Annotated in this window: 54 protein-coding genes (1 of these 54 running past the window's edge); 11 read left to right on the top strand and 43 right to left on the bottom strand. The window is 38.2% G+C overall.

The annotated features are described in order from the left end of the window. The 10 genes from AC5KOD_RS12300 to AC5KOD_RS12255 all read right to left on the bottom strand — a co-directional run. Window positions 1-405: the beginning of a DHH family phosphoesterase gene (locus AC5KOD_RS12300; RefSeq protein WP_496914865.1), read on the bottom strand. 546 nt of this gene lie to the left of the window's left edge; 405 of the gene's 951 nt are visible here — the first part of the coding sequence; its start codon is at window positions 403-405; the stop codon falls past the left edge of the window. A 17-nt stretch (window positions 406-422) separates the two neighbouring features. Beyond that, window positions 423-1745 (bottom strand): DRTGG domain-containing protein, encoded by a 1323-nt coding sequence (locus AC5KOD_RS12295; RefSeq protein WP_496914864.1) that lies wholly within the window; start codon window positions 1743-1745, stop codon window positions 423-425. A 304-nt stretch (window positions 1746-2049) separates the two neighbouring features. Further along, the gene (locus AC5KOD_RS12290; protein ID WP_496914863.1) at window positions 2050-3501 is read right to left on the bottom strand and encodes an MFS transporter; all 1452 of its coding nucleotides are present in this window, start codon (window positions 3499-3501) and stop codon (window positions 2050-2052) included. A 65-nt stretch (window positions 3502-3566) separates the two neighbouring features. After that, window positions 3567-5240, bottom strand: a complete 1674-nt coding sequence (locus AC5KOD_RS12285; RefSeq protein WP_496914862.1) for a ribonuclease J — start codon at window positions 5238-5240, stop codon at window positions 3567-3569. A 30-nt stretch (window positions 5241-5270) separates the two neighbouring features. Beyond that, a complete protein-coding gene (dapA, locus tag AC5KOD_RS12280) occupies window positions 5271-6143 on the bottom strand; it encodes a 4-hydroxy-tetrahydrodipicolinate synthase (RefSeq protein ID WP_496914861.1) in 873 nt (290 codons plus the stop codon). Between the two features lie 25 nt (window positions 6144-6168). Continuing rightward, window positions 6169-7224: an aspartate-semialdehyde dehydrogenase gene (locus AC5KOD_RS12275; RefSeq protein WP_496914860.1), complete on the bottom strand. Its 1056-nt coding sequence runs from the start codon at window positions 7222-7224 to the stop codon at window positions 6169-6171. 187 nt (window positions 7225-7411) lie between these two features. Next, complete coding sequence (locus AC5KOD_RS12270; RefSeq protein WP_496914859.1) at window positions 7412-9127, bottom strand: ABC transporter ATP-binding protein; 1716 nt, start codon at window positions 9125-9127, stop codon at window positions 7412-7414. Between the two features lie 150 nt (window positions 9128-9277). Further along, window positions 9278-9919, bottom strand: coding sequence for a DUF5105 domain-containing protein (locus AC5KOD_RS12265; protein WP_496914858.1), 642 nt, complete (start codon window positions 9917-9919; stop codon window positions 9278-9280). Between the two features lie 15 nt (window positions 9920-9934). Beyond that, a complete protein-coding gene (locus AC5KOD_RS12260; protein ID WP_496914857.1) occupies window positions 9935-10453 on the bottom strand; it encodes a hypothetical protein in 519 nt (172 codons plus the stop codon). Window positions 10454-10885: 432 nt separating this feature from the next. Continuing rightward, window positions 10886-12394 carry a DUF1846 domain-containing protein gene (locus tag AC5KOD_RS12255; RefSeq protein WP_496914856.1) on the bottom strand — a complete coding sequence of 503 codons (1509 nt, stop codon included), beginning with the start codon at window positions 12392-12394 and terminating at the stop codon, window positions 10886-10888. A gap of 475 nt (window positions 12395-12869) precedes the next feature. Here AC5KOD_RS12255 and AC5KOD_RS12250 point away from each other — a divergent pair, with 475 nt between their 5' ends. From AC5KOD_RS12250 to AC5KOD_RS12240, 3 genes are all read left to right on the top strand, one after another. Next, window positions 12870-14042 (top strand): hydroxymethylglutaryl-CoA synthase, encoded by a 1173-nt coding sequence (locus AC5KOD_RS12250; protein ID WP_496914869.1) that lies wholly within the window; start codon window positions 12870-12872, stop codon window positions 14040-14042. Between the two features lie 72 nt (window positions 14043-14114). After that, window positions 14115-15290 (top strand): thiolase family protein, encoded by a 1176-nt coding sequence (locus AC5KOD_RS12245; RefSeq protein WP_496914855.1) that lies wholly within the window; start codon window positions 14115-14117, stop codon window positions 15288-15290. A gap of 24 nt (window positions 15291-15314) precedes the next feature. Beyond that, entirely contained in the window at window positions 15315-16589 is a 1275-nt protein-coding gene (locus AC5KOD_RS12240; protein WP_496914854.1) for a hydroxymethylglutaryl-CoA reductase, degradative, read from the top strand. Between the two features lie 135 nt (window positions 16590-16724). On the opposite strand, the gene AC5KOD_RS12235 is transcribed toward AC5KOD_RS12240, so the two are convergent. The 4 genes from AC5KOD_RS12235 to glpK form a co-directional block, all read right to left on the bottom strand. Beyond that, the gene (locus AC5KOD_RS12235) at window positions 16725-18062 is read right to left on the bottom strand and encodes a glycoside hydrolase family 18 protein (RefSeq protein WP_496914853.1); all 1338 of its coding nucleotides are present in this window, start codon (window positions 18060-18062) and stop codon (window positions 16725-16727) included. A gap of 468 nt (window positions 18063-18530) precedes the next feature. Continuing rightward, window positions 18531-19967 (bottom strand): MDR family MFS transporter, encoded by a 1437-nt coding sequence (locus AC5KOD_RS12230; protein WP_496914852.1) that lies wholly within the window; start codon window positions 19965-19967, stop codon window positions 18531-18533. Then, the gene (locus AC5KOD_RS12225; RefSeq protein ID WP_496914851.1) at window positions 19954-20403 is read right to left on the bottom strand and encodes a MarR family winged helix-turn-helix transcriptional regulator; all 450 of its coding nucleotides are present in this window, start codon (window positions 20401-20403) and stop codon (window positions 19954-19956) included. The genes AC5KOD_RS12230 and AC5KOD_RS12225 overlap by 14 nt, the downstream gene beginning before the upstream one ends. Window positions 20404-20563: 160 nt before the next feature. Then, window positions 20564-22060, bottom strand: a complete 1497-nt coding sequence (gene glpK, locus AC5KOD_RS12220) for a glycerol kinase GlpK (protein ID WP_496914850.1) — start codon at window positions 22058-22060, stop codon at window positions 20564-20566. Window positions 22061-22400: 340 nt separating this feature from the next. Between glpK and AC5KOD_RS12215 the strand changes: the two genes are divergently transcribed. Together AC5KOD_RS12215 and AC5KOD_RS12210 are read left to right on the top strand one after the other, a co-directional pair. Further along, window positions 22401-23237 carry a DUF368 domain-containing protein gene (locus AC5KOD_RS12215; protein WP_496914849.1) on the top strand — a complete coding sequence of 279 codons (837 nt, stop codon included), beginning with the start codon at window positions 22401-22403 and terminating at the stop codon, window positions 23235-23237. A 205-nt stretch (window positions 23238-23442) separates the two neighbouring features. Further along, entirely contained in the window at window positions 23443-23799 is a 357-nt protein-coding gene (locus AC5KOD_RS12210) for a hypothetical protein (RefSeq protein WP_496914848.1), read from the top strand. 44 nt (window positions 23800-23843) lie between these two features. Here AC5KOD_RS12210 and AC5KOD_RS12205 read toward each other — a convergent pair whose 3' ends face one another. Continuing rightward, window positions 23844-24383, bottom strand: a complete 540-nt coding sequence (locus AC5KOD_RS12205) for a DUF924 family protein (RefSeq protein ID WP_496914847.1) — start codon at window positions 24381-24383, stop codon at window positions 23844-23846. A gap of 374 nt (window positions 24384-24757) precedes the next feature. Between AC5KOD_RS12205 and AC5KOD_RS12200 the strand changes: the two genes are divergently transcribed. From AC5KOD_RS12200 to AC5KOD_RS12190, 3 genes are all read left to right on the top strand, one after another. Further along, a complete protein-coding gene (locus AC5KOD_RS12200; protein ID WP_496914846.1) occupies window positions 24758-25312 on the top strand; it encodes a hypothetical protein in 555 nt (184 codons plus the stop codon). Between the two features lie 18 nt (window positions 25313-25330). Next, complete coding sequence (locus AC5KOD_RS12195; RefSeq protein WP_496914845.1) at window positions 25331-25996, top strand: class D sortase; 666 nt, start codon at window positions 25331-25333, stop codon at window positions 25994-25996. A gap of 82 nt (window positions 25997-26078) precedes the next feature. After that, window positions 26079-26918: a hypothetical protein gene (locus AC5KOD_RS12190; protein WP_496914844.1), complete on the top strand. Its 840-nt coding sequence runs from the start codon at window positions 26079-26081 to the stop codon at window positions 26916-26918. Window positions 26919-26980: 62 nt separating this feature from the next. Here AC5KOD_RS12190 and add read toward each other — a convergent pair whose 3' ends face one another. From add to AC5KOD_RS12090, 20 genes are all read right to left on the bottom strand, one after another. Beyond that, window positions 26981-28006 carry an adenosine deaminase gene (add, locus tag AC5KOD_RS12185; protein ID WP_496914843.1) on the bottom strand — a complete coding sequence of 342 codons (1026 nt, stop codon included), beginning with the start codon at window positions 28004-28006 and terminating at the stop codon, window positions 26981-26983. Between the two features lie 159 nt (window positions 28007-28165). Continuing rightward, the gene (gene thiW, locus AC5KOD_RS12180; protein WP_496914842.1) at window positions 28166-28666 is read right to left on the bottom strand and encodes an energy coupling factor transporter S component ThiW; all 501 of its coding nucleotides are present in this window, start codon (window positions 28664-28666) and stop codon (window positions 28166-28168) included. Next, complete coding sequence (locus AC5KOD_RS12175; protein WP_496914841.1) at window positions 28663-28830, bottom strand: hypothetical protein; 168 nt, start codon at window positions 28828-28830, stop codon at window positions 28663-28665. The genes thiW and AC5KOD_RS12175 overlap by 4 nt, the downstream gene beginning before the upstream one ends. A gap of 387 nt (window positions 28831-29217) precedes the next feature. Beyond that, window positions 29218-31278, bottom strand: a complete 2061-nt coding sequence (locus AC5KOD_RS12170) for a BglG family transcription antiterminator (protein WP_496914840.1) — start codon at window positions 31276-31278, stop codon at window positions 29218-29220. Between the two features lie 123 nt (window positions 31279-31401). After that, window positions 31402-32043, bottom strand: a complete 642-nt coding sequence (locus tag AC5KOD_RS12165) for a beta/alpha barrel domain-containing protein (RefSeq protein ID WP_496914839.1) — start codon at window positions 32041-32043, stop codon at window positions 31402-31404. A gap of 10 nt (window positions 32044-32053) precedes the next feature. Next, on the bottom strand, window positions 32054-32947 hold the full coding sequence (dapA, locus tag AC5KOD_RS12160; protein WP_496914838.1) for a 4-hydroxy-tetrahydrodipicolinate synthase: 894 nt from the start codon (window positions 32945-32947) through the stop codon (window positions 32054-32056). A 17-nt stretch (window positions 32948-32964) separates the two neighbouring features. Continuing rightward, window positions 32965-33582, bottom strand: a complete 618-nt coding sequence (locus tag AC5KOD_RS12155) for an SIS domain-containing protein (protein WP_496914837.1) — start codon at window positions 33580-33582, stop codon at window positions 32965-32967. Window positions 33583-33722: 140 nt separating this feature from the next. Then, a complete protein-coding gene (ulaA, locus tag AC5KOD_RS12150; RefSeq protein WP_496914836.1) occupies window positions 33723-34982 on the bottom strand; it encodes a PTS ascorbate transporter subunit IIC in 1260 nt (419 codons plus the stop codon). Window positions 34983-35003: 21 nt separating this feature from the next. Further along, a complete protein-coding gene (locus tag AC5KOD_RS12145) occupies window positions 35004-35282 on the bottom strand; it encodes a PTS sugar transporter subunit IIB (RefSeq protein WP_496914835.1) in 279 nt (92 codons plus the stop codon). 60 nt (window positions 35283-35342) lie between these two features. Continuing rightward, window positions 35343-35798: a PTS sugar transporter subunit IIA gene (locus AC5KOD_RS12140; RefSeq protein WP_496914834.1), complete on the bottom strand. Its 456-nt coding sequence runs from the start codon at window positions 35796-35798 to the stop codon at window positions 35343-35345. 565 nt (window positions 35799-36363) lie between these two features. Then, window positions 36364-37173 (bottom strand): AAA family ATPase, encoded by an 810-nt coding sequence (locus AC5KOD_RS12135; protein WP_496914833.1) that lies wholly within the window; start codon window positions 37171-37173, stop codon window positions 36364-36366. A 124-nt stretch (window positions 37174-37297) separates the two neighbouring features. Further along, complete coding sequence (locus AC5KOD_RS12130) at window positions 37298-37690, bottom strand: OsmC family protein (protein WP_496914832.1); 393 nt, start codon at window positions 37688-37690, stop codon at window positions 37298-37300. Then, the gene (locus AC5KOD_RS12125; RefSeq protein ID WP_496914831.1) at window positions 37683-38594 is read right to left on the bottom strand and encodes an ABC transporter ATP-binding protein; all 912 of its coding nucleotides are present in this window, start codon (window positions 38592-38594) and stop codon (window positions 37683-37685) included. Before AC5KOD_RS12125 ends, AC5KOD_RS12130 begins: the two co-directional genes overlap by 8 nt. Then, window positions 38578-39483: an ABC transporter ATP-binding protein gene (locus AC5KOD_RS12120; protein ID WP_496914830.1), complete on the bottom strand. Its 906-nt coding sequence runs from the start codon at window positions 39481-39483 to the stop codon at window positions 38578-38580. Before AC5KOD_RS12120 ends, AC5KOD_RS12125 begins: the two co-directional genes overlap by 17 nt. A gap of 2 nt (window positions 39484-39485) precedes the next feature. Continuing rightward, window positions 39486-40316: an ABC transporter permease gene (locus AC5KOD_RS12115; RefSeq protein WP_496914829.1), complete on the bottom strand. Its 831-nt coding sequence runs from the start codon at window positions 40314-40316 to the stop codon at window positions 39486-39488. After that, entirely contained in the window at window positions 40313-41272 is a 960-nt protein-coding gene (locus AC5KOD_RS12110) for an ABC transporter permease (RefSeq protein WP_496914828.1), read from the bottom strand. Before AC5KOD_RS12110 ends, AC5KOD_RS12115 begins: the two co-directional genes overlap by 4 nt. 158 nt (window positions 41273-41430) lie before the next feature. Next, complete coding sequence (locus tag AC5KOD_RS12105) at window positions 41431-42999, bottom strand: ABC transporter substrate-binding protein (RefSeq protein ID WP_496914827.1); 1569 nt, start codon at window positions 42997-42999, stop codon at window positions 41431-41433. Window positions 43000-43287: 288 nt separating this feature from the next. Next, on the bottom strand, window positions 43288-43977 hold the full coding sequence (locus AC5KOD_RS12100) for an ABC transporter ATP-binding protein (protein WP_496914826.1): 690 nt from the start codon (window positions 43975-43977) through the stop codon (window positions 43288-43290). A 4-nt stretch (window positions 43978-43981) separates the two neighbouring features. Next, window positions 43982-45058 carry an ABC transporter permease gene (locus AC5KOD_RS12095; protein ID WP_496914825.1) on the bottom strand — a complete coding sequence of 359 codons (1077 nt, stop codon included), beginning with the start codon at window positions 45056-45058 and terminating at the stop codon, window positions 43982-43984. 122 nt (window positions 45059-45180) lie between these two features. Beyond that, window positions 45181-45780: a TetR/AcrR family transcriptional regulator gene (locus AC5KOD_RS12090; RefSeq protein ID WP_496914824.1), complete on the bottom strand. Its 600-nt coding sequence runs from the start codon at window positions 45778-45780 to the stop codon at window positions 45181-45183. A gap of 174 nt (window positions 45781-45954) precedes the next feature. Here AC5KOD_RS12090 and dhaS point away from each other — a divergent pair, with 174 nt between their 5' ends. Next, window positions 45955-46518, top strand: coding sequence for a dihydroxyacetone kinase transcriptional activator DhaS (dhaS, locus tag AC5KOD_RS12085; RefSeq protein WP_496914823.1), 564 nt, complete (start codon window positions 45955-45957; stop codon window positions 46516-46518). A gap of 66 nt (window positions 46519-46584) precedes the next feature. Here the strand turns inward: dhaS and dhaQ are convergent, their stop codons facing one another. The 8 genes from dhaQ to AC5KOD_RS12045 all read right to left on the bottom strand — a co-directional run bounded on the left by dhaQ (window position 46585) and on the right by AC5KOD_RS12045 (window position 54685). Next, window positions 46585-47574, bottom strand: coding sequence for a DhaKLM operon coactivator DhaQ (dhaQ, locus tag AC5KOD_RS12080; protein ID WP_496914822.1), 990 nt, complete (start codon window positions 47572-47574; stop codon window positions 46585-46587). A gap of 208 nt (window positions 47575-47782) precedes the next feature. Continuing rightward, entirely contained in the window at window positions 47783-48919 is a 1137-nt protein-coding gene (locus AC5KOD_RS12075; protein ID WP_496914821.1) for a glycerol dehydrogenase, read from the bottom strand. A gap of 17 nt (window positions 48920-48936) precedes the next feature. Further along, window positions 48937-49749, bottom strand: coding sequence for an alpha/beta hydrolase (locus tag AC5KOD_RS12070; RefSeq protein WP_496914820.1), 813 nt, complete (start codon window positions 49747-49749; stop codon window positions 48937-48939). Between the two features lie 33 nt (window positions 49750-49782). Next, window positions 49783-50154, bottom strand: coding sequence for a dihydroxyacetone kinase phosphoryl donor subunit DhaM (gene dhaM / locus AC5KOD_RS12065; protein WP_496914819.1), 372 nt, complete (start codon window positions 50152-50154; stop codon window positions 49783-49785). Next, a complete protein-coding gene (gene dhaL, locus AC5KOD_RS12060) occupies window positions 50154-50732 on the bottom strand; it encodes a dihydroxyacetone kinase subunit DhaL (RefSeq protein ID WP_496914818.1) in 579 nt (192 codons plus the stop codon). The genes dhaM and dhaL overlap by 1 nt, the downstream gene beginning before the upstream one ends. Before the next feature lie 25 nt (window positions 50733-50757). Continuing rightward, entirely contained in the window at window positions 50758-51747 is a 990-nt protein-coding gene (gene dhaK / locus AC5KOD_RS12055) for a dihydroxyacetone kinase subunit DhaK (RefSeq protein WP_496914817.1), read from the bottom strand. 159 nt (window positions 51748-51906) lie between these two features. Further along, a complete protein-coding gene (locus AC5KOD_RS12050; RefSeq protein ID WP_496914816.1) occupies window positions 51907-52704 on the bottom strand; it encodes an MBL fold metallo-hydrolase in 798 nt (265 codons plus the stop codon). A 211-nt stretch (window positions 52705-52915) separates the two neighbouring features. Further along, on the bottom strand, window positions 52916-54685 hold the full coding sequence (locus tag AC5KOD_RS12045; RefSeq protein WP_496914815.1) for a flavocytochrome c: 1770 nt from the start codon (window positions 54683-54685) through the stop codon (window positions 52916-52918). Between the two features lie 209 nt (window positions 54686-54894). Here AC5KOD_RS12045 and AC5KOD_RS12040 point away from each other — a divergent pair, with 209 nt between their 5' ends. After that, window positions 54895-56514 (top strand): sensor histidine kinase, encoded by a 1620-nt coding sequence (locus AC5KOD_RS12040; RefSeq protein WP_496914814.1) that lies wholly within the window; start codon window positions 54895-54897, stop codon window positions 56512-56514. Then, entirely contained in the window at window positions 56495-57226 is a 732-nt protein-coding gene (locus AC5KOD_RS12035; protein ID WP_496914813.1) for a response regulator transcription factor, read from the top strand. Before AC5KOD_RS12040 ends, AC5KOD_RS12035 begins: the two co-directional genes overlap by 20 nt. Window positions 57227-57671 lie beyond the last annotated feature (445 nt).

The following is a 57671-nucleotide window of genomic DNA, read 5'->3' as shown; positions in this document are numbered from 1 at the left end:
AGCTTCATAAAAATCAGCAATCATCTCACTACAACTACTAGCCGTAGTATTTACCCACGAAAGATCTCCGTATGGTTCATCATTAGGATGATGATCAATTTTAATCAACTTATCTCCTAATTCATACCGATCATCACTGATTCTTGGTGCATTTGCGGTATCAGTCACTATCACCAACGCGCCTGAATAGCTCTCATCAGCCACGTGATCCATATCAGTCATGTACCCCAAATCATCAATAGGTCCCCCCACTTTGTAGATTTTCTTATCAGGAAAAGATGCTCTTAGCATCTCCACTAAACCACCCTGAGAGCCCAAAGCATCTGGATCTGGCCGTTGATGTCGCTGAACAATAATCGTGTCATATGCTTTAATCTCAGTTAAAATTTCTTGTGTAATACTCACTTAACGCACCTCTTTCCTTAAGTTTTCTCCATTAATTGGCAAATGACAATCGCCTTAGCAACAATCGCATTTTCCAAATAAACCTCAATATCTAACTTAGCCGACCGTCGGCCAATTTCCAGAACTCGTGGTCGAATATCCAACTCACTTTCAATTTGAATCAAACGAAAATAATGCAAATTAACTTGCTCAATCACCACATTACGCCGTTGATGAAGATACATCGTCCGTTGAGACACATTACTAATAATTTCACTCAGAACACCAAAGGAAATCGTTCCAACCGTACTAACCATCTGCGGTGTCACAGTAAAACCAAAATGAGCCTCGTCATTTTTAGTCGCACCTTCAATAGTAATAATCTCGCCCGAAATTTGATCAGAAATCGTGTTAGCCATTTGCGGTTGACGCTGTGCCAACTGCATTGCTTTCATCACGTCCTGCCGCGAAATAATGCCGATCAATGACAGATCATCTTCAACGACGGGCATCATTTCCAGTCCATCCCAAATCATTAAATGACCAACACTCGCCACGCTCATATGTTTTTTTACATTATTAGGGTCTTTCGTCATTACCTTATCAAGTGTTTGCGAATCATGCTTGCCTATTAAATCCTTTGCAGTAATAATCCCAAGAACTCGTCGGCTCTTATTTACTACAGGAAAACGGGTATGGTTAGTTTGATCTGATAACTCACGATAATCCGCAACAGTATCAGTCGTATATAAATAACTCGTCTTATCTAGAGAAGTAAAAATATCACCAACTAGCATAATATCTTTTTTGATTAATTGGTCACTCATTGCTCGATTAATCATCGTCGCAACTGTAAATGTGTCATACGACGTACTTAATATTGGTAAACCAACTTCATCAGCTAATGCTATAATTTCATCGCTAGTTTCTAACCCACCTGTAATTAAAACGGCCGCGCCTCTTTCCAGAGCTAAAATTTGTACTTCTTCACGATTCCCAACAATCATTAACGAACCAGGAGTAATATAGCGTTCCATAGCTCTTTCAGTCATTGCCCCAATGATAAACTTGGAAAGAACCTTTTCAAGTCCATTACGACCACCTAAAATATCCCCTTCAATTATTTTTACTACTTCTCCAAAGGTCAATTTTTCAAAATGACTTTTCATTTTTCTTTCAATACGAATTGTTCCCACACGTTGAATGGTAGAGACCAATCCCGTGTTCTCGGCCTCTTTTATCGCTCGATACGCCGTCCCTTCGCTAACGCTTAAGCTCTTAGCGATGCTACGCACTGAAATCCGCTCACCAACAGGTAACGTTTCAATATACGCTAAAATTTGATCATGCTTCGTAGCCATCTACTTATTCTCCTCTTAGGTAACCTTCATTTATGGACATTCAAACTGATTCATTAATAAAAAAACAGTCTCATATACTCATTATATACGTTTATGAGCGAAATAACAAAGACAACGCGTTAGAAAGTATAACAGTTTTCCATCCACCAGTAATACAGTTTTTCACAAAGTACGCTAACCTTAATAACTAACATTCATCCCTTACCTCTCTAAATAAGTCATTTCCAACAATTAGTTCTTAGTTTATCAACAAAAAATCTGTATCAAATTAATATATTTGATACAGGTTTTTTCATTGTCATATTTAATTAGTGACACGCTCATTTCGTTTACCTTTTACAAAGCGCCAACCAGTCATTCCTAAAGCCACTAAACAGATTATAAAGGAGACGAAGTAAGTAACTCCCATACCATAAATAAAGATGTCTGGACGATCAGTTAAATAAGTCGTTACCTTTTCACCCATCTTAGCAGTCATTGCACTATATAAAACTGTAGTAGACAACGAAATCCCGACGACCATGCCAAAATTACGAGCGAGTGAATTCAGACTACCTGCAATACCTAAATCCTCAACTGTCACACTACTCATCACAATTGTATTATTAGGCGCTTGAAAAAGAGCATTTCCAAGACCCATCAAAGCTGGTATTAGCATAAATAATCCCAGCGACGTTTCTGCTCCAACTAACATATAACTTATTTGTGAGATGGTTAGCAATACTAAACCGACCAGACATAAAATCATCGGTCCCACTTTATCTGATAATGCACCACTTATTGGTGCACCAACTACCATAACTAAAGGGAACACCATCATGATTAGGCCTGCTTTACTTGGAGTAAACCCACGTAAATTTTGTAAATAAAAAGGTAAGATAACATTTGCAAAAAAGTTACTCACAAAAATTAATGAAGCTGTTAATAAGCTCATCGTGAACATTTTATTCTTAAATATTGAGAAATGAACTAATGGATTATCCACACGTTTTTCAATTCGATAAAAAGCAATTAAGCTGATTAATGCAATTACCATCAACACCGCAATCAATACCTGTTTAAAACCAATCTCTTGTCCAATAAAAATACCACCAAAAAAACTCATAATGAAGATACCGAAAGTCACAAAACCCGCCACATCAATTTTTTTCCTCGAACGAACCGTGTCTTTCGGTAAAAAACGTTGACCAATCAAAATTGTAATTAGGCCAACTGGCACATTGATCCAAAAAATATAAGACCAATGAAGTTGATGCAAAATTAAACCACCAACTCCTGGACCAGTAATAGACCCCAAAGAAACAAATGAGCCCATTAAACCAAGTGCTTTTCCTCGTTCACTCATCGGAAACACTTCCGTAATAATGCCTGTTCCTGTCGCCATCGTCATACTTGCACCGATAGCCTGAATGATGCGTGCAACCAACAATAATGTTAAAGATCCTGGAATACCACATAAAAGTGACCCCAAAACAAAGACAATTGTTCCCCATTTAAACACAATAACTTTTCCAAAACTGTCACCAATCTTACCAAAAAGTAATAAGCAGGCACAAACTGTCATTAAGTAAATAGAAACTACCCACTCAGACTGATTCATCTTAACCCCAATATCTTCTGAAATTGTTGGTAAAGCCACATTCACAATACTACCATCTAAGGTTGACATAAACGTAAAAAGACCAATCGCGATTAAAATGATCCAACGATGATTATAATTTGCATGCCGTGACTCTGGTGTTAATTCTCTCTCCACATAAACTCCTTCTTTCTCATTAAAAAATCTTATTCTCTTCAAAACTGAAGAGAATAAGATCAAAGTTATTTTTTACGCTGACTTGTTTCCATAATAACTGGCAAAATGACAGGCCGACGCTTTGTTTGTTCAAATAAATAGCGACTTAATTGCTCGCGAATATCTTGTTTTAACTTACCCCACTCAAAATCATTGTTTTTCAGATTCTCTTGAATGATGTCCTCAACAATTATCGCACTTTCTTTCATCAAGTCCTTACTTTCCTTCACATATACAAATCCTCGTGATGTGATTTGCGGACGAGCCACAATTTTTTGTTGCTTACGATTAATAGTTGTAACAGCAATAAACACACCGTCTTCTGACAAAATACGACGATCGCGTAAAACAATATTACCAATATCGCCAACACCTAATCCATCAATTAAAACATTATCCGCATCAGCTGTTCCAGCAATATGCATCCGACCATCTTTATACTCCAGCATATCGCCACGGCCAGTCAGGTAAATGTTCTTATAAGGAATTCCCAATTCATTGGCCAAATCAGCGTGAGCTGCTAGAACACGATACTCGCCTTGAATTGGAATAAAGAACTTCGGTTTCATCAGATTTAACATTAGCTTCAAATCGTTTGGATTAGCATGTCCTGAGACACGGAAATTATCCGAAATGGTTTTGACCGTACCACCCGCACGATAGATCATATCCTCTGTTTTAGCAACCGTGGTCTCCATAGCAATTGAAGGTGTTGTTGTAATGTAAACTAAATCCCCTTCTTGAATATTGATTCCACGTGTCCGACTACTTGCCATTCGTTGAAGAGCTTTGATTGGCTCACCCATTCTACCCGTTTCCAAAATCAATAATTCTTCTGGCTGGTAGTTTTTCATCTCTTTGGCTTCAATAATTAGATCTTCACTAGCTAAAGTTAATTTATCTAATTTAATTGCTGTTCGAATAATTCGTTCTAAGTCTTCCCCAGTTAGAACTACTTTTCTTAATGAACGATGGGCAGCATCCAACACTTGCTGAACTCGTTGGATATTACTAGCAACACTGGCTACTATAATCCGACCATCCCAATAACGCAATGTATCGAAAACTTCTTCTGAAATTTGACGCTCCGATACAACTTGAGTCGGATTTTCCGCATTTGACGAGTCACTTAATAATGCAAGTACGCCTTCCTTACCAATTTCTGCTAAACGAGCAAAATCCGTTTGATACATTGGTATCGCACTGTGATCAAATTTAAAATCTCCTGTATAAACAATGTTACCTTCTTTTGTTTTAACTGAAACACCGACTGAATCTGGAATCGTATGAGTTGTTCTAAAGAAACTCACTGTTCCGAATTCAAAATCAATTTCAGTAAACTCATTGATTACATGAAAATCTTTAAATGACTTAGAACCAGGATAACTCTCAACATTTAACTTAGCCAACTCAATAGTCAGTTCAGTTCCAAAAACAGGCACATTAATACTTTCTAATAAATATGGTAAAGCACCAATAGCATCTGCATGACCATGTGTTAAGAAAACACCTGCAATCTTATCTTTATTTTCTACAAGATAAGAAAAATCAGGAATAACCACGTCAATACCTAACTGATCATTTTCTGGGTATTTTAGACCACAATCTAAAATAAAAATCTCTTCTTCCACTTCTACGATGTATAAGTTTTTTCCGTTCTCACGGACACCGCCTAGTGGAATAATTTTGATGTTACTCAAATCTTTCACCTCATATGTTCTTCCCAATGATTACTTATTCAGTATCATTAAAATATTTTCTTTTTCTGTGGGAGTACAGGCAACCAGAGGTAAACGTAACCCACCGACATCAATTCCTCGGTGATTTAAGACAGCTTTAATCGGCGCCGGCGAGGGCACTGAAAAAACAGCTTGCATTTTAGGCAGTAACTTGGCATGCATCTCTGCAGCGGCTGCCACTTCCCCATCAGCTAAAAGCTGGTACATAGAATACATCTCATCACCAATCACATGACTAGCAACTGAAATAATTCCTTGCGCCCCTAGTGTTTTAGCCGTAAATGCCATGGCATCATCACCACTGAACAATAAAAAGTCATCTGGAGCTCCGACCTTAATTGACGCCAAGGCTTCAGCCCCACTACAATCTTTTGTCCCTATCACATTAGGTAACTCAGCTAAACGCAAAGTCGTAGCCACCTCCATATTAACACTTGTACGACTTGGCACATTATATAACATGATAGGTAGCTCACTAGCTTCTGAAACGGCTTTAAAATGCTGGTAAAGTCCTTCTTGGTTTGGTTTGTTGTAATACGGGACTACAACAAGTCCAGCTGCAACTCCTTTAATCTTTGCTACTTTTTTAATAAATTCACAGGTTACCTGAGTACTATTGCTCCCCACACCACAAATGATTGGTACTCGACCAGCAACAATCTCAACGCTTGCTGTAAATAACTCTAAAGCTTCGTCTTGGCTCAGTGTTGGCGATTCCCCTGTTGTGCCAGAGACAATTAAGCCCTCTGTATGATGAGCAAGTAGATACTCAATCAACTTCGGTAATTTTTTATAATCAACTGCCCCTTGGTCATCAAAAGGTGTCACCATAGCAGTTAAAATACTTGCTTGTCCTAAATCCATTTTAAAATCCCCCTCGAGTCTTGTTCTATGGTACACGAACCAGGTCTAATTGGTGTAAGGTTTCTGCGATTTGTACGGAATTCCAAGCAGCTCCTTTTAGCAAATTGTCTGAAACAATCCACATATGGAAGCCATTTTCCACATCTAAATCACGACGAATACGCCCAACAAAGGTTTCTTTTTTGTCAATACTTGTCAATGCCTGAGGATACAACTGATTAGCTGGATCATCTTGTAAGATAACACCAGGCGCTTCTTTCATCAGCCCCTGAATCATAGCTACATCAATTGAGTCTTTCACTTCAATATAGACAGACTCAGAATGACCTGATAGCACCGGTACACGCACACAGGTTACTGAGACTTTAATACTCGCATCGGACATAATTTTCTTCGTTTCATTGACCATTTTCCACTCTTCAAGTGTATAACCATCTTGTCCAAAAACATCAATTTGCGGTAGTGCGTTAAAAGCAAGTGGAAAATGCTTTTTATCTCCACCACATGGTAAAATGTTAGCAACAACTTCCGCAGCAGACTTGCCCGCAAGCATGTCCGTTAACTGAGCCTCAAGTTCTTTAATAGCTGACATACCAGCCCCACTAACCGCTTGATAAGTTGATACGATTAAGCGATCTAAGCCTACTTTTTGACGAATCGGTTCTAATGCCACCATCATCTGAATAGTTGAACAGTTTGGATTAGCAATAATCCCTTGATGGCTACGCAAAGCCTCGGGATTAACCTCTGGAACTACAAGCGGCGTGTTCTCATCCATTCTAAAGGCACTTGTGTTATCTATGACAACGACTCCACGTTTAACAGCTTCTGGCGCAAATTTCTTAGAAAGATCTCCACCAGCACTAAAGATAGCCAAATCGACACCCTCAAATTCCTCTGCAACCAATTCCTTAATAGTCACTGTTTGGCCTTTAAATGTCAGTTCTTTTCCAGCGGAACGCTTAGAAGCCAGGAGTTTAATTGCCTTAATTGGCAAAGGACTACTTTCCAACATCTCAATAATTTTAGTGCCAACCGCACCAGTGGCTCCAACAACTGCAACGTGATATTCTCTACTCATACAATAAACTCCTTCATTATGGATAATTTTTCCCGAGAAAACTCATTCTTCATTTTACCACAAAAATCGATAAATATCCTTATTATTCTCCTTTATTGCGGGTAAATAGTTTAAGCTATGCAACAAAAAGACAAAAAAAGAGGAGCTTTTTGATTAAATCTAGCCCCTCTTAAATAGTTATTTTCGTTTATTCCCTAAATTGTGCATCATATAAATTTTTGTAAACTTTTCCTAAAGCCATTAAGCTTTCGTGAGTCCCTTCTTCAACAATCCCCTTCTCATTGACCACCACAATCCGAGTGGCATGCTTAATAGTAGCCAAACGGTGGGCGATAATCATTGTCGTTCGTCCTTCAGACAGGGAGAATAGCGACTCCTGAATCACTTGCTCTGTTTCAGTATCTAATGCAGAAGTAGCTTCATCTAAAATCAAAATTGGTGGATTTTTTAAGAACATACGAGCAATTGCAACTCGCTGTTTTTGTCCCCCAGAAAGTTTTACACCTCGTTCGCCTACTATTGTATCCAAGCCCTCTGGTAAATTATCAATCACTTTTTCCAAATGAGATAGTTTTACTGCTCGTAAAATTTCAGCTTCCGTTGCTTCCAATTTGCCATACGCAACATTTTCACGCAAACTTCCTGGAAAAAGAAAGACATCTTGTTGAACAATCCCAATTTGTTCACGTAAAGAATTAAGTGTCATATCTCGTATATCAATACCATCAATCGTAATTCGGCCAGATGTCACTTCATAAAAACGAGGCAATAAATTGCATAAAGTTGTTTTTCCAGAACCACTCGGGCCAACAAAAGCAACCGTCTCACCTGGATGAATACTCAAAGAAATATCTGTTAATACTTTGGTTGAATCTTGATAAGCAAACGATACTTCTTCATAGCTAATATTCCCTGCCAATTCACTAACTTCTTGGGCATCCGACCGATCCTTAATAGTAGGTTCTTTATCAATTTCCTCAATAAATCGTTTGAAGCCTGCGATCCCCTTCGGATAACTCTCAATCATATTATTAACTTTTTCAATTGGTCGCACAAACACATTAGACAAAAGAATGAATGCTACAAATTGGCCGTTAGTAATCTCACCATTAATCACGTAATAAGCCCCAAAGAAAAGAACAAAAAGATTAATTAACCGTATGAGTAAATAATTATAGGCTGAGCTGATTCCCATCACTTTATAAAAGGCTAGTTTGGATTGACGGTAATTCTGATTAAGTTTTTCGAACCTAGAGGCCTCATGCTCTTCATTAGCAAATGCTTGGACGACTCGGATACCACTGACAGATGCTTCTATTCCAGCATTAAACTCTCCTAAATTATTATAAATATCAGTATTCACTCGTGTCATCTTTTTATTAAAAAAGACGAGAGCGATTGTGATAAATGGAACTAAAATTGCTGTTGCAATCGCTAGCTTAACGTGAGTATTTAGCATAATCACAAAAGCTCCTACAAGTGTCATTACAGTAATAAATATATCCTCTGGCCCATGATGAGCTACCTCTGAAATTTCAAATAAATCGGTGGTTAAACGACTCATCAATTTTCCAGTTTTTTGATTATCGTAGTAACCAAAAGGCTGCCGCTGTAGATGGGCATATAAATCGCGACGCATATCTGTTTCCATATTAACTCCCAGCATATGACCAAATGTTACCACCACATATTGCAATCCCGTATTTACCACATAAAAAAATAATAGAGACAAACATGCCGTAATAATTAAGTTCCAATCATTTTTCGGCATGATTTTGTCAATCACATGATTTACGATGAGCGGGAAAGCTAATTCCAGCGCAGCCGCAATAATCGCACAACTAAAATCTAATATAAACAGCCCCTTATAGGGCTTGTAGTAACTCATAAATCTTTTTAACATTTAAACACTCCTCCCTAATTAATTAGTTAAGCAAAGATCTAGAGAGATGTAAAGGAAAAACAAATAAGTTCTTAAGAAAGAACAGACAAGTTTGTCTTCTCACTAAGAACTTACTAGTTATATTTTGAAAAATATCTATCACTGTCTTATTTATTGGCCAAAAGCTTCAAATATATCCGTAATAAATTTGTCCTCATTTTGGATAACCCACTTACTTTTATCCTCTGCATCTGCCATTAAATCAAGCTCAACTATTACCGCTTCTTTTTTCGGCTGTTGCTCCTTAATCATTGTAGTCATAGTGCTAACACTGATTTGATTGACCATTCCATTAATTTGCTCATCTGTTGTTTCAGCAGATATATCAGCCATTTTTTTCTCAAGCTCGGTTTCCAACGATTTAGTTAACTGCTCATCAGATAATTCTTCTAACCCAATAACCGCTATCTTAACCTTAGCCTTGCCTTTACTTTCTTTTTCGACCTTTACTTTAAATGATGTTTGTTCTTTTAAGTTAGCTGTCAAAGAATCTTCAATTTCCTGTAGTTGGGCATCATAACTTTCATCCAAAGCAAAAGATTCTTTTAGCTCAGCCACAATGGTTGATGTTGCTTCTTTTTTAGAACTTGCACCTTCATAAGTAAAATCTTGTTTCATTTTATCAATCTCTTTATTATAGACAAGTCCGTTGACAAGTACGGTTGCTGCTTCTTTAGCGTCCACTGGTTTCTTACAAGCCACCAGAACAAATGACAAACTAATGATCAACCCTAACTGTAATTTCCGTTTCAACCTTATTTCTCCTAACTATCTACGACTCCGATTATAATCTTTTTTCTCTTGAATGATCTGTTGACGATCGCTTTGTGACAAGTTTGGATCACTTAATTGTTGGCCATATTCTCGGTTTCGTTCACCAATTTCGCGACCACTTTGACTTGCTCCTGATGTCGTATCAACTGCTTGATTTGACGCATCTGCTTGAGGTTGAGCTTGTTGAACTGCGGCTTGTTCCGTTGCTGCTTGCTCTGCTACCTGAGCTGCTTGTGCTTTTTGCGCCTCTGCTTTCTGTGCTTCAGCAGCGGCTTTTTGCTCAGCCACTTTAGCTTCTTTAGCTTTAATTTTTTCAGCTACTTTATTTTTAACTTCTTCACCGGCCTTCTGGCGAATTACTTCTAATTTTATTTGAATTCGCTCATTACGAATGGCTTGTTTCATTTCAATTATTGACTCTTTTGCAACTGCTTCAGCAGTTTCCGTCATACCATTAATTGCTAAACCTAAGCCGATAACACCTGCTATTGCCATAATTCCTATTTTTCTCATTTGCTTCATCTCCTAATTTGTTTACACAATTCCATCACTAGTATTAAATAACCTCTAGCTACTACTAATCATAAGACAATAGTTATATTAATTGTTGTTTTTTCGAATTTTCTTACTGTTTTCTCATTTACTGATTATCTATAACCTATTAAAAAACCGTCTCATTATAAGTAGTCCCTATTCTGTGTCTTTACTTTCAACACATAGTAAACATCTCAATAATTGACTCCAATCTAATAATTAATCTTCTAACTTACTCTCAGCGTAAAAGGAAAAGCCACTTTCCGCGCAATCACATTAAAAATATCTAGTATGGTAAGGCACGTCAGATTTGTTGAGGTGGCTTAACAAAAAAACTTACACGTTTGGAGAGCCAATTTTTCTGGACGTCCCTTTGTGTAAGTCTTTTTCTATGAATTTTTTAATTTATGACTATAAATAATACAAATTCTCTGACGGATAAACTGGGTCGCAAGTGACATCTACGCCAAGTTTACGCAAAGTTTGCTCATCATCTTTATTTAACATAACTGTTGAATGTGCTTGAACACCATCTAATTGAGACAGTTGTTCGTAAGCCAATTGAGCTGTAGGATTTGTCACTGCGCTAATGGCTAAAGCAATTAATACTTCATTAGCATTCAACGCTGTTAAGCGACTATTCAAGTCATTAACTTTTAATTTTTGAATAGTCTCTAAAATAACAGGTGATAAAAGTAAAATCTCATCAGAAATATTCGCTAACGTCTTGATTGAATTTAGAATAGCTGCCGAACAAGAATCCATTAGGTTACTAGTACGCCCCGTAATCACTTGCCCATCATTTAATTCAAAAGCAATTACAGCAGGCAATTCATTGCTCTCAGTCAGATCAAGACGACTTTCCGCATAAAGACGAGCAGGTGAAACAGGAACCCGATCTTCCTGTTTAAGCTCCAACTCTTCCATGATCAATTTCATTCGATTTAAAATTTCTTCCTCAACTACCCCTTTTTTAAAGTCATTTTCAGTCGCAAAATAACGACGAATTATTTCTTGTTTAGAGGCTTCTTGCACAACACCATCATCTGTAATCCCAAATCCTACACGGTTAACGCCCATATCAGTCGGCGATTGAAACACGGATTCTTTTCCCGTAATTCGCTCAATAATGCGTTTAATGACAGGGAATGTTTCAATATCCCGATTATAATTAACTGCCACTTGCTTATATTTTTCATAGTGGAATGAATCAATCATGTTAACATCCTTCAAATCAACTGTTGCAGCCTCATAGGCAATATTTAAAGGATGTTTCAATGGGATATTCCAAACTGGAAAAGTCTCGAATTTAGAATAATCAGCACTGCGTCCTTGTAAATTTTCATGATAGAGCTGATTTAAACAAGTTGCCAGTTTTCCACTTCCTGCGCCTGGAGCTGTCACCACAACAATTGGTTTAGTTGTTGGAATGTACTCATTTTTTCCAAAGCCGTCAGGGCTCACAATCTTATCAATATTAGCTGGATAATCTTCAATTGCACTATGCTTATAGACTTTTATATCACGACGTTCTAACTTATTAATGAAAAGTTTTGTTGATGGTTGGCCATTATAACGAGTAATGACAACACTGTTAACCGCTAATTCATACCCTCTTAACTCATCGATTAAACGCAAAATATCCATATCATAAGTAATGCCATAATCTCCACGAATCTTATTGCGCTCAATATCTCCTGCATATACACAGATGATTATTTCAGCTTGATCCTTCAACCGTTGTAATAATTTGATTTTGGCGTCCTCATCAAACCCTGGTAGAACACGTTTAGCGTGCTTGTCGCCAATTAATTTACCGCCAAATTCAAGATACAATTTGTCGTAATCATTCACTCGTTCAAGAATATACTTTGATTGTTCTTCAATATATTTCTGTGGATCAAATCCAAGTTTCTTCATGTCAGGACCTCCGATAAGCTTTCTTTTCATTTTTACCTTTACCCATTATAAACTATTCTGACTAATTGCCAACCTATTTCTACTAAAATCTTAGCCACCACTTTTAAGCCACTACACGATAAAACCGTTTCTCTCAATAGGGAAAAAGCTTTTCATCAGTTTATTATTATTTTTTGCATAGTTTCTTTTAATCCCAGCTCATAATTAGTCTGGTTGTCGCTCACTCATATTTTATGTTCAAGCTTATGGCCTTAGAGTAGAGGAAAAATACGTACATATTTCAAAATCAAAACAATTAGTAATCTTTTTCACATGTTATCTTCTATTATATCTCCCTTATTTTCTTTTTAAAGATTGATTAAATTAACCATTTCCGCTAACTAATCTTGTCACGATATGTTAAACTCTAAGATGAAATCTTTTGATACCTACCATTAAATAAATGTAGGAATAACTAATGAAAGTAGTGAAGTTAATGAACATCGGAATTGATAAATTGAACTTTTTCACGCCAAGTTTATTCCTAGACTTAGTGAAGCTGGCTGATGCAAGAGGGATTGATCCTGATAAATTTACTATTGGGATTGGCCAAAATAAGATGTCAATTAATCCAATTACTCAAGATACCGTTTCTATGGGAGCTAATGCAGCTCTACCTTTAATAACACCTGAAGAGGCAGAAACCATCGATTTAGTGATTTTGGGAACCGAATCAGCGATCGACTATTCTAAATCTGGTGCAGTAATTATTCACCAACTACTGGGCATTCAACCTTTTGCTCGCTCAATTGAAATTAAGCAGGCTTGTTATGGTGCCACTGCTGGACTCATGATGGCACGCGATTACATCGCCTCTAACCCTGGACGAAAAGCGCTAGTAATTGGCTCAGATATTGCTCGCTACGGCTTAAAAACGGCTGGCGAAGTTACTCAAGGAGCTGGTGCAGTAGCGATGGTTATCGCTGAGAACCCTCGAATTTTGATTTTAGAAGAAGAGTCCGTTGCTATGAGTCAAGATATTTTTGATTTTTGGCGCCCAACGTATTCAGATAATGCTATCGTTGACGGCAAGTATTCTAACGAAGCTTATATCGATTTTTTCCAACGTATTTGGCATGAATATTCCGCACGAACTAGCTTAACTTTAGAAGATTTCACTGCCATTACATTTCATCTTCCTTACTCCAAAATGGGACGAAAAGCTCTCAATACCATTTTAGATACCGCTTCGGAAGAGACTCAGAAACGACTAATTGAAAATTATCAGTACAGTACAGCCTACACTAAAGATATCGGCAATATTTATACAGGTTCTTTGTACTTGGGTCTCTGTTCTCTCCTTGATTTTCAAAACACACTGCAAGCCGGTGATCGGATTGGTTTATTTAGCTATGGTTCTGGCGCAGTTGGAGAATTTTTCAGTGGCAAGCTTGCTAAAAATTTCAGAAAACATCTAAATACAGATTTGCATACTGCTCTATTTGCTGATCGTCATGAGCTTACAATTGCTGAGTATGAGGAAGTCTTTAATGAGAGTCTGCCTACTGATGGATCATCGCAAACCTTTAGCAGTCGATTCGATCAAGCCGCTATTTATTTAGATAGTATCAGCGAACACCAACGTCATTATCAACGAAAAAGCAACTAAGTAAAAACGAGAGACGACATGTCATCTCTCGTTTTTACTAGATAGGATTAACAATCGAAATGGAGGAATATTATGCGTGAAGTTGTCATTTTAAGTGCCGTACGGACACCAATTGGAAAGTTCCGTGGCGTCTTTAATGAGACATCTGCGGTTGAATTAGGAATAGCCGCTGGTCAAGCCGCTATTGAACGGGCACACCTTGCACCTGAACAAATTCAGCAAGTTATTTTAGGTCAAGTGTTACAGGCTGGATGTGGACAAAATCCAGCTCGTCAGATTGGTCTAAATTTAGGTGTCCCTCAAACTGCACCAGCTATGACTATTAACGAAGTTTGTGGCTCTGGACTTAAATCAGTGATTTTAGGAGCACAGGCCATTCAGCTTGGAATTGCAGATGCGGTTTTAGTGGGTGGCATTGAAAATATGTCACAAGCACCATTATTACACAAAAGACTAGGACGAGATGAAGAAACTACGCCCGATTCAATGATTGATTCGATGTTCAATGATGGACTGACCGATGCTTTTAGTCAATTGCCTATGGGCACCACAGCAGAAGCTGTTGCTGAAAAGTATCATATTTCTCGTGAGGATCAAGATCGTTATGCGCTTGAATCACAACTTAAAGCCGCAAAGGCTCAAAAAGAACAACTTTTTGACAAGGAAATTACACCAGTTAAATTAGCAAATGGGCAATTAATCTCTCAAGATCAAGGAGTTCGTGCTAACAGTACCTTAGAACGTTTGGGTCAATTAGCCACTGTTTTTCAAGAAAACGGAACGGTCACCGCTGGAAATTCTTCAACAATCAACGACGGCGCTTCGGCTCTCGTATTAATGGCAAAAGAGGAGGCAGAAGCTCAGGGACTTTCTTACCTGGCTACTCTTGGAGACTACAGTGAAATTGGCAATGATCCAAGTTATATGGGATATGCACCATATTATGCAATTAAGCAGCTATTAGAAAAAATGCAGACAACAGTTGAAGATATTGACTTATTTGAAATTAATGAAGCTTTCGCTTCACAATCTATTGCTGTAGCACGCGATTTAAACTTACCATCAGAAAAAGTCAATATTACAGGTGGTGCGATTGCCCTTGGACATCCATTAGGTGCTTCTGGTGCGCGAATTTTGACCACTTTACTTTATGCTTTAGAACGAGAAAATAAACACTGTGGGATTGCTTCTCTTTGTGTAGGTGGTGGAATCGGTCTTGCTTTAAGTGTTGAGCGTCCTATTAACTAAAGAGACAATTAATGGAGGTCGATCATGAGTCATTTTTCTAAATTTTATACCAAAAGTCGCGAAGAGAGGCTAGCTCTTTTGGAAGAGGCTAATTTTATATCAGCAGATACCAAAACACTTTTCACAAATAACACGCCCTTAGATGAGACTGTTGCTAACAGTTTAATTGAAAATCAATTGACTCAATTTCCTTTACCAATGGGAGTCGCCTTAAACTTTATCATCGACGAGCAAGAAGTTGTCGTACCAATGGTTGTCGAGGAGCCTTCTGTAATTGCTGCTTGTAGCAATGGAGCGAAGTTTATGAGTCCCAAAGGTTTTACGACTACAATCAATGAACGAGGGCTTATTGGTCAGCTAATCATTGAAGGACTTACTGATGTGGCTGCCGCCAAAGAGCTTATTGAGCAGCGAAAACCAGAATTAATTGCTCAAGCAGCGATAAGTCATCCCTCTATTGTCAAACGGGGTGGCGGAGTTACTGATATTGAGACCCGAATCATTACTAACGAACTCGGTCAGGCAGAATTTCTAACCATTCACTTAATTGTTGATGTTAAAGATGCCATGGGTGCCAACATTGTTAACACTATTTTAGAAGGCTGTCGTCCTATGGTAGAAGAATGGCTAGAAGCAAATTGCCTGATGAGTATTTTGAGTAATTTTAACGATCATTCATTAGTTACTGCTACTTGCACAGTCGACCCTAAACGTTTGACCACAGCAACTATGGATGGTCAGCTTTTAGCTGAGCGACTTGTAGCTGCTACCCGTTATGCCCAGCTCGATCCTTACCGAGCTGCTACTCATAATAAAGGAATCATGAACGGGATCGACTCGGTACTAATTGCTACAGGCAATGATGCACGCGCTATTGCAGCTGGAGCTCATGCCTACGCTTGTCGTAAAGGCCAATATAGCAGCTTATCTAGCTGGCAATTATCAGAGACAGGGCAATTAGTTGGTAAACTGACATTGCCAATGCCAGTTGGAACTATCGGTGGCGCTATCAGCGTACTTCCGATGGCCAAAGCTAATCTAGAACTATTAAACTGTCAATCTGCTACTGATCTAGCTCGAATTGTAGTTGCTGTCGGTTTAGCACAAAATTTTTCGGCTTTAAAAGCCCTAGTGAGCGATGGAATTCAAAAAGGTCATATGAGCTTGCACGCCAAGTCTTTGGCAATTCATGCTGGTGCCATTAACCAAGAAGTTGAACTTTTAGCAGAACTTTTAAGAAAAGAACCTGCCATGAATTCGACGATTGCTAGCGAATTATTAGCCAAAATCCGAGGATAAAAATAGAGGGGAAAGTCATCAACGGATGATTTTCCTCTCTATTTTGCTGCTATCCTCAAATAAAACTCACATCACTCTTTTTTGTCCTGCTTTATGAAAATGAGCGAGGAAAATGACTTTTCTCTCGCCCGCTAATTAGTCTCGCATTATAATATATAGTACTATCAACAAAGCTATACCGGCCCCGCTGGCAAGAAGTGGTGGTAATAAAACAAATAAAAATAAAATAGCCGCTAATAAAAATACTACCATGCTTACCCCTTTAGCGAGATTATCCCGACGAACTCTTTTTCCTCTGACCGTTTTGGGAAAAATTTCAAGTAGGTAGCCGTTAAACAATAGAACCCCGACACCGACAAGTATAACGACCATTACCAACAATAGCCATTTAAATGATTTAGCAGTCGATTCGTCTGCTACTTTGGGTGCCAGTACTGTTCGATCCAGTAAAATATTATTGGCTTCAAATGTATTGATAACCACTGACATCAAACGATTAGAACTTTTTATTTCTGTGTCTTGTGTCGGAGCCCAGATCATAACCCCAAGTGCCCCAATATCAATTGTGTCTTGGACCTTTTTTTTAACAGTCGCTTTACTGTTAAAATAATAAGTCAATCCCGCAACCTCAACTGCATCACTTGTTGGTACACCTGTTGCATCTGCCACAATTTTACTATAGGTCAGAACCTCGCCACTTTCAGCTTTACCATAAAAAGGGATTCCCCCAACTAACTTCCTAATCTGGTCGCCACCCATCAAATCGTTCCAATAATTCAAACTATTCTTTTGTAACTCAACTGGCGAATGGTGAGGCGTTCCTGGAACTTGAGCATCATAAGCCATAATATTAACCCAGTCCGCCTCTCTCAGCGCCTCTGGTTTAAAATGATTTTCCCACTTTCCTGTGGCTCGACCACTCGAAGCAACTCCAGTCGGCACACAGATTGATAAACTCGTTTTTTCTCCAAGAGCCTGATTTAAACTCTTGATGAATACGACATATTGATCTGCCTGCGATTCCTCTGGGTACTCCCAATCAATATCAATCATATCTAATTGATACGTCTTGGCAAAAGCTATTATTTCTTCAATAAACTTAGAACGATTGGCCTCTGAAGTCGCTGCTACAAAATTATCACTTAACCCCCAACCGCCTATACTAACTCCCACTCTAACATTTGCTTTGTGAGCCTTTGTAACAAGTGTTTTTAAACGTTCAGGACTTCCACTTTCGGTAAAACTTAATGTTCCATTTGTTTGTGGTACGACCGCAAAATAATTGACATCCGTCAATTGTTTGAAATCAATGGTACTATCCATAGTTTTCGTATCATAGTCGGGTAAGTAACCAATAACTCGCATAGCAGTCTCTGCTGCTATAGCTTGAACAGGACGCCCCCATACTAAAAGATGCCCCATACCTATCAATACTAAGATACACCATTTAAGCCCCATATGCTTTTTTATCATACATTACTCCTTATAAACCGTACGCCGCACGATTTCTATAAATTTATCTGCTAAGCTTTAGTAAAACAAATCCCCTTTTTTTAATAATTTCACCTCTTTATATCATATACAATTCTCACCTTTTTATCAAAATTATCGCTTCACAAGACGTCTTCCACCTTAAATATTAGATAAACTTTGGATAAATTAGCAATTTAGGTTTAATAAGAATTAAGAAAAGCTCTGCTTCTTTCTCTATTTTTACTTTATTTAACATATTTAAGCCAAATAAAAAAAAGAACAAACAAAAGTATTTCCCTCCACTTATTTTATGCATACTGAATTAATACTCGCCAAAAATCCCCCTCATTTCTTTGTCCTTTAGACCTTAGAAATGAAGGAGATCTTATCTAAATATAGTGCACAAGGTAAAGAAACATCATTCACAGTTCCCCCTAAAATAATTTTTCTCTTTATTTCAACTCTTTACTATGATTCCCGCAGATGTGTCAGGCTTTGGAGATGATCTTTTTTAGGTGTATTTAACATTAAACAAAAGCCAGCCGCAATAAAAGTAATGATTGTAGCACCGACATAGGCCACTTGAATGCCGTGTATTGTCGCAGTTTGAATAGTTTCACTTGGATTTGCTTGAGAAAAATCAACAGTTCCACGGCTCATTACAGTCACAAGAAGAGCTGTTCCAAGGGAACCAGCAATTTGGCGGATGGTATTATACATGGCAGAACCATGGGCCATAAGCTCTAACGATAACGCATTAAGTGCTTCAGTTTGCAGAGGCATCAAGGCCAAAGCTAAACCAAATGAACGAATAGCTTGCATGCTGGCTAAGTAAGGCAAGCTAGTTTCTGCTGAAATAAATGTAAACATCAGGGTACCAAAAGTTAAAATCAATAACCCAACAAAGCTCAAATATTTGGCTCCCATCTTATCATACAATGCCCCAGTTACTGGCGACATAAAAGCGGTTATTAGAGCTCCAGGCAATAAAACCATGCCCGAGGTCATTGGCGAAACCCCCTGGACATTTTGTAAAAAGATTGGTAATAAAATCATCCCACCATACAAGCCCATTATCACCACGAAGTTAGTCATTGTAGAAATAGTAAAGAGTCTGCTTTTAAAGACTGAAAAGTTCAAAAGCGGGGTCTTTATGTGAGATTGTTGATAAACAAATAAACCAGTTCCAACTAATCCAATTAATATATAACCCGCAACATCAAATGTTCCCCATTCTTTATCACCAGCATTACTAAAACCAAGTAATAAGCTACCTAGGCCAATCGTTGATAAAAGGATTCCAGTAAAATTGAACACTGGAAACCGTTGCTCACCAAAATTTTTTAAAACAAAAAAAGCAACAAAAGTATTAATGACAGCTAGCGGCAAAACAATTAAGAAAATCGACCGCCAACTATAAGACTGCACAATCCATCCTGATAGAGTTGGACCAATTGCTGGTGCAAAGTTCATTGCCAAACCGATGAACCCCATTGCTTTTCCGCGTTTTTCAATCGGAAACATGTTCATTACTACGACCGTCATCAATGGACTTATCGGCCCCGCTCCCAAGGCTTGAATCATACGACCAGCTATCAGCATTGGATAATTTAAAGAAAGTGATGCCAATAATGTTCCTAATGTAAAAACAATCATTGAAGTCAAGTATAGATGACGTGTTTTAAAACGATCTATCAAGAAAGCAGTTGCCGGTATCATGACACCACTTACAAGCATGTAACCATTTGATAGCCATTGACCTTGAGCGGCTGTAATGTCAAAATCTCTCATTATACTCGGCAATGCAACATTCATTAATGTTTGATTTAAAAAGCTTAAAAAAGTTCCAAATAATAAAATAACCAATACCGTTATATCTTGATTTCCTGTTTTACTTTTCCCCACGCACACTTCTCCTTTGTTTCAATAACTGAATAATCTCTTGCTGTGTCTCATAAAAGGCTTGTAATTGTGCCTCATCCATCTCTGCCAATACAGCAAATTCTTGAATGTAACCTGAATAAGTTTTTCTCAATGTTTCTTCACCACAAACAGTCAATGACAATTCTAAAGTTCGCCGACTTTTTTGACTTTGCTCTCGTTTGACATAATCTGCTTTAACCATTTTTTCAACAACTTCTGAAGTCGTACTAGAACTCAGATTTACTAACTTAGCCAACTCATGTAGCGATATCTGAGGCTGTTTATCCAACATGTCTAAAATAAACAATTGTGTCATTGAAATGTTATATGTTTGCGATTGCTCTTCTAATAGAGCGTGTGTCTCTTTTCTTAATTCTCTAAGGGACAATAAAATATCACGAGTCAACGATTCGTTCACTATGTATTACTCCTTTTCTATTCCCAACCGAATCATTCGGTTACGAAGTATTAACTTTTAAAAATATACGCGTCTTCTATTTAAATGTCAAAGTAATTGCATAATAATCAAAAAGACCTGGCCGAAGTCGTTCTTACTTTTGCCAGATCCTCTAACGTCTCTATTTAAATGTTCGGGTTGCTGTCACAGCTTTTTTCCAGCCTTCATATAAAGTTGCTCTTTCTGTCTCTTCCATGTTTGGATAATATTCTTGGTCTAATTGCCAATTTTTTTGAATATCCTTAAGATCTTGCCAATATCCTGTCGCAAGGCCAGCTAAATAAGCGGCTCCTAATGCCGTCGTTTCACTAACTTTAGGGCGGCTGATCTCAAGATTCAAAATATCACTTTGAAACTGCATAAGAAAATTATTTTTAGCTGCTCCACCATCTACTCGCATACTTGTAATAGGCATCCCTGAATCTTGAAGCATCGTTTCCATAACATCCTTGGTTTGATACGCAATTGCCTCTAAAGTTGCTCGAATCATCACTTCTTTGGACGTCCCACGGGTCAACCCAAAAATCGCGCCTCTTGCGTCAGAATCCCAGTGAGGAGCACCTAACCCCACAAAAGCCGGCACGACATACACACCATCTGATGACTCTATTTTTGAAGCAAAGCCCTCTGTTTCAGACGCTTTTTCAAACATCCTCAAACCATCGCGCAACCACTGTATGGCCGAACCAGCCACAAACACACTCCCCTCCAATGCATATTGAACCTCTTTACCAATGCTCGCTGCAATAGTTGTAACCAAGCCATGCTCTGAATGGATTGGTTTATTTCCAGTATTCATCAAAATAAAGCAACCTGTACCATAAGTATTCTTAATCGATCCTGCCTCAAAACAGTTTTGACCAAATAAAGCTGCTTGTTGATCTCCCGCAACACCAGCAATCGGAATTTCTTGACCAAACATATGATAACTAACCGTTTTACCATAAATTTCTGAAGATGGTCGAACCTCTGGCAAGATGTTAGTTGGAATATCTAGTAGGGCTAAAAGTTCATCATCCCATTTTAATTCATGAATATTATAAATCATCGTTCGCGAGGCATTTGTAAAATCTGTAACGTGGACGGAGCCGCCCGTTAGCTTCCAAATCAACCATGAATCTATGGTACCAAACAATAACTCACCCTTTTTAGCCCGCTCACGTGCTCCCTCGACATTATCTAATAGCCATTTTATTTTAGTTCCTGAGAAATAAGCATCAACACGTAATCCAGTCTTTTTACTAATCAACTCTTCATACCCATCAGCAATGAGCTGATCAGCAATTTGACTAGTCTGTCGAGACTGCCAAACTAAGGCATGATAAATGGGGACACTCGTTGCTTTATCCCAAATGACCGTTGTTTCTCTTTGATTAGTAATCCCAATAGCTTCGACCTGTTGAGGCCGTGTGTCAGACTCAATTAGCACTGAGGCAATCACTGTTTGAACCGTCAGCCAAATCTCATTTGCATCATGCTCCACCCAGCCCGGTTCTGGAAAATACTGAGTAAACTCTTTCTGTGCCGTGTGATGAACCTCACCTTTTTTATTGAATAAAATAGCTCTAGTACTAGTTGTTCCTTGATCAATTGCTAAAATAAAGCGCTCGTTACTCATCTCACTCATCCTCTCTTTACACTCAAGCTCACCTTACTATTTCCTCATTTATTACCTATCTTCATTTACCTATCTATACTTAAATAATACTATAATTAGTCTCTGAAATGTATCACAAAATTGGCGACATTTCTAGCAAAGCATGATTTTCCCCTCTAGCCTTTAATTATTATTTACACTCAAAAATCGACTATCTACTTTCCTTCTATTGAACTCACTTGAAAAGAATAGTAAAATTACATTGATTGATCTTTTTATTCATAATTGTCATTATTCGAGCAATCTGTAGCATTATCTTTCATCAAAAACACATAGTTTTAATTAGAAAAGGAGTATCTTAATGGCTAACAGTAGTATCAAAGATTGGCTTTTGCGCTTTATCAAAGGCATGTTTATCGGTTCTGGTTTTATTTTACCTGGTATTAGCGGAGGGGCATTAGCCGCTGTTTTCGGAATTTATGAGCGAATTATTTCATTTCTTGCTCATATCACAAAAAACTTTAAAGAAAATGTCTTATTTTTCATTCCCGTTGGATTAGGAGGTTTAACCGGAGTCTTCCTTTTATCTTTCGCTGTCAGTTTTCTTCTAGGTAATTATGAGAGTATCATTCTCTGGTTCTTCGTTGGATGTATCATCGGTACTGTGCCAACTCTTTGGAAAGAAGCAGGCAAGCACGGGCGCTCGACTACAGATATCATCATTATGGGCGTGACATTTGTTTTAGGTTTGATTTTTCTTCTTTATGGTAAAAATCTTTTCTCAGGTAGTGTTGAACAAAACTTTTTCACTTGGATGATTGCAGGAGCACTTATCGGCCTTGGGATTATTGTTCCAGGCTTAAGTCCCTCTAACTTCTTAGTATATATGGGGATGTACAAAGCGATGTCAGATGGCATCAAGACAGTCGATTTTGGCGTAATTATCCCTATTGCTATTGGTGGTCTAGCCTGTGTTCTATCACTCTCAAAAGTAATGGATTACATTTTTAGTAAGGCTTATGCCAAGTTATTTCACTTTATTCTCGGCATTGTCTTTGCCTCAACTATCATGATTATTCCAACTGACTATAGTACCTTTACATTAGCTAACTATGTAGCAAGCTTTGTACTATGTCTTGCTGGTGCTGCTCTTGGGTGGTGGATGAGCCGTTTAGAAGAACAATATAAAAATGACTAATCTAATAAAAATAATGCTGAATCAATTGATTCTGGCATTATTTTTTTCTTCTCTTTTAATTTTTTCTTAAAAATACACTCACAATCATCTTTTAGACTAGCATAACAAGCAAACATTTAGCTTTTTACTGAAAATCACGTTATACTATTTCACATAGTAAGCGCTATCTATAACTACTATAAAGCGCAAAGAAAGGATGTTTCAAATGGAAATTTTCATTAAACTTGCTCCAACAACTGAGGGTTACTTTGCTAAGATAGATAAACTTCCAGCTTTTGAAGTCCACGGCTATAATAAAGAGGCTATTTTGACTTTATTACCTGAAGCTTTGAGACATTTCATTTCTGAATGGGAATCAACCACAGAACCAAAATCATTGACTTACCAAAAGGAATTTCCCTTTATTCAGCGAATCAGATCACGTGGCTTTTACCAATCAACTATTTACCGCATTCAGGATGTTCTGAATCAAAAACAAGTTGAGACCCTAGACTTAGAATTAATTCACTGTTTACAAAGAAAAGATTATGAGGACTTACTTGCTAAAGAAGCCTATGCTTAATCAAAAAAACGTCACGAGTCTGTTACTGACTTCGTGACGTTTCTTTAAAAAGAGGAGCCCGGCTCCTTCAAAAAGGCTATTTCTTCAACAGTTGATGGTCGATTAAGCAGAGAGTTCCGATGAGGGTAACGACCAAAACGAAGCAAAATATCTCGATGACGATGCTCAAACTCTAAGTTAGCTTCAAGCCCCTCTTCAGCAAAACACTTTAGAGCTTCTTCATGAATCACTAATGATTCAGAATGCATTAAAGGCATATAGATAAATGATCGTTCAATTTGAGATAATTTTGTTACCTCTTCAGTAGCTAATGCTTCTTGAGTCAAAACCAAAGCCATTCCATCGTATGCAAAGGATTGAGGGCTATTACGATAAATATTACGAGAAAATTGGTCCAATACAATTATTTCCGCCAGACGACCTTCAATACTCTTTCGCCAATTAACGCCTTCCCCTTGAGCAATTTTTTGATGAAGCTCACCAAACCGTTCACGAATAATTGCATCAAACTCGTTGTCCTTCTTAAACCACTGACTTTCCTCAACTTCGTTGAACCAAAACTCTAAAACGTCCTGCGCTTTCATATGTTTCACTCCTGTTCTATTATCTAAAAATTTATTTTCTCATTTCTTTATTATAGAGCTTTATTTTCAACTCAACAATAATTAGGTCTTCATCTATATTTTGGTCTCAGTTCAATAAGCTGTAATCAAAGTGAACAAAATAATTCAATAATATGGGTGTTTTTATAATTATCTTTCTAATTCAAAAGCCTGATATGTCAACTGATACAGAATAATTCCCAATTTTCACCATCAGTCTTAGACGAAATAGTTAATTTTAGTATGTTATTAGATCATTGTTTATGTTAGAATGAGAACGTAGTATTATTTTTTAGTGTACGATTAATGAATAATGCTGCAAATAATTAAAAAGGAGGAAGAAAATGAAGAAATTAATGAGTTTACTGGTAGTTGCAATTGTTGCATTAGGCTTTGCACCATCAGTACTTGCAGCTGGTGCTATCACAACTGCAGAACAAGGTATTTTGAATGAGTTAAATGCAGGTGTTACTGCTGGTGGAGGTACTTTCTACTTTGCCGCTTCTGACATCGCTCAAGCTGAAAATGTATTAAAAGCAAATGACTTTAATGCAGCGACAACTCAAACAGTTATTGGACATATCCAAGCTGCACGTCAATTAGTTTTAGATAATTCTAAAGGAATTACTGCAACTAGCTTGAATAATCTTTTAGCTCAATTACCAAAAGCTATCCAAAATCAAATTTGGGACCATATCATTGCTGCTGCAAATGCATTAGATTTAGCAATTGATGCTAATGGTACAGTTGTAAACAAAGCGGGTAAAACAGTTGTTGTTCCAACAACTAAAGCAAATCCAGTTGTTAAAGCTACGGGTGCTGACTATACAACTAGCTTAGTAGTATTTGCGTCACTTATGATTGTTGCACTTGGTGCTGCAGTTGTAGGTAAGAAATACTCTGCTGCCTAAACTTTAATGAACAAAAAAATGATATGGGCATATTTATATATGCCCATTCTTTTTGTTATCATCGGCTATGGAACGCTTTACCTCGTTTTAGCACCCGTTTTAAATTTTGTGACTTCCTCTGTCAATTTAATTTTATTAAACGAGGCTCCTACTTTTGATGACAAAACAGATACATTGTTTGACGAAACCAAAGCGGCGGAACCACAAGTCGATACATCGCAAACAATTCCATCGACTAAAATTGATTATCCCTCTATTGGAGATGAATATGGCCAATTGTTGATCGATAAAGTGAAGATTAAATCAAAGCTTACCTTCGGAGATCGACCAGAGGATTTACGTACAGGCGTCGGACATTTTAATGGCAGTGTTTTTCCTGGCGAAACTGGGACAACCTTAATTGGTGGACACAACACAACGGATTTAGGTATGATGAATCTCGTCGAAAAAGGCGATGAAGTCACTGTCCAAACCCATTATGGTACCTACGTATATAAAATAACTGATAAAAAAGTGGCACGTTTTGACGATCCCACAGCAATTGCTGCAATTTTTGCAAAACGAGAAGGTCATCATTTGATTCTCTATACGTGTTACCCAGTTGACATGATTGGCTTAACGGACGATCGATTATTCGTCTATGCTGATTTAGTCTCTGGTCCACTCATTGATCCAAATAATTAAATGAGCCGTTTAACATGTACCAAACTAGGCAGTGAACTTACGTTACCTAGTCATTGGAGCAATAGAGAAAAGGAGACACCTAATGAAACCAAAGAAAAAGATCATTCGTAATCTAGCCGTGGGCTTCATCGCCTTTATGTGTACCACATTATTGGTTGGTCTATCCATGATTTTACTTGTTGAAAACACATTATTTTCAGCGTCATTTCTAAATAAAGCCGCTGTTAAATCAGATTATTATTCTGAATTATCAAAACAAATCAACACTCAAATTCAAGACTTTGGCCTAGGTAGCGGAATTCCACCAACTGTTCTTGAAGATGTTGTGAGTCCACAGCAAGTTCAAAAAGACTTTGAAGCATACACATATCAAGCTTTTTATGGGACAGATATTACCATTGAAAAAGAGCCTTTTTTAGAACAGCTCAAAGCCCCGATAATTGCCTATGCAAATGAGCAAAGTCAGAAATTAACAGAAGAAACTCAAACTGGGATTGATCGATTTGCAGAGCGATCTTATGAAGCGTATAATGATTTTGTCAAGCTGCCTTTTTTACCTGCACTTGGTCAAAAGATTCAAGTATTTTCTAATAAACTGACACTATTTAAAGTTGTTTTGGGAAGTAGTTTTGCTTTATTATTGATATTGATTATCTATTTACTACATTGGTGGTGGCACCGATTGATTCGTTATCTATCGTTTATCTTAAGCGCCAGCGGTCTTATGCTAATTATTGTACCAGCGCTTATATTAGCGAATGGAATGATTAAACGAATTTCTGTTTCGTCAAAACCACTTTACCACTTACTAACGACTTACCTAACTAACAGTTTAGTTACCTTTATAGTCGTTGGCTCAGCTTTTCTTGTTGCATCACTCATATGTGCCGTGTTCTCTCAAGTCTTGAGAAAACACAGCTAAGAGTAAATAAAAAACGTGTTTCCATAAAGAGGAAAACACGTTTTTTGTTTACTTTTTATTAATTAATCTTGATAGTTAGCAACATAGTCAGTAATTTCTTGTAAATATGACGCCTTTTTATCAGCATCTAACCAACTTATTGCAAACGAATTTTCAACCAATAGTACGATATCTGCTGGTGTCATCTCATAGTTTTCAGCTAAAGTAAACAAGTCATCAGAGATGTAACTTTGAAAATAAGCTGGATCATCAGAGTTTACAGTCACTTTTACTCCTTCTCGCAATAATTGCAAGATTTCTTTTCCCTTCATGTCTTCGACGACAAAACCATTCGAAACTGGACAACAAGTTAAGCCTATCCCTTTTTCTTTCACATATGCAACTAACGCAGGATCTTCAACAATATTTGTCCCATGATCCAACCGCTCAACTTGAATGTCTAATAACGCTTCACGTATATTGCCGATTGAGTTTTCTTGATCAATATCACAATGCATAGTAATGTGAAAACCCGCTTCTTTTGCCTTCTTGAAGACTTCTTTAAATTTCCCAGGAGGATTCCCATGTTCATCTGAATCTAGACCAATCCCTAAAATCTTATCCTGATAAGGTAAAGCTTGATTGAATGTTTCCATAGCAGATTCAGCTGACATATCTCTCAAGAAACACATGATTAACGCCGTTTCAATTCCTAGAGTCTGACTCTCAGTAATTGCTCGGTAATACCCGTTAATAACTGTTTCAAAAGCTACTCCGCGACTAGTGTGCGCTTGTGGATCAAAAAACAGTTCCGCATAACGAACATTATGAGCCTTTACTTTAGTTAAGTAAGCCATTGCTAATTGATAAAAATCATCTTCATCTTGTAACACATTCATTGCAGGATAATAGACATTTAAAAAAGAGGGTAATGAGTCAAATTGGTAACTTTTTTCAATATCTGAAATAGTAGTTTGGCCAATATCAATATTATTTTTTTTGGCTAGAGCTAACTTCAAATCTGGTTCCAAAGTTCCTTCTAAATGTAAATGTAATTCTGCCTTTGGCATTCCTTTAATAAACTCTTTTGTAATTTTCGTTGGCAACATCTTTTGAATCTCCTTTTCAAATTAAGTTTTCACTTAATGATGACATACACGAACTTTTTAGTCAACATAAACATAATATAACTGTAAAAAAATATCGATAAAAATAAAAAGAGAGAATTACATTTAAACATTAGCTAAATAACGAACTTTAACTTCCTCTTAATTATCACGAAAAAGAGCTGGTAACCGTTTTCGTAACACATGTAATACCTGATAACCTACCAACACACCAACAACCGAGCTAACAAAAAAACTACCGACCAACAAATAAAACGGCATCGCTAATCCTAGCATATACCTAGCCAACAAATATGAAACAAAGGTCCCAATCACCCCAGTCCCAATAATCTCTGCCAAAGATCCAAGAAAGAGATTTTTAGTTCTCTGGTAAACAACACCCACTAAAACTGCACCTATCATGCTACCAGGAAAAGCCAATAAAGTTCCTGTTCCAGCAATATTTCTCAAGGTTGAAGTCAAGAAAGCCTGAGTAATTCCATACCACGGCCCTAAAGCTACGCCTGTTAGCAAATTAACTAAGTGCTGAACTGGTGCCACTTTTACAACGCCGACAGTAAAACTAAAAAAACTTCCTCCAACAAATGCCAACGCAGCTAGACAAGCAGTATAGCTAAGCTTTTTTATTTTGGTTTGTCTCATTGAAGCCCTCCTCTCTTTCGCCTGACATCCTGTTTATACGTCAATTCCCAAAAAGCCCATTCGGACTGACTACTGATCAACAATGCTTTTTTCATTTTCCTATGCTGGTACCCCTTCGCCTGCCGTAAGCCTCTCTCCTCTTGAAATAATTTCTCAGAAAACATCTTCTTCCTCCATTCATTCAATTAATTGCCCCTGGAGTCTGCCCATTCGATCTTTATTGACTCTTATGTAAGAATGCAACAAAAAGAGGCCGGAACATCAGTCCTAGCCTCGCTCAATCATACAAATAATTCATGATAGACGGGATCAAAAAATTTCCGCTCACTTACCAACTAAAAGCAGAGCGATTTTTCTCCCCTTCTGGAAATAGCTAAATAATCATTCAAACATCTAACAGTCTTTTTAGTGACTTTCCCTTCGCGAGTCCTAACTCTCAGGTTCAAAGGGTCCGTTGATATCATCAATCATCTCAGTCTTTCTACAAAGACACCCCTAGCAATTGGTTATAGTATAACACACAAAAATTAGGACTGTCTACCACAACTAGCTTATGTCTTATTGAGCAGATAATGATAGACATCTTGAGGGCTACGACTATTATCCAATAGCTCATAAAAAGCAGCATCATCAAGTAATTCAACCAATTCAGCCATCGCGTTTAGGTGTCTATTATTGGCCGTTGCAGCTAAACAAAATATGTACTTAACTGGATCATTTTCTTTGCTGCCAAATTTTATAGGATAGCTGAGACTCGTGATACTGATCCCAAGTTGCTCAACCCCATCGACTGGGCGAGCATGAGGAAGGGCAACATGCTTAGCAATCACCATGTAAGGCCCCTCCACCTTGGTATTTTCAACAATCGTTTCAATGTATTGTCGCGAAATTCGCCCTTGTTTTAAAAGCGGAGCCCCTGCCACACGAATTGCTTCTTCCCAATCGCGAACAGCAACATCTAATTGAATCAACTCCGGAGCCGTAATTTCATGGAGAGCTGGCTCCACAACTAATAACGCCTCTTTCTCACTCGTTGGCATCATGCTATCATACAACTCTTTTTCTAATGCCACACCATTATGAATGGTGGCATGCTTCTCCACAACTTCTAAGATTGATTTGACACTTGGTAGTTGAAAACCAAGGTTCCCTAATTGGGAATAAACATCACTAATCAACCGATATTTTTCCGCAGTCGTCATTATCGGGCTGACAATATAAACAGGCTTTTTAGTATAGAATAACCGAATATTAGGAACTGTTGAAAAGATCAAATCGTAGGAATCTGCCAAATTATCGATAGCATTAGTTTCCATCGGCCCGATAAAAGACAGCTCTGGAAACAGTGTCTTCAATTCTGTATAGACAATAGATGAACTTCCGATCCCATTAGGGCACACAATTAAGGCCACTTTTTGAGGTTGCTTAGCTTCTTCTAAACTTGCACTTAATGACGCAAAATGCATCGTTAAAAATGCAATCTCCTCCTCTGGAATCGGATGTTCAAAGAGGGAAGCAATTGGTTTTAAAGCCTCCTCAACAATATTAAATAACTCACTGTACTCTTTTTTTATCTTACTATGAAGCGGATTAACAATCGGTAACTTGAAATAGAGACGATAGTATGCAGGCCTTAAATGAGAATAAAGTTGATTTATTACTTGCTCACGATGATTGAAGCGAATACCCGATAAGGCTTCAAAACGCCTCATAATTCGCTTAACTACCTCCATAATAATCTCATAATCTTTTGTCATTGCATCGGCACTCCCCATTGAAAGGCCAAGTATCCAAGCACCAATATAAATAGCAGAAAAATCATCATGATTATCAATTGAAGCTAACAATCGTTTAGAAAACTGATACTCTTTCATCGCTATCATAGCTGGTAAATGAAACTTTTCCGCTCCCTCTGCTGTTTTTAACAGCAGACGTTTCTCAAGAAAAATGAGCGTATAAATAAATTCTGTCAAACGATTTTCTACAAATGTGAGCTGATACTCCTTTAAAAAAGGCGTCATTGCCTCTTTAGTCTGGCTAAAGTCAGGAATACCGTTCTTGGCTATAAAATGATCGTAAATGAAGGTTGTGTTATGTTCCGTCGAATCCCAAATCAGCATTTTCATTAAATGGTAGCGAATATCAAATTCATTGCCAACAATTTGATACCCATTTTTACGAGAATAGACAATCGCAAGATTTTCTTTTTCTAAAATAGTATTTAAATTCTTTAAATCTGTTAAAATGGTCGTTTTCCCCACACCAAATGCTGTCACAAAGTGATTAATCGAAAAATAATCATCAAAATAATAGAATAAAAGCAAAAACAAATATTTTCCACGTTCAGTCGCATTCATCACATACTCATTTGTATATGTCTCATCAACTAAGAGGGATAGCAGCCGTGCCTTCATATCAGAAGAAACGAGTATTCGATTTGTCTCGATTATCAAGCTACAATTATGACGCTCAAAAAGCCCCTCATTAATTTTTTCTAAGGTATATTCTAATTGACGTTTTGTCAAACCAGTCTGACTTTCTAACTCAGCTATATCATGGCGTTCTCTCTCAACCAAAATCTTCATCAATCTTCGAGATCGTTCATCGGTCACTTCTATTCTCTCCCCTTAATAAAACGTCAAAGCACTGCCTAAAATTGATTGGCAATGCTTCGCTCATTGTTTCTTTATAGAATATTGAATTTTAAACGATAAATCAACGTCTGTCAATTGAGTTTAGGACAGATGTGATTGACGATACGCCACAACTGCTTCTCGCAGGCGAATCGCGTTTTCTGTAATCTGTTGTTGACTCCCTTTTGTTAGCAACCCACCAACACCCATACACTCGACTCCGGTTGCTACCCATTCAGCAACATTCTCTATTGTCACTCCACCAGAGGACATAATTGGCATATAAGGTATCGGTGTCTTAAACGTGCTAATCAAACTACTACCATAGAAGCTTGAAATAGGAAAAGCTTTTACCATTGCAGCTCCAGCTTCCATCGCTGTCAGCATTTCCGTTACACTCGTGCATCCAGGCATATAAGGGATCTGATACCGATTGGCCAGCTTACAGACGTTTTCTTGATAATTTGGTGCGATAATAAATTTAGCCCCAGCTAAAATAGCTAATCGTGCTGTTTCCGAATCTAACACTGTTCCCGCACCAACCAATAAACGATCCTGATATTTTTTAGTTAGAAAGCTGATAATTTCTCCAGCATTTGGCAAGGTATAACTAATCTCTAAACAATCAACGCCACCAGCTAAGCAGCCCTCAGCAATTTCCACAGCTCGTTCTTCTGTCTCCACGCGAACAATTGCCATGATAGCCGTTTCTTCAATTCGTGATAAAATTTGATTTCGATACATCCTAATCCTCCTATAATTCGTCGTACTCACGCTGATAAGTCGCCATGACTTCTGCGATTTCAGCCAACTTATCCTCTTCTAATGGCAATACTGGTAACCGAGCCGAGCCAACCTCTATTCCTTGAAGACTAATTGCTTCTTTTAAAACAGAAGGCAACGTGCCAAACTTCAAGATACGTCGAAATTCCTCTATACTTTCTTGCATTTTTTTTGCCTCACTCAACTCACCTGCTTGCCAATGATTGTAGATAGCAACATCTATAGTCGTCAATACATTAGACGTCGCAGCTACAGCACCTGTTGCGCCAATCTCCAAAGCTTTTAAAATAAGGGAATCTGATCCTGACAACACATCAAAGTCTCGTCCTTTAGTTGCTTCTATATAGCCACGAATTGTTTCCAATTCCCCACTACTATCCTTAATTCCAATAATATTAGGGTGTTGTGACAAAACAGATACAACATTCTGGCTAATCATCGTTCCAGTATTTTTAGGAATATTATACAAAATAATTGGGAGACTAACCTCATCAGCAATTGCTTGATAGTGAGCAATCAACTCATTGTCAGTTAAGCCAACAAAGTATGGATTAATCACAGATAGAGCATCCGCTCCGATTTCAGCCATATCTTGAGATAAACTAATAACCTCCTCTGTGCGATTGCCCCCAGTCCCTACATAAACTGGTACACGTCCAGCGGTAAGCTCTACAACTAATTTAGCAAAGGCGATTTTTTCGTTCCTTTCCATCACATGAAATTCACCATTCGTTCCAAGAATAAATAACCCAGAAACCCCATTTGTTACCAAATGATTAACGAGATCAGCAGTGGCTTCTTGGTTAATCTGTTGGTCTTCTGTAAATGGAGTGACCATTGCCGTAATGATTCCTTTTAATTCCATGACCATTCATCTCCCCTTTAGGTTGTTTGCTCGTCCAAAATTGCTTGACCAAGTGCTCCTCCCGGATGCCATTTAACATACTCCGTAGCAGTTAACCCCTTTACCTCTTGTAGCAACACACTTAACGCTTGAAGAATCGTCACTTCAACAATGATTGAGGCTCGCGGTGGTTTATTTAAGCGATCCCCTTCATGAGCCACACTAGCAAGTAAGGTGCAATCACTATTTTTCGATAACCATGACTGCTCTCCACCTGTAACAGAAATTATTTTGGCACCATTTTGTTTTAGCGTTGTCACTGTCCGCTTCAATTCTTCTGTTTCACCGCTATTTGAAATTGAAATAACAACATCTCCCGCTCTCACTTGTCCAGCCGAACCATGAATGGTCTCAGTTGCATCTAAAAAATAAGCCGGAGTTCCGGTTGAGGACAGCAAGGACGCCACATAATACGCCACATGACCAGGTTTTCCAATACCTGTAATATGCACGCGTCCCCCTTGATTTTCAGCTGTCAAAATAATATCTCGAGCGGCTTCCAATGTTGGCACCGACAATTCATTAATAAATTTATCTAACTCTTCAGATAGATTTACTAAAAATTGTTCTAGAACCATGCTTTCTTTTGTGCTCATCTTTTTTCCTCCATCAGCTTAATTCAATCCAACAGTGGGACAAAAACTAGATAAACAAACCTAGAGAATTCTTGCCATCACAGCTTTTGTCTCCTGTTGATCATAATATTCTGTAAGACCATAAGTCTTACGAGACTTATCTAAGAAAAAATACTAAGAATTTTTTCAAGTAAAATTCCGATAACATTGTAATCAATATTAGGGAAGGTTGATCCTTCCAATCCCATACTTCCATAAATCGGATATAGAACTGTTGGCAAGAATGCCAACAGTAACCCTACAACAAACGAGCCTGCTACAGCACCACGCCAACCACCTGTTGAATTCCCAAATACACCAGCAGTCCCTCCAGAAAAGAAACAAATGTGAGCCGCAGGAATAATAACAACTGGAAATTTAAAGATAACCATTACTAAAACACCAATTAAGCCTGCTGCATAAGCAGATAAAAAGCCAACAATTACAGCAGTAGGCGCATATGGGAAAACAGTCGGTACATCTAAAGCTGGGCGAGAATTTGGAATAAATCGTTCAGAAATTGACACAAATGCTGCCGTAATTTCTGCCAAGAACATCCGAACACCAGTCATTAAGATTGACATCCCCGCTGTGAAAGTAAACGCTTGAACCATTGGGAATACTAACCAATGAGTCGTTCCAGCCAATTCTTGAGTTACATCGCGTCCTGCTTTTAGTGCAGAAATGTAGAACAGAATTAACATAATAACCGCAACACCCATTAGGAAATCCCTAAAGAACGATAACCATTTTGGAAAGTTGATATCTTCGGTACTCTTATCTTCATATTTACTGAATAGCTTGCCAATATAGCCTGACAAAGCATAACCAATCATATTAAAATGACCAATCGCCGTTTCATCGCTATCAGTAATTTTGCGCATAAACGGTTGACATAATTGTGGTAACGCAGCAGAACAAAATCCCAGAATAGTTCCCCCAAGAAGGATCGCTGCCATATCAGAAATGCCAAAAGATTTAATAATCAATGACAGAACACAAGCGAAAAACAAACTATGACCTGTTGTAAAGAAAATATTCTTCATCGGTGTAATACGGGCAAATACTAAGTTCATAACAAACCCTAAAATTAACGTACAAGATGTTACAAGTGCGTACTCAGTCTGAGCCATAGCAGTCGCAGCTTCTGGCGATGCCACTACTCCGACAATATTAAAACCTGTTTGGAACAATTTATTAAAGTTTTGTAACGCGCCAGTCATCAATCCTCCACCAGCACTGAAAACCATGAAACCAATGATTGTTTTAAAGGTTCCCGTTAAAATCTCCGTTCCAGTTTTCTTTTGAGCGATTAAACCAACAAACGCCACAATTCCAAGTAAAACTGCCGGTGTACTTAAAAAGCTAATCGTAAAATTCATCTATTTTTCTCCTTTTACTCCCTATTGATTTAAAAATGCCTGTAACTTGGTGACGATTTCATTCTTATCTACGATATTATCAATTCCAATTATAGTCTGTTTCAAGCCTTTATTGCTTAATTCTTCCGCCACATCTGATAAAGTAATTAATAAATCTCCATCAAAACCTGGAACTGCATCTAAGGAAGAATGTTCAACCTTAATTGGTAAGCTATGCTCCTTGATTACCTGCTCTGTTTTAATTTTTAACATCAAACTTGACCCAACCCCTGCACGACACGCTACTAATGCTTTATGCATATTTTCTCCTCTTTCCATTTCCAAGTGACTTCTAAAATTGACTTAGTCGTCTATTACTTGTTAGTTAGTTGATTCATTAGCGATGATATAAGCTAAAATATCTTTAGGATTTTTAGCCGTATCCAACATCCTATAAAACTCTTCATTACTTAATAGCTCCACTAATTCAGCCATTGACTGAAGATGTGACTCACTATCATTTGCGCTCATACAAAATAAATACTTCACAGGATCATTTGCTTCATTCCCTGAAACTACCGGTGTTTTCAAGGTCATAATCCCCATTGCTGGCTCTAAGGCACCATTTTCAACTGGTGCATGAGGCAAGGCAACATGCTTAGTTATCACAATATAAGGCCCGATGGTTCGTGAGATTTCAATAATTTTCTCAACATACTCTGCTGTGATTTTTTTACCTGTAAGTAGAGGGGTTGCTGATTGTCTGATCGCCTCTTCCCAATTTTTTACCTCAACATTCAATTGTATAAATTCTTCTTTAATCATTTTGCTTAACAATTTGCAACACCTCATTAATTTTTTCAAGCGTACGACTTGATAGCCTTCTTACATTCTCAATATAACTTTTCTGATTAACTAATTCAAACAGTTTTGATGCCTTCTTTTGTGCGAATGGCAAACAAAAAGCGAGCTTAATCAGCAACTATTTTCTCTAATCTCAGCCCTTTTTAACAAAACGCTCTCTAATTTAGTTTTAGCTCCCCACTTCTCAACCTTTTAGCAAAACAAGGGCTCAGTTCATGTGGCAACCAACTTATGATAACTACTCTCAACCATTAACCTTTTCATGAAACTATCATTATTTGATGAAAATTTCAAAAAAAAAAACGAGACAAAAGTCTCGTCCTCGTTGTTTTCACGTATGTTATGTGACAAACGCGCTCCAAAAATCTGCTCACTATACTTCGCTTCATTGTCCTAAACTTCTAATCAACTAAAGTTTCAAGCCATCATTCTTTGAGCTTTAGCCCTTAGAAATGAGTGGCATCGAGGAGAGTTAAGGTATCGAAGTTTACGTAGCGCTCTGAGCAAAACGACTTTATGTCCCAGCTTCCTTCTTCTTTCAACTAAATTCTCGATGTCGATCTGCAAAGAATTGCTGATACATCCGAACATTTTCTAACTCTGTCCACCGACAGACTGTCATTCCTGGCTTGTCTAGGTTGTAAATAGTTGCTTCTAGCGAGCCTAGCAGGAAAGGAGAATGACTAGCAATGATAAATTGGCAGTTTAAAAATCGCGCCATCTCTGCAATCTGTTTTGCTAACTTCAATTGATTGCTCGGAGATAGTGACGCCTCTGGTTCGTCTAAAAGATATAAACCATCAGCACTAAGATAGTCTTCATAGACTTGGCTAGCAGTTTCACCATTTGAATATTTTTCCTGGGCAAATAACTGTCTATCAATTTGTCTGTTCATCTGTTTAGAACCATCATGAGCCTTCAATTGCTCTTTTGTCATGCCCATCTTTTTTCGTTGATACAAATACCCTTCTCTTAGAATAGCTTCTTGTTGAATTTTTTTTATTTCATATAACACATCTTCACTTTTTAGATAATAACTATTATCAGGTACAGCCAGCTCTTTGCCCGTTAGTTCGTCCAGTTCAAAACTAACATAGCTTTCATCACTAAACTTTGAAAAATAATCAGTCATTCCCCAAACCTTTGGTGGCTCTGCTCCGGTTATCTCTAGCTTATTTGCTAACAAATTCAACAAACTTGATTTTCCAGAACCATTATTTCCATAAAAAAAAGTGATAGCATCTAAAACAATCACTTCGCCAGCGTGTTGTTTAAAACAATTGTAAGGATAGATATTAGGATTTTCAACCTCTTCCGATGACAACTGAACACTTCTAAGGTAACGCATAGCCTATTCACCTCTCATAAAAACAGCTTTTCTTCATTATATCAATTAATCAAATAAAGTGGCAAAAAAATAAGAGACTGTGACATAGATTGTCACAACCTCTTTGTTAAACATTTCAATAAAATTAAATAAAATTGACCGTCTCCACTACCTCAATAGCCGGATCAAGTGACTGCATAACCGGGCAATTTTTCGCAATTAATTTAAGACTACGTATTGCCCTATCTTGCAACTCTGGCGCAACCTTAACATCAAAGACCATCTCAATCTGCTTCACAGGTTCACTCTGACGGTCGGGATCTCGGGTATACTCAATTGTCACTCGCTCAAATGTATGAGGAACTTTTGAATTCTTCAAAATCGTTTGATAAACATACGCTCCACATGCCCCTACAGCCGCCACCAAACTTTGAACAGGTGAATAGCCATACTCTTTCAGCATCACCCAATTTCCTGTCGCAACGGGTAATTCCATTCCTTTTTCTCCTTGAACTAAAACCAGTTGATTGTTACTCATGTATCGTTCTCTCCTTTGCTACAAAATGATCTGGTTCAACTTCGACCCAGTCTAAATCCTTTGATGTATCAATACCTTCCAGACTCAACTCACTCCCATTAGCATAAGCTTGTCGCGCCTTAATCGGATCAGCTATTGGAATAGCTGCTAATAACCGCTTCGTATAAGCATGCTGAGGATTGTTAAAAATCCGATCAGTTGGTCCTAACTCAACCAACTTCCCTAAATACATCACCGCAATACGGCCAGAAATATAGCGAACCATAGATAAATCATGAGAAATAAATAAATAAGTTAAGGTCCATTCCTTTTGTAAGTCCATTAACAGATTGATAATTTGTGCCTGAATAGACACATCTAAAGCGGAAATAGGCTCATCACAAAGAATAAATTCTGGATTAACCGCTACTGCTCTAGCTATGCCAATTCTTTGCCGTTGACCACCACTGAACTCGCGTGGATATTTATGAATGGCCGCCCCAGTTAAGCCCACCTGATTTAGCATTGCTTCAGCCTTTTTTCTGGCCTCCTGCTTATCAAAAAGCAAGCTTAAAGGTTCAAGAACCTGCTCTAATGCCGTTAGTCTTGGATTTAATGAAGAATAAGGGTCTTGAAAAATAATCTGCATGCGTTGATGAATACGTTGTCGATCTTTTTTAGATAACTCACTGATCAATTGACCGTCAAAATAAATCCGCCCCTCATCAATCTCCTCAAGCTGTAAAATACTTCGGCCTAATGTTGTCTTACCGCTACCCGACTCGCCTACTAATCCCAAAGTTTCCCCTTTACGAATCGTCAGAGAAACATTGTCAATCGCTTTAACAATGGTCTCTGTTTGTCCGAAGGCATTCTTAACTGGAAAATATTTTTTTACTTGCTCTACTCTAACTAATTCTGTCATCAGTTGCCCCTTTCTGTAAGACTCTGTGCGTTCTTGTTAGGCTCACCATCTGACCTTTTTCGCTAGTTGCCTGTTCTGCATGATGATTTCCTAATGAATAAAGCCGCTCGCCTTTTTCACCTGTTGGAATTGCTTTTAGCAATTCTTTAGTATAGGCATGTTCAGGGCTATAAAAAATTTCATCCGTTGTTCCCTCTTCTACAATCTGACCATCGTACATTACTTTGATACTCTGACACATCCCAGCAACAATCCCAAAATCATGTGTTACTAGGATAACTGACAGCTCTTCTTCTTGCTGTAGCTGACGAATCAAATTCAAAATTTGCGCTTGGATGGTTACATCTAAGGCAGTTGTTGGTTCATCAGCTATGAGTAGCTTAGGCTTAGCTAACAGTGCCATCGCAATCATAATTCTCTGACGCATTCCTCCAGAAAGTTCATGAGGATATTGAGTCATTCGTTTTTCTGGCAATAAAATTCCCACTTTTGTTAATTCAGCAATCGCAGTTGTCTCTGCCACCTTCTTAGAAACCTTTTTTTGACGCTGAATAACTTCAATCAAATGATAGCCAATCGTTCGTAGTGGATTTAACGCTGTCATCGGGTCTTGAAAAATCATTGCAGCAGGTAACCGTTCCTGTTTATCGGCCCCACGCTTACTACCATCAAATTCAAAATCATCGTAAGTTAACACGGCATTTTCAGGTAGGATATTCATGAGCCCCTTCATCGAGATACTCTTTCCACTGCCAGACTCACCTACGATTCCAACTATTTCACCTTTAGGAATCACTAAATCAATGCCATGAATAATCTCTTGGGTTGGTTCATCTTTTTTTTCAAAATTGACTGACATATTAGTCATCGTTAATAGTGTCTCAGCCATCATTATCCCTCCACCAATGTGACATCACGTAAAAAATTGCCCAAACTATTAAATGAATAAACCGTTAAAATAATAAACACTCCCGGGATAATTGCCATATACGGAGCCTGCTGCAAGCTGCTTTGAGCATTTTGCAATAGACTTCCCCATGAGGCAACAGGCGGTTGAATCCCTATTCCTAAGAAACTTAAAGCTGACTCCGTCATAATTGCCCCTGAAATACTACCTGTAGCAGCAACAATCAATGTCGAAAGTACCGCTGGAAAAATATGGCGGCGAATGATTAGAAACTGTTTCTCACCAATAAATTGCGCGTAAACAACGTACTCTCGTTCTTTCGCAGATAAGGTCTCTGCCCTAATTAATCGAGCAATTGGCATCCATGAGAAACACCCTATAACAAAAATAATCGTTACTAAACCCGGTTTTAATAAAACACTCAAGACAATTACTAAAACTAACCAAGGAATAGAAGATAGAATATCAACAAATCTCATTAAAACATTGTCAACCCAACCACCAAAATAACCAGATACAAGGCCAACAAAAGTACCAATAAAAGTTGAAGCTAGCATCGCTAAAACCCCTACCAATAATGAAATTCGACCCCCATAAATCACTCGAATAAAGTAATCACGACCAATTTCGTCTGTACCAAAAATATGCTTTAAACTAGGCGTTGCCGACATATTTGCCACATCCGTTTGGTTAGGATCAATTGGAATCAGCGGTGCTAAAAGAGCTAGTATGATTAAGAGGCTTAGGAAAATAATCACAACCCAATAACGTGGTTGACGACGCAAGACCTTTTGCCATTTCTGACTTAATTTCATTTGGCGCCTCCTTGTCTGATTCGTGGATCCACGATTGTATATAAGACATCAGAAAGTAAATTTCCCAAAATAACTAACGTCGCAGAAAGTAGCATCACTGCCATGATGACAGGATAATCTAAACTCTTTGTAGCAGTCATTAAGAACGGACCAATCCCTGGCCACCCAAAAATACTTTCCGTAATAATCGCACCAGTTACCAACATCGGTAACGCTAAACCAATTTGTGTGACAATCGGTAGTAAGACATTTTTACTAACATGTCTAAAGAATATCTCTCTTTTAGAAGCTCCAAACGATCGTTGCACCGTTACATAATCTTCCGATAATTGAAGTAAGGTAGATGAACGGACATAGCGCGTTAAATCTGGAAAAAATGCCACTACTAAAACGATATAAGGCATAATAAAATGCTGTAAAAAATCACTAAAAGAGTTCTCTAGCCCAACTGTGTGCATCCCGATGATGGGCAATAAATCAAAGCGATATCCTAATAAATAAATCAGAATCATCGCAAACCAAAATGTTGGCATTGAAATGCCAACCGAACAAATCCCATCAATCAACCGATCCAAAAATTTGCCTTTATTAGCACCTGCTACTAAACCAAGAATGATAGCAAAAATCAAAGCCGTAACGTACGCCGGTAAAATTAATTTAATCGTATTAGGGATACGCGTTACCAATTCTCCACCAATACTTGCTTGACTGACTAAGGAATGACCAAAGTCACCACTAATAATTTGTTTTAGCCACAATACATATTGAACTAAAAAAGGTTGATCCAACCCATAACGAGCACGCATAATATCAATTGTCTCTTGCGACATATTTGGGGTAGTAATCGCATCAATTGCATCATATGGTGCAAGATGGATCATTGAAAAAACGATAAAGGAAACGACTAACAACAAAGGAATAACTTGTAGTATTCGTTTCGCTATATACTTAGCCAAATTGGCTCACTCCTCTCATAAAGACCACTTAAACACTAAGAGCCGTCAATCATCACATTAAACAAGAAAAAGCTTCACAAGTCGCTGTTCTATTCTGAGCAGACACTAGGTCTTAGGAAACTCAGCGCTTTACGGCCTACTTATGAAGCTTTACAGATTTATTTAATGGTTAATTTTGATACATCCTCAAAGGTATAGATTGGCACTAAGCCTGCTTCTTTCACATTAGATATAGCCTTATTAACAGCCAAAACTTTACGGCTATCGACGATTGGATAAAAAGTAGCATCATCTGCTATTTGCTGTTGCAACTCTTTGTAGATGTCTTTACGTTTAGCTTCATCCAATTCAACCGCTCCCTCATTAAACAACTTATCCGTCGCTTCACTCTTATATTGGAAGTAGTTAGCTGAACCACCTGTGGCAAATAAAGCCGAGTACAAATCTGGATCGTTCCCCATAATATAGCCCCCCATGAAGAGGTCATACTTAGTAGAATCAGGTTTTTTCAGTTCAGCAAAAATTGCTGCACCGTCACCACCGGCTAATTCTACCGTGATACCAGCTTTTTGTAATTGTTGCTGAATTAATGTAGCTTGAATCGTTTGAACAGGGTCCTCAGAAGAAAAAGCTAGATTCAATTTAACTTTATCAACTCCCGCTTCTTTTAATAAGCTTTTTGATTTTTCAACATCCGTTGCATATTTTTCAACATCGTCTGTTGAAAAAGGATTAGCTGGAGGTAAGATTGAATAAACATTTTCATAATATTTATCAGATAAATAGCCTGCTTTGTTCAACTCATCTTTATCCAGTGCATACAGCACAGCCTGACGAACTTTAACGTCCTTAAGCGCTTCTGAGCTGTTATTTAAGCCCATATAGCCTACACGGTTTTCACTATATTCATACGTATCTAAATCAGCCTTGCCTAATTCTTTTATATCATTTGGTAAAACAAATGACGCATCAACCTCACCTTTTTGTAAAGCAAGTTTTGTCGTATCTGCATTGCCAATAATTCGTAATGTTACTTTTGGAATAGAAGGTTTGCCACCATAATAGGAATCATTCGCTTCAAATTGTAAATACTCACCACGTTTGTAAGTCATCAATTTATAAGGACCAGTCCCAACTGGATCAGCTTTCAATTCATTTCCTGCAAAATCAGTTTCATCTTTAAACACATGCTCTGGAATAATATAGGTTTCTGTTGCAATGTTATTAATTGCTGCAGCACTTACTGATGGCAACTGGAACTTAACGGTTGTATCATCAATTTTTTCAACTGCAATTGGTTGATCGCCTACCCATAAACTATCTGAATTACCATTTTCTTTTTTCACCTTTTGTTCATAAGTAAAAACAACATCATCCGCTGTAAACGGCTCACCATCTGACCACTTAACATCAGCTTTTAGCTTAACAGTCAACGATTTACCATCTGTAGCTGGTTCAAGGCTCTCTGCTAACTCCATCTTTTGTGAGCCATCTCCCTCAATCCTAACAAGTGGTGAATAAACCATGTTAGTCGCCGTTAAGCCCCAGCGATCGCTTACCGTGATCGGGTTGAGCGATGTCGGATCACCATTAATCGCATAGGTGAACGTGTCTTTGTCTTTCTTTTCCTTTGTTGCTGAACTTTTGTCTGTATCAGAACCTGTTCCACAGCTGGCCAAAACTAAACCTGCCACTGCGAGTGCTCCGAAAAGCCATTTTTTTTCCATCAAATCTCTCCTTTTAGGATGATTAATTGATTTAAAGGATCTTTTAATCATTTATTTAATAACAGCTTTCAGTATAGCCAATAAAGTAAGGAATCGTCAATTAAATTAGCCTGAATTTGGTGATAAATTGTAAGTAATTTTCTTTCACTAATTTCAACGCAGAAAAAAACAGACTTTAGGTTCCCTTCATTAATAGATGTAAAAAATATAAACCATCTGCTACAAAAAACGTTAGCTACAAGTCACCCCTTGACAGAAGTCTCTTGTAGCTAACGTCAGACATCATTATTACACTTTATTTGGCACTCCTACCTCTGTCATTTGACCATCTCGAATCTTAATTACACGGTCACAATAACTTAATAAACGTTCATCATGTGTGACCATAACAATGCCTTTATTTTTGGCCTTAGCCTCATTAGCTAACAACTCAACTACTTCAAAGGCTTTTTCAGAATCTAGGCTGGCTGTTGGCTCATCAGCTAAAATTACTGCTGGATCATGGTAAAGAGCACATGCTATTGCAACTCTTTGGCGCTCACCCCCAGATAAATCCCGAGGATACTTATCACGTAATTCGGCTATCCCTAAACTATTCAGCAATTCATCTCTTTTGGCTGGATTCCGCTTCGTTTTATCCACTTTTTCGATTAACTTAAACTGATCGATTACTGTTAAAAATGGAACTAGATTGGAGCTCTGCAAGATAAAGCCAATTTGTTTAAATCTTAACCTTAATAATTCTTTTTTACTTAATTTTTTTAACTGCTTCTCACCAATAAAAACCTCACCGCTTGTCGGTTCTTGCAAGCCCGCGGCCAGCGTTAAAAATGTACTTTTTCCTGAACCAGAAGGACCGATGACAGCAACAAATTCTCCTTGATTAATCGTAATTGAGGACTCACTTAAAGCAGTCACTTCAGTATGACCACTCCCAAATTTTTTCTTAACATTAACAAGCTCTAATACTTTTGACATCTGTCTAACCTCCTATGGCAACTAGTGGATCAATTTTAGCAACTGTTCTAATAGAAAAAGCGCCACCTAAAATAGCGGCTAAGATTAGCAATCCGCTAAAAACTACCATCCTTGAATAATTACTGGCATAAGGCATCGAATCAGGTAAAAATAAGACTGTTACACTTGTCAAAATCAACCCCAAACTAACGCCAACGATAGCTAAAAATGCCGTTTGCAATAATACTGATTTTGCCAAATAACTTGTTGGAACGCCTTGAACTTTTAAAACACCAAACATCCCCGTCTTTTGAAGGGTCATCACAAAGATAAAAATCCCTAAAATAAACGCAGAAATTACAATTAAAAAGTAAATCATGCCATCTAACGTTAAATTTTGCGCACTATAACCAGGTAGCTTTTCTATAAAATCTGCAATGCCGATCACTTGACTATTCTTATCAGTAGTCGTCACATTCGTTTGTTTTGACCTCACAACAAAGCCATTGACCAACTCACTTGCTGAAGGAGAATCACCGTATTTAATAGCTCGCCAAGTTTCTAAATTAGTATAAATAACTGGCACAATATTGAAACTACTTTCTTTCGTCCAACCGACAATTTCTAGTTCTTCCTCATATTTACCTGCTGTCAATTTGTCCCCTAATTTAAAGCCTTGATTTTTCAACGATTCAGAAGCAACAAGTTGATTTTTAGCTAACTTACTTTGCCCCTCTATCACTTTTGGCATTAAAAATCCAGACGTATTAATTCCAAATAGGCTAACATTAGTCAGTTCAGCTGACTCATCATTTTTTTCTCTAATGGCCAAAGAGAGTTGACCAATTGGTTCAGCAGTGCCTCCTTTGATCGACTCTTTGACACTCATCTCTAAACTCGAAGCATTTAAATTACTATTAGCTTCTTCGGCTAAAACAACCTCATCTGCTTCCCATTGGTCCACCGCCAAGCGATTACCTTGAGCTAAACCATTAGCTAAGCCAGACAAAATGAAAATTAACCACGCAACTAATGCCATGACCAAAATAACCAACACGTATTTTCCTTTTGAATACTTAATTTCATTTATCCCTAGAAACATTTCTCATCACATCTTTCATTTTGAATAAATAAAATATATCACTTATCAATTGATAAATGAAATAATTTGCTTATCAATTGATAAATAAATAAAAAAAAAGACTCTTCTTTTAAGAAGAGCTCTTAAGCTATGATAATTCCATGAAGCATAAACTCAATAAACAGTTTCACATCTTCATATTGCGTAGTCTTTTGATAAGTCTGCTGGATACTAAGCATTGAACTGACATTATAGAGCACAAAGCGAGCTGCCTCTTCAACAGAAACACCCTCACGCAACGAATTTTCAACGGATGTTTGCTTAAAAACAGCGGCAAAATTGTCGCTGTAAGTCTGTTTAAAAATCAAATAAAGGTCGCCGTGAGACTCTGTGTCCATCTCAACAAACATATCATTTAACATCAAAAATAAGTTGGTTGGATGCTTGTCGATCAACAACTCGATCATCTCAAATAATTTTTGTTCTAAAGGCAGACTCCCCTCAACTATGACAGCCAAATCCCGTTGGACATTATCAGTTAGTTGCCCAATGACTGCCAAGTATAACTCTTTTTTATTTTTAAAATGATGATAAAGATTCGGCTGAGTAATATGAACTCGTTCAGCAATTTCACGCGTAGACGTATGCTTAAACCCTTTACTCATGAAAAGCTCTGAAGCCTCATCCAGAATAGCCTGACGGGTCTTCTCTAGCTCTATTTTTCGTGTATTAATTTTTCCCATCAGACCGCTCTCCCTTCGCGTATTCAGTTTTATTCTAGCACAGAATAAAGTCATTTTGGTCAAAAATAGAAATTTAGTTATACCTCATTTGATTTCACTAGCTGAGTTCCAATGAATTCCCCCAAGAATTGGCTTATTCATGGTATAATTAACCAAAGAAAAGGAGGCGACGGCATGCAAGAATCATTAATAACCAAAAAAGTCATCGCCTACTCCTTAAAAAAATTGATGGAAGAAACACCCTTTCAAAAAATTTCCATCCGCCAAATTATGGAACAAGCTGAAATTCGTCGGCAAACATTTTATGATCATTTTCAAGATAAGTATGAATTATTAGCTTGGATTTACCAACAAGATATTAGCGAAAATATCAGTGACTTTTTAGACTATGAAAAGTGGCATAAAGTTGTCTTTCGCATCCTTGATTATTTTTGTCGTCACCAAGTTTTTTATCGCAATGCCCTCTCTATTTCTGAGCAAAACTCCTTCGATCATTATTTTTTTGAGCATACTCAAGAGTTACTTAGAACGATTATTAACGACGTAGCGACAAAACAAACGTATACTATTTCGCCTAAACAACTAGAGTTTAGCGCTGAACTTCTAAGTCACGCCTTTGTGGGACTCACCAAAGAGTGGCTGATGACTGGCTGCCCCCAAAGCTCAGAAGAGTTAGCAACCATCACTTCAGAAACCTTAGAAAATGCCATAATCGGAATATTGATGAGCTCAAAATAGTCTGCACAAATCAAACAACCAAAAAGAAGAGAGAACGCAACCGTCAGCTCCCTCTTCTTTTTGTATTTACCAACCGTAAGCATCTGTCGGTAGAACCAAATAATCCACCCAACGATCATCCAGAATCTCTAAAAAGGTCAAAGAAACACCGGCCATGTTAAGTGACGTCATAAAGTTACCTACCTTCTTAAACCGAATAGTAATTCCTTCTAATTCTAACAAGCGACGCACATCGTTAGCAAAAATGGCTAATTCCATAAAAGGAGTGCCACCCAACCCATTAATTAGGATGGCCAGTTTACTTCCAGCATGTAACGGGTACTGAGATTTCAATTTATTGACCAACTCATTGGCCAATTTTTCAGACGATTCCATCGGCTCTTCGCGATAACCAGCTTCTCCATGAATCCCAATCCCAAATGAAATTTCCCGCTCTGCTAATTCAAATTGGCTAGTCTCAGTCCCGGGCAAAGTTCCTGGTGCTAATGCAACACCCAAAGTATTTAGTGACCCCACTACCCGCTCTGCCAACTCCTCTAACTCTACTAATCCCAAACCACTAACTGCTGCCCCACAAACAATTTTATGGACAAAAACAGTTCCCGCAACTCCCCGTCGCCGCTTCTTAAAATTACTTTTCTCAATAGAGCAATCGTCATTGACAATCACATGCTTAACAGCAATTCCTTTTTCAATTGCCAATGCTTCTGCGGCTAAGAAACTAGCCACATCGGCTTCAAAGTTTTTAATCACTAAGAAGACACCTGCCCCTTGATCGGCTTGTTCAATGGCAGTAACGATCATTTCTGGCGTTGGAGGTGTGAAAACTGCTCCATTGACACTGGCAGCTAAAAAATTTTGCCCAACATAGCCAGAATGAGCCGGCTCATGACCTGTCCCTCCGCCACTAATTACTGCCACTGTGCCAGACTCTAATTGACGTCGAAGTATAATACCTGTTTTCGGTACTCTTTCAAGTCGCTCTTGATGAGCAAAAGCAACACCATCTAATAACTGTGTCACCACATCTTTTGGTTTATTAATAATTTTTTTCATTGTCAACACCTCTAAAATCAATCTCTAGCATTCTCATAAAGTAGTTACTTGTACTAGTTTACCATAGTCCTTATAAGATAAGATAAATTAAATGTCCTTAGAACCAGACCAAAACTAACTAAAGCGGTCGTTCTAAGGACATTGTTACTAATTCAGTTGGTAATTTTTGTTAGGCATCTATGAACTAGACGTTCAAGCGACAATTATTTTACAAAGCCACTTGTTTTTTATAATCACGACCAATTTTGTCTGCCACGATTATCGCTGAAGCTACTGCTTCTACTTCAATTGGGAAAGGCATTGAATGAATAGATTCTTCTGGGATGCACGCTTTTTCAGCTACAGCAACCGCTTCTTCAAAACTAATACTCTCGACACCAATATCTGCTAAACAAACTGGCAAGCCTATTGATAAAGAAAAATCTAATACCTCATACAATTCTTCTGTTTCAGCATTTTCTAATACTAGTTGACAAATAGTACTAAAGGCAACTTTTTCACCGTGAAAATAGTGATGAGTCCCTTCTAAAACGGTTAAACCATCATGAATTGCGTGAATCGCCGCTAAACCACTACTTTCAAACCCTAATCCTGAAAGTAAAATATTTGTTTCAACAATATTCTCTAAAGCAGGGGTCACGATATTATTATCACAGGCGATTTTAGCATTATATCCATCTTCTAGTAAAGTCTCATAACACACTTTCGCCATCGTATACGCGGCAATTGTATGCTTCGCAGGCTTTGTTTCTTTCGTTAGATAACCACAAGGCAGCCCCGCATTAACATTTGAGAAAGAATTTGCCGTTGCACGCGCTTCAAATAAGGTTGATAGTGCATCGCCCATTCCAGCTACTAGAAAACGAGTTGGGGCGTTAGCGATTATTTTAGTGTCAACCAAGACCACACTCGGACTTTGCTTAAAGTAGGCATAGTCATCAAACTCTCCCTCTGGCGTGTAAAGGACTGCCGAATGACTGGTAGGGGCATCCGTTGCTGCAATCGTCGGTACAATAATCAGTGCCTCTCCTTCAGCCACACATTTTGACGTGTCAATCGCTTTTCCGCCACCCAAGCCAATTACACAATCAGTTGCATTTTCTTTAGCCAATTCTTGCAAACGCGCCACTTCTTGACGAGAGCACTCACCATTAAAATGACTAGAAATGATTGTTACGCCAAACCTCGTAGCGGTTTCATCTAGTTGCTTTTGAACCCGCTTAATATCATCTTCATGAGCAATTAATAAAGCTGACTCTCCAAAGGTTTTAATAAAATAGCCTAAATTTACTAATTCATCCTCGCCTTGAACATATTTTGTAGGACTAATAAATGCTTTTCTCATCTGATCATTACCTCCAATTAATTTGATTGCTGTTGATCTAACCATGTAATAACTTCTGTATAAATATCTTGCTTAGATGGTTCATTGAAAATTTCGTGAAAGAGCTTAGCATATATTTTTAACGTTTTATCCTTAGACCCAATGTCACCAAAGAAATCACGAGAATCCTTTTCTGCAACAATACCATCATCTGCACCATGTAAAATCAGTGTTGGCTCAACAAAAGCTTGATTATTTTCTTTAAGCCACTTAATTCCTTCTGGTACGATATTCAATAAACCAATTGAAATTTTCTTTTCCACCAAGGGATCATTCATATAAGCAACACCAACCTCTGGATCACTGCAAACCCCATCCCCCAATGAATTATCTAAATAAGTATCAACTGGCGCTTCAATTGGTAATGGGCCAAAAACTTCGTTATTATAGCGTGTCAAAGCGCCTGACATCACAATGCCATTAACTATCCCGGGATACTTTGTGCCAAACATCGAAACAGTGAAACCGCCCATACTATGGCCAATCAAATAAATTGGCAGCTCTGGATAGTCAGCTTTAGCTAAATCAACCAGCGTTTTACAATCATCTGGCAGCTCATTAAAATTACTAAAAAAGACTCTTTTTCCCTCTGAGCGAGCATGACCACGTTGATCGTAACGATAGACCACATAATTGGCCGCTAATAATCGCTCAGTAAGTGCGTCATAACGATTGAGATGCTCTGCTAATCCATGGACGATAATCGTCACTGCTTGGGGATTAGCTGGCACATCCTTTCGTGTAAAAAGATGTGTGCCATCAAATGATTTGACCATACTTTCTTGCTTCATCAACTAACATCCTCCTTAACATTCTATCCTAATTTATTTTATTTTTAGAGGCTCTAACTGATCGTCAATCGCCTGTAAACTTGCTCCTGCTTGAATCAAAGCTGCTGCAGTATAGCTTCCTTCAATCAATGCTACATCGTATAATTGGACTTCTTTTTCAGACACTTCCATGACCATCTCTAAATTCATCTTAGCACTACCTAAATCATAAAAAGCTAACAATTTTTCAGCTTCATTCTCTGCAAATGCCTGCTGAATTTTATCGAAACTCGTTCCAATTTCATTATCATCTGTTCCACCTGCATAAGTAATCGCAACATCTTTTGCGACTTCTCTCATCAGCCTTACCACACCTACCGCGATCTCTGGAACATGAGACACAACAACTACGCCTAGTTTGGTCATTACACTACCCCCGCTTCTAACATTGTTTCAAATAAATAACGACTGGAAATCGTGCCCGGATCCAGATGTCCAATCGAGCGTTCACCTAAATAAGACGCACGCCCCTTTGTAGCAATTTTATTTTTTGTCCGCTCGCTAATTTCCACTAACGTCTCAGGCGTCAGGTTATTTTCTGAGAGTGCTTCAATCGCCCCTGCCCACATATCAACCATGGTTTTTTCGCCCACCTCTGCTTTACCGCGCATTTGAATACCAGCTAATCCCGCTTCTAAAATCGGAATCAACCCATCCGTTGTCATCGCTGCTTTTGCCATGCCAATAAAAGCCGAGCCATATAGAGGACCAGAAGCTCCGCCTACTTTGCTCACCAAAGTCATTCCAGCTAATTTAAACACATCTGCAACCGTATCAGTTTTTTTATCCTCTAAAGCCGTCACCATTTCAGCTGTTCCTCTAGCCATATTCGTTCCATGATCGCCATCACCAATTGCACTATCAAGCTCACTTAAATAAGCTTTTTCTTGATTAATCTTCTTAGCAAAAAGCGTTAACCAAGTTGTTACTTTTGCTCCATCCATCAACTATCATCCTTTCATACTCCCCTTACCAAGCGATTGTTTTAACTGAATAGGTCAAGTGCTCCAACCAGCTTGGCTCATCCAATTTAATCATGGTTAAAGATAAACCCGTCATGTCTATCGCAGTCATATAATCGCCAACTTTTTTAAAGCTGATCGTTAAATTGTCTGCTGCCAACAACTCTTTAACATCATTCATAAAAATATATTGCTCCATCAACGGTGTACTACCTAATCCATTAACTAATACCCCAAACTCATCACCTGACTGCCACTGAAACTGCTCTTTCAATTTTCCAACAATTTCTTTTGCAAGCTCTTTAGATGACATGATTTTCTCTTTTCGGTAACCTGGTTCGCCGTGAATACCCACGCCAAATTCTAATTCATCTTCTCCTAAAACAAATCCTGGATGTCCTACTGCTGGAACAGTAGCGCCAGATAAAGCAACACCAAGCGTTTTAATATTAGGAACAATTTGATCGGCCAACTGCTTAAGCTCGGTCAAACTAGCACCTTGATCCGCAGCCGCTCCTAAAATTTTATGCACCAAAATAGTCCCCGCAACGCCACGTTTTCCTGCTGTATATGTGCTATCCTCCACAGCGATATCATCATCAACAATCACCGTTTCAACTTGAATACCTTCCATTTCAGCTAATTCTTGAGCCATCTCAAAATTCATGACATCTCCCGAATAATTTTTGATGATTAAGAACACACCTCCCCCTTGATCAACAGCCTTAATAGCTTCCAACACTTGATCGGGCGTCGGCGAAGTAAAAACTGGCCCACACACAGCCCCGCTCAGCATTCCTTGGCCAACAAACCCAGCATGCGCTGGCTCATGGCCACTTCCACCACCCGAAACAAGACTTACCTTATCTTTTTGTAACTGACGGCTAACAATCACACCGCTTTCATTTAAGCGCTTTAAACTATCACCATGTGTAAAAACTAACCCTTCTAACAGTTCATCGACGACCGTTTCAGGCGAATTAATAATTTTTTTCATCCTGTCCTCTTCCTTTCTTGATCTTGAGTTAATCTTACAATGAAAAGGATTTCTTGGGAACGGACAAAAAAACGAATTTGTCCAGATTCACTCTTTTTAACTTATCAACAGCTCAAAAAACTACTCAGCTCGTCTCCTCACACTGAATAGTTTCTCTTATTAATTAACCCTCTTTTTTAACCATAAACCAGCTTTGCCAACTCGGTAAATTTCCAAATGATACGGCCCATACTTAGGTTTTTCACTCGGTTCAATTTGATTAGCCAAGCGAGCTATACACAGTCTTCGCATATCTAACAACGTTTCATAGGAAATTAAAGGATTCTGACCTTCATTCATAACCCTTTGGTGAGGCCGATGACCACCAACGTAAGTATAATCAGCATATGGTTCTAATTGCACAATCAGTCTTTCTATCACTTTCAGATAATCAGACAGCTTACCACTATTAGGCAACCACAGCCACGTATTCTGATAAAATGCATCCCCAACAAAGATCATTTTTTCCTTTTTGTAAATAAATAGACTAGAGCCTGGCGAGTGACCAGGTGTCTCAACAACTTCTATTTGAGCTTGATCTGAAAGACCGAAGAAATCTCCCTCTTTAAAAGTTAAATACGTCGCCACACGATAACGTTTCGGACGCGCTCTAAAGATTAGTGTTGCAAACCACGCCTCCCACTTCAATGTTTGCCAAGTCGCCAACTCTACCTGTGGCACATAAATCGTATCAAATTCATCTGCGTGATACATATGATCACAGTGCATATGGGTGATTAACAAAACCAATGGCTTAGTCGTATAACTCTCCAACAAAGGGCGAATATTATCTACTTCCATCGCCGTATCAATCACATAAGCCTGTTCCTCGCCCTCTATTAAATAAAACACATGGTTGCGCCGACTCGTAAAACTAGTAACAGTTGGACTAATTTGGTCGATAAAATAATCAGTCATCCTACACCTCTCAATTAGGTTTTCTTTCTCTCATTGTAACACACCCATACCTTTCAAATCACTCTCGCACAATCGCTAACCAAATGTACGTCTTTCCCCTACCTCTTAAGTAATTGGCTCTGCCTTACCCCCATACTAAGTAGGGTAAAAATCAAAAAAAGTTATCAAGTAGGCAAATGTTTGCCTACTTGATAACTATAACTTATGCTTTTTATTTAGCTCCAACCTCTTGGCCTGCAATTCGACCAAAAACAATAATATCCGTAATAGCATTACCACCTAAACGATTGCTTCCGTGTATCACACCAGTTAATTCCCCTGCCGCATATAAGCCCGGAATCGCTTTGCCGTCTGTATTGAGCACCTCAGTCTTATCATTAATAACGAGTCCACCCATTGTATGGTGAACTGACGGTGCCGCTTTTTCAATATAATAAGGTCCCTTTTCCAATGAAACTAAACCGCCACGATGATTAAAGTCTTTATCTTTACCATCTTTTGCATATTGATTCACTTTTTTGATCGTTTCTTTTAAGTTCTCCGTATCAATATCGAAAAAGGCTGCTGCTTCTTCAATTGTATCTGCCTTAACAATTAATTTTTGTTTTACTAGTTCGTCATACTCATCACCATGGGCTTCCATCGTTTTTGAGATTTTGTTAAGATCTTCATTCCATAACTGATACGTATAGCTACCAGTCTGTTCTAAAATCGCATTTGAGATCACATCACGACGTTCCAATTCCTCAACAAATCGCTGTCCTTCTTGATTAATTAAAATCGCACCATCAAATCGAGTATCTGCTAACAATGAGATTACCCCTGTCTCAATATTACAAACAGGATAGGTTTGAATACTTTCCATATTCGTCAAGTCCGCGCCAACTTTTTCAGCCATTACAATACCGTCACCAGTTGATCCTTCAGTCACCGTAGACATATAGCTTTCATCCATTTTAGGATTATATTTTTTCCGCATCTCGATATTTGAACCAAAGCCACCCGTTGTCAATACAACCCCATCTTTAGCTAAATAAGAAATAGTTTGCTCTTGACGATTAGTCGCTTCAACACCTGTTACTTTACCATCTTTATCTTGAATTAACTCTTTTGCTGTAGTATTAAGCTTAATTGGAATTTTCAAGTCCTCTGCTTTTTTACGGAACTTTTTAATCACTTCAGCGCCAGTATGCCCTACTGGAATCAATGCTCGTTTATATGAATGACCACCGAATTGAAACAACTGATCATCAATAAACTCAACCTTAATATCGTCTCTTAACCATTCGGCTGCTGACAGTGCATTTTTAGTCATCACTTCAACCATATGAGGGTCCCCAACATTGTCGCCCCCTTTTAAGGTATCTTTCGTCATTACTTCAGGGGAATCACCCTTAATCCCTAATTTTTCTTGCACCCAGTTATTTGGTACATTCATTTCCGCTCCTGAAATCAAGGTATTGCCACCTACTGCAGGCATTTTTTCAATTAAGACCACTGATTTACCTGCTTCTTTTGCCTCAATCGCCGCACTAAATCCAGCCCCACCTGAGCCTACAACCACAACATCATAGGTCTGTTCTGTCTGTTCTGTCTCTTCTTTTTCTTTTCCTTTATCTTTCTTGCTTCCAGCAACCAGTGTTATACCTGATTTCTTAAGCGCATCTTTAACTGCTGCAATATAGCCATCACTCGTTGCAGTTGAGCCTGTTACGACATCAACTTCAGGTGAATTTGTCTCAACTATTGTCTCTTTTAATTCATCATAAACCGGCTCTGCCAAGACTTCATTTTCAGTATGTTTGACAACCTTAATATCATCGATTTGTTTATCCTTAATAGTCACCTCTACTTTAATGTCGCCGTGCTTACCGTCACCTTTTCCTTCGAAAGTGCCATCACCAATCGCCTCATTAGCTTGACAACCCGCCAACGCCAAGACTGTTAAGAGTGTTGCCCCAAAACGGAAAATCTTTTTCATTATTTCTCCTCCTAGAAATTAGTGTTATACTATAATTGTTTCATCTGCAACAGATTTGTTCATACGTGAGCATGATGTAAATCTAAGCTTATGAGTAAATTATAGGTATAATCACTCATCTTGTCTTTACACAAATCCGTAAAAACTTGCACAAATCAGACTACTTGTTAAAAAAATCACGAGACTTTATAAAAGGATAACAGATAATCATGTCACTTAAACAAAAACTCTTACTTAGTACTAGCTTACTTTTTATACTATTATTTATAGGTCTTTTTATTGCTATTAATCGGGAAATAAGACTGACAACTTTACCACTCAATAGTCGAGCCACTCAACAGATTGTCACGAGTAAAAGTAAACAAATCAATGATTGGTTCAGCGAGCGAATCAGTGAAATTGCTACTCTAGGCGAATTTTCAAGTCGGCATGATTTAACAACATCAGAGCTTTTTGAAGAAACAAAAGCCATCGAGCAACGTCAGAAAAATATCTATGAATCTATTCGTTTGGTAACAACAGAGGGCATTTCCAAATCATGGATAGCACCCAGTTTTTCAATTCGCGATCGTCATTACTATCAACGCTTAGCTGACAGTAACTTAACATATGCCGTCAGTAATGCTCTTCATTCAAAAGAGGCCAACCACGATATTATTATTGTGCTATACCGTTTACCAAAACCAACAACTGATTCAATCCAGTACATCGCTGCGGCAATTAACGTTGAAAAAATGGAAGCTATGGCAGAAGAACTCACCATTTATGATGGCGTCGGCGAACTCGTTAACAAACAGCCTGATAGCGTGTCTGTCGACAAGCAGCTAACAACCGCAAAAGAAAAGCGCCTAACCTTTAATGGCCATATTGACCTACTACCAGATTGGTCAATCAATTATACGGTGAGCCAAGCCGAACTTTTACAAACTGATTTACGCATTCAGCGAATCACTTTTGTATTGGCTGCGATTCTTTTCATCGTTCTAATGCTTTTCTTATTCTTACTTTTGCGGTCATTTATTAGACCCTTAGAAAATTTAAACAAGACAATGGCTGCTGTTCAAGCTGGCGATCAAGACGCACGAGCGACCGTCATTTCTAATGATGAAATCGGTCAAGTCAGTCAACAATTCAATGTCATGCTTGAACAAATCTACGCTGTTCAGCAAGACAATATCAATGGACAAATCCGCTTACTACAAGAACAGGTCAAGCCACACTTTTTATACAATACGCTGGACACTATTCAGTGGCTTGCCGCTGAAGGTGATAGCCTTGGCGTTGAACAAGTCGTCACTGCTCTCAGTGATTATTTTCGAGTTGGATTAAATAATGGTTCAGAAATGACTACATTAGAGAAGGAATTACAACATGTGAGTAGTTATTTAACGATCCAGGAAATTCGCTATGAAAAGCAAATCAGCTTAACTTATAACTCACCAGATGATTTGCTACAAGCAATTGTTCCACATTTTCTGCTGCAGCCTTTGGTTGAAAATGCCTTGTATCATGGCATTCGTCCACTTCCTTTAAAAGGACAAACTTTGACTATCCAAGCAACCTTAGAAGATAATAAACTATTGATCACGGTTGCTAACACAGGGCAACTTCCGACTTCGGAGAAGCTCGCCGCTATTCAAGACTTCCTTGCCAGTGATTTATCAGAGCGAGAAGCAGTTGGATTCGGTCTGTACAGTATTACTTTTCGCCTAAAGCTCATCTACCAGCAAGCAGCTTCCTTCTCTGTAGCTGTTACCGATGAACAGTTTGTCGCTAAACTAACGATTCCATATCAAAAGGAGACTAGCCATGACACTACTCATCGTTGATGATGAACCCATAATTAGACGTGGGCTCACTAAAATGGTCACCCAAACAACTGCCCTTTTTGAGCACATCCTCCAAGCAGAAAATGCTCACGATGCTCTGCAGTTGTTCACTAGCAACACTAACATTACAGTTGTTTTTGCTGATATTAATCTACCAGATATGAACGGTTTAGATCTCGTCGCAGCAATCAAAAAAATCAATCCTAAGACATTAATTGTCATGATTAGCGGCTATGATGATTTTTCATATGCCAGACAGGCCATTCATCTAGGTGTTTTTGATTATCTATTGAAGCCAGTCGCACAATCAGATATTCATGATTTATTAGATAAACTCACGATACACCTTGATACTCATAAGGAAGCGAGTCAAAAAAAAAAAGCCTACTCATCAAATGATTTATGCAACCAAGCAGCTTCTTATTTGTCTCAGCATTACGCCAAAAAAGACCTGTCGCTTTCTATGGTAGCAACTGCTCTTTTCGTTGATTCTTCTTATCTAAGTAAACAAATGAAACGTCACCTTGGAAAATCATTCAACGAGTACTTAGCAACCTTAAGAATTGAAAAAGCTAAAGAATTGCTCCTCATGCCAACCCACTATTCCATCCAAGAAATTGGAGAAAAAATTGGTTACCCTAATCAGCATTATTTTAGTCGCATTTTTAAACAACACACAAAACTAAGCCCAAGTCAATATCGACAGCACTAAAATAAGAGCTGGGACATAAAGTCGTTTTGCTCCGAGCACTACGTAAGCTCCGATACCTTAACTCTCTTCGATGTCCCTCATTTCTAAGGGCTAAAGCCCAAAGATTGATGGCTTGCAAGTTTACTTGCTTAGTGTTTAGGATAACGAAACAACGTGTAGTGGCCCTTATCTCGAAAAACCCGAACAATCGGTAATTTCGATTGCTCGGGTTTTGAGAAATTGCCGAGATAGCAGACTTTTGGAGCGCGTTTATCATATAATAAAGAGAGGGTAAGACTTTTATACGAAAACTAAACCTGTAAAAAAACAAAAAAAGCTACCTCCTACTAAAAGCGTGGTTTGCCAAATTTGGTCTAGAGCACTTTAACAGATAGTTGTTAAAGTGTTCTTTCTATTTTGTAAATAACTTCCTCCAAGTTCTTTATAGCGGGACTGATCGGAAAAC

Source organism: Vagococcus sp. WN80Y, from assembly GCF_059621045.1.
This window is presented reverse-complemented; position numbering and strand designations above follow the sequence as displayed.

Bases quoted from the DNA above. Each gene is read 5' to 3' on its own strand.
- AC5KOD_RS12050 (WP_496914816.1), bottom strand. From the start codon at position 52,704: ATGACTGATTATTTTATCGACCAAATTAGTCCAACTGTTACTAGTTTT.
- dapA (WP_496914838.1), bottom strand. From the start codon at position 32,947: ATGGAATTAAAAGGAATCATTACGGCAATGGTCACTCCATTTACAGAA.
- AC5KOD_RS12145 (WP_496914835.1), bottom strand. From the start codon at position 35,282: ATGCATAAAGCATTAGTAGCGTGTCGTGCAGGGGTTGGGTCAAGTTTG.
- AC5KOD_RS12195 (WP_496914845.1), top strand. From the start codon at position 25,331: ATGATATGGGCATATTTATATATGCCCATTCTTTTTGTTATCATCGGC.
- AC5KOD_RS12255 (WP_496914856.1), bottom strand. From the start codon at position 12,394: ATGAAGAAACTTGGATTTGATCCACAGAAATATATTGAAGAACAATCA.
- glpK (WP_496914850.1), bottom strand. From the start codon at position 22,060: ATGAGTAACGAGCGCTTTATTTTAGCAATTGATCAAGGAACAACTAGT.
- AC5KOD_RS12135 (WP_496914833.1), bottom strand. From the start codon at position 37,173: ATGCGTTACCTTAGAAGTGTTCAGTTGTCATCGGAAGAGGTTGAAAAT.
- AC5KOD_RS12035 (WP_496914813.1), top strand. From the start codon at position 56,495: ATGACACTACTCATCGTTGATGATGAACCCATAATTAGACGTGGGCTC.
- AC5KOD_RS12250 (WP_496914869.1), top strand. From the start codon at position 12,870: ATGAACATCGGAATTGATAAATTGAACTTTTTCACGCCAAGTTTATTC.
- AC5KOD_RS12105 (WP_496914827.1), bottom strand. From the start codon at position 42,999: ATGGAAAAAAAATGGCTTTTCGGAGCACTCGCAGTGGCAGGTTTAGTT.
- AC5KOD_RS12190 (WP_496914844.1), top strand. From the start codon at position 26,079: ATGAAACCAAAGAAAAAGATCATTCGTAATCTAGCCGTGGGCTTCATC.
- dhaL (WP_496914818.1), bottom strand. From the start codon at position 50,732: ATGGATGGAGCAAAAGTAACAACTTGGTTAACGCTTTTTGCTAAGAAG.
- AC5KOD_RS12260 (WP_496914857.1), bottom strand. From the start codon at position 10,453: ATGAGAAAAATAGGAATTATGGCAATAGCAGGTGTTATCGGCTTAGGT.
- AC5KOD_RS12100 (WP_496914826.1), bottom strand. From the start codon at position 43,977: ATGTCAAAAGTATTAGAGCTTGTTAATGTTAAGAAAAAATTTGGGAGT.
- AC5KOD_RS12115 (WP_496914829.1), bottom strand. From the start codon at position 40,316: ATGAAATTAAGTCAGAAATGGCAAAAGGTCTTGCGTCGTCAACCACGT.
- AC5KOD_RS12205 (WP_496914847.1), bottom strand. From the start codon at position 24,383: ATGAAAGCGCAGGACGTTTTAGAGTTTTGGTTCAACGAAGTTGAGGAA.
- AC5KOD_RS12125 (WP_496914831.1), bottom strand. From the start codon at position 38,594: ATGACAGAATTAGTTAGAGTAGAGCAAGTAAAAAAATATTTTCCAGTT.
- AC5KOD_RS12235 (WP_496914853.1), bottom strand. From the start codon at position 18,062: ATGATAAAAAAGCATATGGGGCTTAAATGGTGTATCTTAGTATTGATA.
- AC5KOD_RS12120 (WP_496914830.1), bottom strand. From the start codon at position 39,483: ATGGCTGAGACACTATTAACGATGACTAATATGTCAGTCAATTTTGAA.
- AC5KOD_RS12245 (WP_496914855.1), top strand. From the start codon at position 14,115: ATGCGTGAAGTTGTCATTTTAAGTGCCGTACGGACACCAATTGGAAAG.
- AC5KOD_RS12295 (WP_496914864.1), bottom strand. From the start codon at position 1,745: ATGGCTACGAAGCATGATCAAATTTTAGCGTATATTGAAACGTTACCT.
- AC5KOD_RS12040 (WP_496914814.1), top strand. From the start codon at position 54,895: ATGTCACTTAAACAAAAACTCTTACTTAGTACTAGCTTACTTTTTATA.
- AC5KOD_RS12275 (WP_496914860.1), bottom strand. From the start codon at position 7,224: ATGAGTAGAGAATATCACGTTGCAGTTGTTGGAGCCACTGGTGCGGTT.
- AC5KOD_RS12090 (WP_496914824.1), bottom strand. From the start codon at position 45,780: ATGGGAAAAATTAATACACGAAAAATAGAGCTAGAGAAGACCCGTCAG.
- AC5KOD_RS12200 (WP_496914846.1), top strand. From the start codon at position 24,758: ATGAGTTTACTGGTAGTTGCAATTGTTGCATTAGGCTTTGCACCATCA.
- AC5KOD_RS12270 (WP_496914859.1), bottom strand. From the start codon at position 9,127: ATGTTAAAAAGATTTATGAGTTACTACAAGCCCTATAAGGGGCTGTTT.
- AC5KOD_RS12075 (WP_496914821.1), bottom strand. From the start codon at position 48,919: ATGAGAAAAGCATTTATTAGTCCTACAAAATATGTTCAAGGCGAGGAT.
- dhaM (WP_496914819.1), bottom strand. From the start codon at position 50,154: ATGACCAAACTAGGCGTAGTTGTTGTGTCTCATGTTCCAGAGATCGCG.
- AC5KOD_RS12130 (WP_496914832.1), bottom strand. From the start codon at position 37,690: ATGAGTAACAATCAACTGGTTTTAGTTCAAGGAGAAAAAGGAATGGAA.
- AC5KOD_RS12210 (WP_496914848.1), top strand. From the start codon at position 23,443: ATGGAAATTTTCATTAAACTTGCTCCAACAACTGAGGGTTACTTTGCT.
- AC5KOD_RS12175 (WP_496914841.1), bottom strand. From the start codon at position 28,830: ATGTTTTCTGAGAAATTATTTCAAGAGGAGAGAGGCTTACGGCAGGCG.
- dapA (WP_496914861.1), bottom strand. From the start codon at position 6,143: ATGGATTTAGGACAAGCAAGTATTTTAACTGCTATGGTGACACCTTTT.
- AC5KOD_RS12215 (WP_496914849.1), top strand. From the start codon at position 22,401: ATGGCTAACAGTAGTATCAAAGATTGGCTTTTGCGCTTTATCAAAGGC.
- AC5KOD_RS12155 (WP_496914837.1), bottom strand. From the start codon at position 33,582: ATGAGCACAAAAGAAAGCATGGTTCTAGAACAATTTTTAGTAAATCTA.
- add (WP_496914843.1), bottom strand. From the start codon at position 28,006: ATGTTGCCAACGAAAATTACAAAAGAGTTTATTAAAGGAATGCCAAAG.
- AC5KOD_RS12045 (WP_496914815.1), bottom strand. From the start codon at position 54,685: ATGAAAAAGATTTTCCGTTTTGGGGCAACACTCTTAACAGTCTTGGCG.
- dhaK (WP_496914817.1), bottom strand. From the start codon at position 51,747: ATGAAAAAAATTATTAATTCGCCTGAAACGGTCGTCGATGAACTGTTA.
- AC5KOD_RS12070 (WP_496914820.1), bottom strand. From the start codon at position 49,749: ATGAAGCAAGAAAGTATGGTCAAATCATTTGATGGCACACATCTTTTT.
- dhaS (WP_496914823.1), top strand. From the start codon at position 45,955: ATGCAAGAATCATTAATAACCAAAAAAGTCATCGCCTACTCCTTAAAA.
- dhaQ (WP_496914822.1), bottom strand. From the start codon at position 47,574: ATGAAAAAAATTATTAATAAACCAAAAGATGTGGTGACACAGTTATTA.
- AC5KOD_RS12165 (WP_496914839.1), bottom strand. From the start codon at position 32,043: ATGTATCGAAATCAAATTTTATCACGAATTGAAGAAACGGCTATCATG.
- thiW (WP_496914842.1), bottom strand. From the start codon at position 28,666: ATGAGACAAACCAAAATAAAAAAGCTTAGCTATACTGCTTGTCTAGCT.
- AC5KOD_RS12095 (WP_496914825.1), bottom strand. From the start codon at position 45,058: ATGTTTCTAGGGATAAATGAAATTAAGTATTCAAAAGGAAAATACGTG.
- ulaA (WP_496914836.1), bottom strand. From the start codon at position 34,982: ATGAATTTTACGATTAGCTTTTTAAGTACACCGGCAGTTTTACTTGGA.
- AC5KOD_RS12240 (WP_496914854.1), top strand. From the start codon at position 15,315: ATGAGTCATTTTTCTAAATTTTATACCAAAAGTCGCGAAGAGAGGCTA.